The organism is Arthrobacter sp. SLBN-100 (genome assembly GCF_006715305.1).
Taxonomy (GTDB): Bacteria; Actinomycetota; Actinomycetes; order Actinomycetales; family Micrococcaceae; genus Arthrobacter.
Genome location: NZ_VFMY01000001.1, coordinates 2,344,606 through 2,402,276, shown reverse-complemented (window position 1 = coordinate 2,402,276; position 57,671 = coordinate 2,344,606). Strand labels below are relative to the sequence as shown.

Here is a 57,671-nt window from a genome sequence, read left to right as displayed (position 1 = left end):
GAGGCCAGGTGCTTGCCGATCAGCGCCAGGTTCTGGATCACGGCGAGGCCGAACTGGGACGCGTCGTTGGTGGACACGGTGGGTGCCTCGTCCACGGGCAGCAGCACATGCGGCGGTTCAAGGGTCCGCAGCGTGAAGGCGGACCCGTGGTTCAGGTGCTCCCCGCCCTCGGCAAAGCTTTCCCACGCCCGGGCGGCCAGGTCCGGATCATCCAGCCGCGCGGCCGCGTACGCCGTCAGGCGGCTGTGCGCCTGGGTGAGGTAGATGCCCGGCAACGGCTGGCCCACGGCCTCCACTTGCTCCTCCTTCGTAGCCAGGAAGAGCCGGCAGTACTGCAGCCACGCGCGTTCAAAGTCCGGGTCCGGAACCAGATCCACCAGTTCGCTGCAGATTTCCACCAAACCGAACACCGCACTCAGGTGGGAAACCTGGATAAGTTCGCGGCCGGCGTCGAACCGCCCCTTGTCAAGGTCGTACAGGGCCTCGCCTGTGAGGAAGCCGTACTTGAGGGCCCCGATGTCCGCCATGGTGCCCAGGAGCCGGTCTCGGGACCGCGGGTTGCCCGTGCGTTCCCAATCCGTGAGCCAGGTGGCGGCGAGCGAACCCCAGTCCGTGCCCAGTCCCACACCCAAGGCGTTCCGGTTCGGCCGGTAGCTCTCAGCGTCCGGCCGGACTTTGCGTACCGGATCCAGCCCCAGGAAGTTCTGGTCGCTGTCCACGAGTTCGGTGAGCAGGTCTCCGGTGCGCTCGTCCGCCGTCAGGTAGTAGTAGAAGCGGCGGTAGGCGGGCGTGCTGATCCGGAGCTGCTTGGCGCTGCAGCCCCAGTGCTGGACGTTGTGCCGGGAGCCCAGGCCGCGCCAGGGTCCCAGATGGTAGACGTCCACTTCGCCGGTGTGCCGAGTCATGGCCTCGGCAAAGCGGAAGATGTCCGCCCGGCCGGAGCGCAGGTAGGAGTACCAGAGCCAGAGGTCGGGGGAGAGCTCGGAGTTGTCCCACGCGTAGCCGCCCACGTCATATCGCCACACGTGCCGGTCGTGATCGTATGTATGCATCACATCGCCGTAGTTCCAGAAGCCGTACCAGCGGCGCTGCTCCACCTGGCCGGCGTAGAAGTCGAAGAGGAAGTCCAAGTGGTCTTCCAGCTCGGCGCGGGCAGGTGTGCTGCGGTCCACGGGGTCCCAGTCGCCGAAGACGCCCACGGAATGCAGGTATTCGGGGGTGGCCTGCAGCAGGGCGGGAGCGGAAGCTGCTGCCGCGTCTGCGGCGAGGCTTTCCGTGCCCGGGGTGCTTTCGTAGGCGAAGAGAGTTAACTCATGCGTGCGGGCAATCCCGGTGGCGTTGCCGAAGCCCGGCTCGTAGTCCTCATAGGTGATTTCGAGCCCCTCGAGCTGTTCCTCGAAGGTGTCCTGGCCCAACCCGTCATGGTAGAAGCGCAGGTCCATGGGCTGCGCTTCGGGGGAGTACAGCCAGGCGGTCAGGGATGCTTCGGCCGTGGCCGCATTGCGGATGTCCAGCTGGCCGGGATGGGACTGCCAGAAGTCCTTGACGCCCACCCCGAATCCGCCGCGCGTATCCGTCAGGGAACAGAATCCGGCCGACCTGGTCCCGCCGGAGATGCCCACCCAGCCGTGGCCCGTTGCGGTGCGCTTGCGCAGTTCGAAGCCGTCCGCGCTGAGCTGGCTGAGCGTGTAGTCGTTCCAGGCGGGGATCAGGTGCAGGCGTTCTGACACCTCGGGGTTCCATTCGGCCAGGGGCGGGGTGGCGCGGCCGTCCACCTGCGCCGAGCGGACGTCCTCGCCGGGGTCCCGGCGGAGGCCGGTCAGCCCGCGGACGCCTTCGAGAAGGAACCCGCCGTCCGCGCCGGCGATCCGGACGTGCCGGTCGTGGAGCTCAGCCTCAAGCGGGACGCTAAACCGGACGCCGAGCCCGGCCAGGAAGTCCTCCTCCGCGTCCCCGTCCCAGATGAACGAATGCACCATCCTGACGCTGCGGGCGCTGGCATGGAAAGAGAACCGGACTACGAACGGCAGCCAGCCCTGTTTGCCGCTGCCCGCCGCGTCCGGGCGGTGGTGTCCTTCCAGCCGTACCACCGCGCGTACCGGACCGTTCTGTTCAAGCACGACGGCGGTGACCTCGCCGGTGAAGGCTTCGCGGCTGAAAGCGCCGGCACTGCCAGGACCCTCGGGGATGTTGTCCTGCAGGAGGCTGACCAGGCGGGCGTTCCGCGCTACCTCGATGCCGCCACGCGTGAGGCTGGTAAAGAGGTGCGAGCCACTGCGGCCGATCACCATCTGCAGTGTCCCAGTGTCCACCGTGAGTGCCTCGGCGGTCTCGGTGACGGTGACGCTGGTGGCGCCCGACGCCGGGAGGCTGCCTTCTCGAGGTGACGCACCGCCGTCGGCCGTCACCTCGTAGGCCCGCGAGGGCGCATCCGTGGCGGGCAACGCGAGGCCGGCCCACTTGAGGGAGCCGTCAGGCCAGGTGGCCAGCGGCCAGGCCTGGCTGGCCACCACATCGCCGTCGGCGTCACGGACCGAAATTCCGCCCGAATCCGCTACTCTTCCGCGGGCAAAAGGCATGCCCCACGTCGTTCCGCCGCTGATCTCCGCAGGTGCCTCGCCGTCGATCCACCTGATGAGGGTCTTGTCCGTCATGTGATCCAATTCCGCTGGGGATTGATGCGCCAGTCATCCGCTCGTTGCGGGAAAGCGCTTTCTCAGTGCGGGTTAAAACCTAGTGTGCGTGACGGTGCGCGTGCAAGGGGTGGCCGGAATACGGCAGGCTACGGGCGGTGGGGCTTGGCCGTGCGGCTATTCGGTCTTGTCAGCAGCCGGAAAGTCCGGCATGTCTGCCCCTTCGGCCGGATCCTGCGTGTGGACCCTGATTTCCGTGACGTCCGCATCCGGGTCGCCCTCGGCGGGCGCCTCCGTGTGGACCCGCTCATCCTGCATTGGATTCTCGCTCATCACTGCTCCTGACCAGGCCGGGGGACTTCGCTACAGATCATTCAGCGCTCCCCGGCCCGGCCTGTCAAGGATCTTCCCCTGCTCTGGCCGGGGCGGACCTTCTGTGCTGGACTGGTGGGGCAGTGGCACCAAGCGCCGTCCAGCCACGGGCGGCATCTTTCCCAAAACAGCACATGGACGGCCGCGCGCTGCCCGGCCATTGGAAGGAACACTCATGGCACCGTTCAAGATCGGATACTTCGTAGGGAGCCTCGCTACCGGCTCCATCAACCGGGTTCTCTCCCAAGCATTGATCAAACTGGCTCCGGAGGACCTGGAGTTCACGGAGATCCCCATCAAAGACCTACCCCTGTACAGCTACGACTACGACGCCGATTTTCCGCCCGAAGGCCGCGCCCTCAAGGAGGCCATCGAAGCTTCCGACGGAATCCTGTTCGTGTCCCCGGAGTACAACCGTTCCATTCCCGGGGCCCTCAAGAACGCCATCGACTGGGGCTCGCGGCCGTGGGGGAGCAATTCGTTTGCCCGCAAGCCCACCGGCATTATTGGCGCCTCCGTGGGCAGCATCGGCACCGCAGTGATGCAGTCCTCGTTCCGCAGCGTTCTCAGCTTCCTGGATGCCCCGCAGCTGAACGCCCCGGAGGCCTACATCCACTACGATGCCGCAGTGTTCGGTGAGGATGGCGAGGTCAAGAATGAGGGCACCGCCAAATTCCTGAGGCATTACATGGACGAGTACGGCGCCTTCGTTGCCCGTGTCCTCGCCGCGAATGCACCCGGCCACATCGGCGACCTGGAACCTGACGAGGAGAAGCTTTCCAGGTAGGCCGGGGCCCCTGATTCAGGCAGCCCAGGCGTACGGATGCCCGCCGTCCCAGCAACGGCGGGCATCCGAGCTTTAGTCCAGCGGCATGGTTACCGTCACGCTGGTGCCCCGCCCCGGGGTGGAGCGGATGTCAATGGTTCCGCCTGCCTCGTGGACGGCCACGGACATAAGCCGCAGGCCGTAACCGTGGTGCCGCCCGCTTCTGGCGAGGTCACTGTCAAAGCCTTTGCCGTCGTCGGCCACTACCAGCCGGATCCCGTGGTCCACGGCGGCGAGCTGCAGGGTAAGTTGTGACGCTTGGGCATATTTGAAGGCGTTGCTGAGCGCTTCGCGCGCTGACTGGTAGAGAAGGGTGGCGCAATCCGCCGGAATCTCGATGCCCCAGTGCGGGGTATCCCAGCGGACCGCGGTGCCGAGTTGGCGGAGGGGCCCGGTGAGCCGGTCGATGCAACCGGCCAGCCCTAAGGCGTAGAAGTCGAGCGGATGCTGATCCGTGAGCAAGCCTCCCACCGCGGTGACTTGATCAGAATCTACTTCGTTTCCCATGACTTCCTGCTCCCCACAAGCTGATTTGGTCCGATGCCTCCAGCGTGGACCTGCAACTTCAACAGGCAGCAAGGTTTCCCTCAAGATCCCGTCAATTCTGCGCGGCGGACGGGCCGCCCTACCCGCGTGCACCCACTTAAACAACGCATACCCGCTTCCGATGGTGAGCTGTGGCGTCGGTTGCCGCTTTCAACAACGTCCTGCGTCAACCCGGCCGGCTGCGCTTCCTGGCTGGCTGCCTGTACTACGCTGGCTGTTTTGGGGCCCGTGCCGGTGTACTGCCGGCGCCGCCAATGACTGGCTACGGGGGTTTCCGGTGGGAACCCGGGAAGTGGGAGCACATGCCCGTTTGGGTGCAGGCCCTGTTGTGGGGCACGGCCGCCGGGGCAGCGCTGGTCCTGGGTGCGGCGTTGTCCTGGCGTTGGAAGTTGCCGCCCAAACTGGTCTCCTCGATCATGTCCTTCGGGGCGGGCGTGCTGATTTCCGCCCTTGCCTTCGAATTGGTGGACGAGGCCGTGCAGGGCGGCGGACTCTGGCCGACGGCGATGGGATTCCTGGCCGGATCCGTGGTGTATGTCGGGGCCAACATGCTGCTGGCACGGGCAGGCGCCAAACACCGCAAACGGTCGGGGAGCCAGCAGCCCTCCGAATCCGAGGACCCGGGCAGCGGCACCGCCATTGCAGTGGGCGCACTGCTGGACGGGGTGCCGGAATCAGTGGTACTTGGCGTGGGGATGCTGGCAGGCGGCGCGGTGAGCCCGGCGATGATGGCGGCCGTCTTTATCTCCAACGTTCCCGAGGGGTTGTCCGGAACCGCGGGAATGAAGAGGGCCGGCAGGAGCGCCGGTTACGTCTTTGGCCTGTGGGGCGGCATCGCCCTGCTCAGCGGGGTGGCCTCGCTCATCGGCTACACAGCCCTCGAAAACGCGCCGGGAGAGCTGGTGGCGTTCATTACCGCTGTGGCGGCCGGGGGCATCCTCGCCATGCTGGCAGACACCATGATCCCCGAGGCTTTCGAGGAGCACCACAACCTCACAGGGCTCACGGCTTCCGTTGGCTTCCTCACGGCGTTCACCGTGCACCACCTCGGCGGATAGGACGACGGCGGGATGCGGCTGGTTGCCGCGGGCCCCGCCGCCGTCATTGCTTTGGTCAGAGGCCCTGCCGGGCCAGGTCCTCCGCCAACAGCCCTCAACAAGGAGGGTCAAGAGATTTTGTGAGGTTTCCGTGAGCTTTTGCTTCTGGATGCTGATGGTCAGTCCGGATGTCTGTGGTTGAACTGGGCCAAGGCCTCTGAAAGACCGCGGCCGAACGCCTCCACATCCGGGTTGGCGTCCGCATCCGCTACGACGGCGATATTGAGCTGGCCCGCGTAGGTGAGGACGCTGAGGCCTAGCGTGATGTTGCCCTGCACCACACCGATCTGGAAAAGCTCGAGAACTTCCGCTCCGGAGAAGTGGACGGGAGCCGGCGGCCCGGGAAGGTTGCTCATCAGCAGGTTCACCAGCCGCTGATGGAACATGGCCCGCGCCATCCAGCGTTGCAGGACCCGTCCACCAGGCTGGTAGGGCGGCCGGCGGCGCTGCGCCGACGTTGTGTGTGCAATGCGATCCAGGCGCTGCCGGATGTCGGGTTCCGTGACCGGAATGGGGACCACCCGTACGCCTACGCGGTTGCCTTCGCCGGAGTCGGCTGAGCCGCGCAGCGATACTGCAACGGACACCTTTAATTCCAGGCCTGGTGACAGCTCGCCCCGGGCTGCCAGTAATTGCCGGCAGCCTTCCGAATAGGCGGTCAGCAGAAGGTCTGTGATTCCCGCATCGTGCAGGTGCGCGTAGGCCCTGATGCGCGCGAAGTCGGCCCGCACCAGAAGCAGCCGGCGGCGGGCGCCCACTGGCCGGTTCAGTGACACCGCAGGGGCGCGGCCGGTGCGGATAACGGACGCCAGTGCCTCCAGCCCCGCCGCGGCGGACATGGCAGTGTGGCGCGGGCGGGCCAGGGCAGAGGCGAACCTCGCCACGCTCCGCCAATGATCCCGGACATTGGCCGCCAGGAGTTGCCTGTCACGTGGACTGGGCCGGATTTGTCCCGGATCTTCTTCTGTTACAGGAGGCTTACCCTCGGGGGCCATGGTATTCGTATCGAAGAGCGCGGCCAGCAGCGTCTGCGCGGCAAGGCCGTCGGCCAGGGCGTGGTGCAGGCGGACCAGGAGGGCGGCACGGTTCCCGGCCATCCCCGTGAGGAGCCAGATTTCCCAGAGCGGCCGTGAGCGGTCAAGCGCTGGTTGGTTCAACTCCGCGCAGAGGGCGAGGACCGATTCCTCATCGCTTGGGGCGGGCACTTGACGGGTCTTCACATGGCGCGAGACATCGAAAGCGGGGTCGTCAGCCCAGAACGGGGGGCCCAATCCCGGCCGCGGCCAGACAAGATGCTGGCGGAGCCGGGGGCTCCGGTGGGTCCGGCGGTCGATGTGGTCCCGGATGTCCTGCAAACGCAGCTTCCCGGCTGGATCGAGGAGCGGCCCCGCATCCAGGAACGCAAGGGCAGCCACATGCATCGGTTGGCCCTGGTCCTCCACCCGCAGGTTGCTAAGGTCTAAAGCCGAGAGCCGCTCCGGGCCCTCCCGTCCCAAAAATGTCTTCAAACCCATAGCGTTCAGCCCCTGATCCCTGTCCGGAAATCTTCGCAAATAGAACTGGGATTTGGCAGGGCCTTTAGGCCGATGGTCTTGGCCGCTAAGGCGGTAAGGCGTCCGCGCCCTCGGGCCACGCCCGCCGTCGGAAGCAAAATCTTTGGCCCTGACAGGCGCCTTTGGGGGTGCGGGCTGTTAGCGTGGAGGCCCGGCCACTGAAGGAGGAGCAATGACGATCAACTCGCCTGATTCACTGCCAGACGACGGGCAGCAAGGCGCCGAAGGTTCCAAGGGCAAGGACGACGGCGGTGTCCCCGGCGGCGCGGACGGCGTGGGAATCGGCGCTGATGGAGAGCCGAACACCTTCGAGCCCGAAGAGGATCCGGACGCAACCGGCGGGCCCGAGACCGACTGAACTCCCGGCGACGTCGTGCTGTCGGTAGCACGTCGGCTCAAGGTTTAATCAAGATTCGCGCAGCGAGCCCCAAACCGGCTTTCTCGAGGGTTGCGAGCCGGTAAATTTCTCTCTGTTTCCACGTTAGTTCCCCCAACACGGAAGCGCAGAAAGCCCCCGTGCTGGAGTTCAACTCGCGCGGGGGCTTTCGTCACTCTTGCAGAGATGGCTGCGAAGTACCTCCGCTATCCCAGACGTAAGGAAGCGCAGAAGCATGAACCTTGTCACCCAGATAGCGGCAGGGCTCTACGCTGTTGGCCTCGTAACCGTCGGGACGTTGGAAATCTTCTTCCACGGCGACCAGCGATTCCGTTCCATCTTCTACGTGGAACCGGGGACCGAAGGCGCCGTCCGCATGTGGGCGATGAATGTTGGCATGTACAACATCGTGACGGCGCTCGGGATCGGCGTCGGGATCTGGCTTGCCACTTCGGGGGGCGATGCCCGGGCTGCGGGCATTGGCATCGTCCTCGCCGCCCTTGCGGCGCACCTCATCCTCGGCCCGTGGCTGTGGGTCACCGAGCACCGGCTGTGGCGGAGCGCACTCGGTCAGGCGTCGCTGCCTCTCGTCGGGATCATCGCGTTCCTCGTGGCCGGTTGATTCAGGATCGCCGGGTCAGATTTTTCTTCGACGCTGACCTGAACCCTCCGCTCTGCGTCTTTTCGTCGGCCACCCTCACTCCGTAGTGGTAGGCGAGTTTCCCGCCGAGGTAGCCGGAGGCGCCCACGATCAGGTAGCCCACGAGGCTGAGAATGAAGGGAAACAGGCTGAAGTCCTGCTTATCGGTCCCAAGCCTGAGGAAGAAGCTGAGGGCAAAGAGGGCCACGGCGGTCAGGTTCAGCGACATGTGGACGAGTGCTGTCCGGTGGGCAGGTGTTCCGCGGCTCAGGGTCATAAAATCCATTAAGCCGAAGACTGCGGCGGCGAGGGCCCCGAGGATGCCGATTCCCACGAGCCACTGTGCACCGATCAGGAAGGGCGCGTCGTCGCTTCCGAGCAGTGCCACGACGTCGAAGACAAGGCTCGCCGTCCACGCCCCGATGGGGATGGCCACCAGGGTGGGGTGGAGCGGGTGCCCGTAGGGTCCCGCCAGTGGGGTCTTGGGGTGCTTGGACCGTTGGTGGGCGGTGAGGTTTTCCATCATCTGCTCCTTATTCGGTTGGTGCGCTGTTTGTTCGGTTGAGGGCGGGCTGGTTGTCGCGGAGGGCAAGTGCGGCCTGCACCAGCGCGGAATGCGTGAGGGCTTGCGGAAAGTTGCCCAGAAACATGCCGGAGGACGGTTCCATCTCCTCGCTGAAGAGCCCCAGCGGTGAGCCCTTCTCCAGCAGCGCCTCAAACAGGGCGGAGGCTTCCTCGTGCCGGCCGGTATTCGCCAGGGCTTGAACCAGCCAGAAGGAGCAGGGCAGGAACGCCCCCTCCGTCCCGGGGAGGCCGTCCTGTCCCGGCGGATAGCGGTAGAGCAGCGGGAACCCGGCCGACAATTCCCTGCGGACCGCATCTACCGTTCCCCTAAGGCGCGGTGAACCTGGCTTTTCCAGGCCGGTGAGCGGCAGGACCAGCAGGGCTGCGTCAAGGTCTTTCGAACCGTAAGAGCGTGTGTACGAATTCAGAGCTTCGTTGTAGCCGTTCGTGCGGAGTTCCGCCACGATCTGGCCGCGTGCCGATTCCCAGCGAAGTTGGCGCCGCCTGCTGAGCCGGTGGGTGGCGGCGATGCGCAGGGCCCGGTCCAGCGCGAGCCAGGCCATGACTTTGGAGTGCACGTGCTGGGCGGGGTCACCGCGTATTTCCCAGATGCCGGCGTCGGGCTTCTCCCACGTGGCGGCGACCAGATCCGCGAAGCCCCGCATGGCCCGCCACGTTTCCGAGGTCAGCCTGCGGCCGCTGTCCACAAACGCCCAGGCGGCGTCAATGACCCAGCCGTAGCCGTCAAGCTGGTGCTGTGAGGCGGCGAGGTTGCCCGTCCGCACCGGGCTGCTGCCGGCGTAACCGGGCCAGCGGGACAGCTGCCGCTCCGCCGGAACCTGTCCTCCAGTCAGGGTGAGGAGGGCGGGGAGGTGGGGCCGCTGGAGGCGGCTGGCATGGAGGAGCCAGCCAAGGAAGTTCTCTGCTTCCTGTGTTTTCCCTGCCCGGAGGAAAGCGCCGACGCCGATGCTGGCGTCCCGGGGCCAGGCGTACCTGTAGTCCCAGTTGCGAATGCCGCCAGGGTCCTCGGGCAGCGAGGTGGTGGGAGCTGCCACCGGAGCTCCCGAGGGTGAGTAGGTGAGCAGCCGGAGTGTGAGCAGGCTGCGCACCACCTCCTGGCGGTAGGGGAGGGCGCCGTCAATCTCCTCCGTCCAAGCCCGCCAGCTGGCTTCGTCCCTCCCAACGAGGTCCCACGCCGCCGCCGGATCCACGTGGATCAGGGGTTCGCCGAAGGCCAGCGCCAGGACAAGTGTCAGGGGTTTTCCCGGAGCGATGTCGAAGGTAAGGGGACGCCCCGGCTCAAGATCGAGGTGGGGGATCGTTCCCAAGGAGGCTGCCAGTGGACCCCAGTCGCAGACGACGCCGGGCCCGCGCCGCACCCGCGGAAGGCGATGGTTTTCGCCAACCCGCGGGTCGAAAAGTATCGTGACGGGCACTGATGACCCTTCCGCGGCCAGCCGCCTGACCAGGATGGTGGTGGGCAGCAGCTCGCCGGCCACTTCCGCGATCATGGCCTCGGTGAGAACGAGCCGGCCGTTCCCGGCAGCCCACACCGTCTCCAGCGTCGCCGTGTTCTCGCGGTACCTGCGGAAGACCACCGGGGCGTCCTCTGCCGGCCCTGCAAGGAACCTGCCTGCCTCCGGTCCTCCCAGCAAGGCACCGAAGAGAGGCTCGCCGTCGAACGCGGGAGCGCAGAGCCAGTCAACGGACCCGGCGGCCGAGACAAGCGCGGCGGTCCGCGTGTCGCCAAGGAGCCCATAATCCGCGATGGGGGTGGGACGCGCCGGCGGCGCCTGAACGAGGATGTCACTCTGCTGCGGGGCCGCGGCGGCTTGGTGATTAGCGCTCATCGTGCCCCCAAAAGGAGCCCAAGCACTGCACCGTAGATCACGTGGGCCACCACGGCGACGGCCGGAGTCTGGATGCCGTAGTTCAGGCCGAGCAGGCCGGGTGGTTCCAGCGCCGCCGTCGTGCTGAGTCCCGCCCTGGTGGTCGCCATTCTCCGGTGGACGCCGGGCATCAGGGGCAGGATGACCGTTAAGGCAACCGCCACGTGAAGCAGTCCCAGCAGTGCACCGAGCCACCAGGTTGCCTGCCCCAGGAGTGCGAACACGGCGGCGTAGCCCAGGGCGAATGCCTGCCCCGCAGCGAGATGGATAAAGAAGCCTGCCACCCGGGCTTTATCCGGGTCAGGCGTGACCAGGGTTCCCAGCACCAGCGGAAGGTCCAGCCTGGTCAACCCCGCCATCTGGGCGGCGATCATCACCGCGGTCAGCACGGAGGTTGCCAACAGCCCGAACACGGCCCAACCTTGCCAGTCCATTCCAGATCACCTTGCCCTGGCGCCTAAGCGCTGAAAACGCCGGAACATTCGAGCCGGACTCCGCCACTGCATCGTGGACTCCTTCTAAAAGTAGGTTCTCTAATTTTAGAAGGCTCGGGGCTTTTAAACAAGCACAGTGGTTTTAGAAAGGTGCGTCCAGCGTCAGCGGGTCAGTCCTTGTGTTCCTTGGTGTCCCTCACGAGGCAATCACCCCATGCCGGGAGCACTCCGCTCTCCAGCCCAGCGGCGTCACCTGGACCTTCATCCGGCGCCGGCATGCGGCGCAGTACCGCGGCGGTTCCATTGCCAGGCGCTCGCCGCAGCGTTGGTGAACGTCCGACGGCGGGCCGTCGCCGCCGTCGGACGGCTCTCCGCAGTTCCCGCAAAAGTTCCCGCTGGTTGACGCTGGGCCCACGACCGCCGGGTTCCCTGGCCGAGCTTGCGAGGGTAGGGAGCGGTTGGGGAGCGAAACCCTGCTCATAGCGTCTTCTGGAGTTCCTTGATGGGCATGTTGAGGTCCACGAGCAGGTTCAGGTCTGCGGTGGCGGGGCGGCCGAGGGTGGTGAGGTAGTTGCCGACGATGACGGCGTTGATTCCGCCGAGCAGGCCGTCGCGGGTGCCGAGGTCGCCGAGCGTGAGTTCGCGTCCGCCGGCGTAGCGGAGCACGGTGCGGGGCATGGCCAGCCGGAAGGCGGCGATGGCGCGGAGGGCGTCCTTGCCGTCCATGATGCCCTGGTTTTCCAGCGGGGTTCCGGGCCGGGGGTTGAGGAAGTTCAGCGGGACTTCGTGGGGTTCCAGGGCTGCGAGCTGGGCGGCGAGTTCTGCCCGCTGCTCCAGGCTTTCGCCCATGCCGATCAGGGCGCCGCAGCACAGTTCCATGCCGGCGTCCTTGACCATGTTGCAGGTCTCGAGCCGTTCCTCGTAGCCGTGGGTGGTGACGACTTCGGGGAAGTAGCTGCGCGCTGTTTCGAGGTTGTGGTTGTAGCGGTGGACGCCCCAGTCCTTGAGCTGGTCGACCTGGCGCTGGGTGAGCATGCCCAGCGAGCAGGCGATGTTGATATCCACTTCCTCATTGATGCGGTCAATGGCGAACTTGATCTGGTTCATCAGTTTGATGTCGGGCCCGCGGACAGCAGCCACGATGCAGAACTCGGTGGCTCCGGTGGCGGCCGTTTCCTTGGCGGCCTTGACCAGCTCGGGGATGTCCAGCCAGACGCCGCGGACGGGGGAGTCGAAGAGGCCCGACTGGCTGCAGAAGTGGCAGTCTTCCGGGCAGCCGCCGGTCTTGATGGAGATGATGCCCTCCACCTCCACCTCCTCGCCGCAGTGCCGGAGCCGGACCTGGTGTGCCAACTCCAAGGCGGCGGGAACCGCATCATCCGGGAGGCGAAGCACCTCTTCGAGCTGAGCCTGGGTCAGGCCCATGCCGTCCTCGAGAACCTGCTGGCGGGCGATGTCCAGGATGCGCTTACCCTTGCCGTCGCAACCCTTGCCGGCGCTCGCGGAGTTCGGGCTGGTGGGTACATTCGCCTGAATCGTCATTGATGGTCCTTTGCGCTTGCCGTGGAAGTTCCTCACAGCCGACGCTAGTTCTCCCTTCCTGCCGCCATTTTGTGGGAATTCGACAAGATTTTGGCTGTTTCACCAGAAAGGACCGGGCCCGCTGCGCCCGCTTGGATTTCCGGTTAGGCCGGGATCAGTCCGCGCTCCTGCAGGTCCTGCCACAATTCCTCGGGAACCTCCATGGACATGCGCTCCGCGCTTTGGCTGATCTGTTCCGGATTGCTGGCCCCCACGGTGACATTGACGACGGCGGGGTGCCGGAAGGGGAACTGGATGGCCGCGGTGGGAAGCTCGACGCCGTGTTCCTTGCAGACCTGGGCCAGCAGCCTGGCCCGTTCCAGGATGTCTTCGCTGGCTTGGGAGTAGTTGTAGTGCGCATCGGAGGGCAGCTCGGGCTTGGCGAGGATGCCGGAGTTGTAGACGCCGACGCTCACCACCCCGGTGCCCAGCTCCAGGCAGCGGTCCAGCAAGCCCTCGCCGGGGCGGGCGTCCGAGCCGGGCTGTTCCAGCAGGGTGAACCTGCCGGCCAGCATGAGGAAGTCCAGGGTGGCCGCTTCCACGCATTGCAGCGCAGCCCCGGCGGTGTTCGTGCCGACGCCGATGGCACGCACCAGGCCTTCAGACCGTACTTTCTCCAATGCCGGCAGTGCAGACTTCACTGCATCTTCCATGCTGTAGACATCGGGATCGTGCAGGTAGGCGATATCGATGTAGTCGAGGCCCAGCCGTTCCAGCGAGTCTTCGATGCTGCGCCTCACGCCGGCCTCGGAGGGATCCCACTCGCGCCGCAGCGCAGCGGGCACGTCAAAGCCCTCCGGGTCCCGCGCATCTTCGGTTGCCGGTGAGGGTACGAGGACCCTTCCTACCTTGGTGGACAGGACAAATTCTTGCCGGGGTTTCCTGGCCAAGGCCTCGCCCATCCGCCGCTCCGAGAGGCCCAGCCCGTAGTGGGGTGCGGTATCGAAGTAGCGGATACCCGCATTCCAGGCCGCCGCCAGGGTGCCGGCCGCCTGCTCGTCGGAGATGGCGCGGTACAGGTTGCCCACTCCGGTACCGCCAAAGCCGAGCCGGCCAAGCTGGTCCTGTAACTGCCTGTTGTCCTGGTCCACGCACTGCCCCTTTGCTTCCGTATCCTTCGGCGCACATTGGCAGGAGCCTAAATTCGGAAGGTTGGCAGTGTCAACGAAAGCAGGGACTTCACGAAAGCCGTGATTGCTGCAGCGTAGGACGGCAGGGCGGGAACCACCCCAAGAAGTGGCACGAGCCGGCCTGCCCTGAGCAGTTTTTCCCTGTGCTCCGTGCGGGCTGGTTCTTATCCCGCCTATCCCGCCAGGGCTTTCCGGAAAGCGGCCGCCAACGCGCTGCGGTGCTCGTCCAGCCAAGCAATCCGCTGGTCTTCCAACCGGATCTTGGTGTAGTCATTGTCGGAGAGCCTTTCGCCGTGCCGTGACCGGCTGAGCCGCCCCAGGCCGCGCTTCAACCGTTTGGCCTCCAGCAGCAGCGGCAGCGCCTCGATCTCTGCCTCCGTAGGCCGCAAATCCCGGCTGTAAGCGGCCAGCAGTTCAGTGACCCGGCCGAGGTCGAGGGCGACCTTATTATCGGCTTCGCCTGGGCGGGTGTAGACCTTGCCGACGTCGTGGACGGCGACGGCAAGATCCAGGACGCGCACGTCCGCGTGGGCACTGTCGAAGTCCAGGACGCCCGCTACCTTGCTGCCGTTGAATACCAGGCTGCCTCGTCGGGCGCCGCCGTGCACTACCACCCGGGGCAGGTGTGGCAGGACTGCGGTTAATTGTGCGACCAGGAGCGCGGTCCGGGTTCTCAGGGCGGACTCTACCCCTTCCTCATTTGCCCGCGTGCGCAATTCCACCAGCACGGCGGGTTCGGTCACTGCCGCTGGAAGGTCGGCCACGGTCTGGTGGTACCGTGCAAGTGTTCGTCCCATAGCCTGCACGTGCGCCGGTGATGCATCGCTGAACGGTGTCCCTTCGACTCCCCGCGTGGCGATCCATAACCGGCCGTCCAGCTCTGCGTGGTCCTTGCCGGAGCTGGCGGAGGCCACCTCCGGTGCGGGGAATCCCCGATCCCGAAGCAGCCGCATCAGGTGGAGTTGGCGCGCAAGTTCCTCGTGCGGTTTGGATCGGTACGAGCGGCGCAGGTAGTGGACACCATCCGCGGCTGCAACGCGCAGGTGCTCGTTTTTGCCGGCTGGCACGGGGGCAACCGAGTTCCAACCACCCAGTGGCCACAGACTCGCGAGCTCGGACAGCGGGAGCTCCACCCCTGCACGGTCCAGCAGGACGCCCAGAGTTGACGTCATGCGCCTGCCCGCCCTTCTGCCACCCTATAGAACTCCTCCCGGTAGCGCCGGAAGACATCGTTTCCAGCGTTGTGCCAGTCAGCGTCCGCGTTTTTCACCTCGCCGTTGAGGCTGTGGAATATATACCGGGCCCAGTGAAACTGCAGGTTTCGCAGCCGCTCGACGCCGGCTGCCTCCCGATACGCGCCGAGGAAAGCATTGCACGGCTGGTCGGCCCGGGAAATGTCGCCGGTGGCTGAGTGAACGCCTTGGCGCAGCCGGTGGAGGAACTCGGCCACATCGCGGGCGGGGTCCGCCGGGGCACTACGGTCGAGGTCGATCACCGTAACGGTTTCCTCGGTCAGGAAGACGTGGATCGGCCGGTACTGCCCGTGGCTTTGGGCATGGACGCTGTCCACGGTGCCATGGGTGAGGTCGTCCAACCGTTCGAGCATGCCCAATGCCACCTCAGCGTAACCAGGACGGTCAGCCGCCGCTTTGACAAGGCGTCTTGCCAAGCTCGTCAGTTCCCCTGTCACGAGTAGGGAGTGTGGAGCCCCGATCCGGAGATCCACCTTATGCAGGTGGGCCAGCCATGATCCGGCCCGGGCACAGCCCTCGGTGAGTTCAGCGCCGTCGTCGAGCACTTCCGACAGTGCCTTGCCCGGAGCTCCCTGGCACAGCAGGACCTTTTCGTCCGCGCACCACGCCAGCGGCTCAACAGCCTGGAACGGGGAGCCGGCCCCCAGCCCGGCATTGCGCAAGGCCTGCAATTTTGCGTGCACGGCAGGCCCATCCTCGAAGGGGAACAGCTTGGCGAAAACAGGGGGGCCGCCGTCGAGATTGATCTTTACAGTGGCGGCCCCGGATCCGTCCAGCTGAATCACGTCTGTTGTCCACGTGCCTCCGTCCGAGGCGCCCGCAACCGCCCGATTCAAATGTGGGCGGACATACCGGTTGAGGAACTCCGGTGCACAGACCCGTTCGACACGATTGACCTGCTGCTCCTTGATACGGCGGTACTGGGATCGGATTTCGGTGCGGTTCATGCGTCATCCTTTACTGGGAAGGGGTTATCGGTAATCCAGCGCACTCGTGCGCACTCGCGCTTCAGCAGCAGCGGAAAGCTGAGGGCGTCCTTGGATTGCCGGGGTACCGCGCTACCGGTGACGCCAACTATCAAGTTGGTGGGGTCCGGCTGGAAACTGGGCTCCGTCACGGTCGGCTTCCTCTCTCGGGTAGGTAGCGGGCTGGTCAGCTTCGACTTCGGACTGTGGTGAGGGGTGGCGCCCATTGCCGTGGCTGGTGCCGTTCCACGTGGGGCCTAAGCCGGTGATGCCCTGTAGACGGCACATCGCGGTGTAGAGGCCGCCGCCGGCGATGAGCCGGTGGTGGGTGCCGCGTTCCACTACCCGGCCCGCATCAAGGACGACGATCTCATCGGCTGCCATGGCCGCAGCCATGCGATGCGTGATGATCACTGTGGTCCGCCCGGATGCCACCTGCAGGAGGGCCTCCAGCAGCGCGTGCTCGGATTGGGCATCCAGACCCGTCGTCGGTTCGTCGAGCACGAGGACCGGGCAGCCCTGCAGCAATCCGCGCGCCAGCGCCAACCGCTGTTTCTGGCCTCCGGACAGCGTTGCCCCGCGCTCCGCCAGCACGGTGTCGTAGCCGCGGGGCAGCGCCTCCACGAAGCTGTGGGCCTGGGCAGCGCGGGCTGCGTCCTGGACCTCTTCCAGCGAGGCATCTGGCCGGCCGTACGCAATGTTCTCCCTTACGGATGCCCGGAACAGCACGGCGTCCTGGGTAACCAGCCCCACCTGGGCGTGCAGGCTCGCGCCAGTCAGGTCACGCAGGTCCGTGCCGTCCAGAAGGACCCGGCCGATGGTGGGGTCCTGCAGCCGGCACAAAAGGGCAGCGATTGTGGACTTCCCTGCCCCGGTGGGTCCGACAACTGCCAGGGTGCTGCCCACCGGGACCGTCAGGTCCACATCCCGCAGGACGGGGCGGTCCTGGGTGTAGGCAAATCCAACCCCATCCAGGCTCAGCTGCTTCCGCGGTGGGCCGGCGGGACGGGCACCAGGTTTGTCCTGGATGTCAGGGCTGCGCCGGAGGGTGTCCGCGATGCGTGCCGCGCGCACCCCCGCACGGGCCAGCTGGGCCGGCAGCTTGGACAGGGCGCGTGTTGGGCCGAAGAAGTCACGCAGGTACGAGGTGAAGATGACCAGGTCTCCTGGTGTTAGCGCACCTTCGAGCACACGCTGGGCGCCGAGCCAGATCAGACCTGTGGTGGCTACAGCCACGACAGCGTCCACGGCGGCGCCAAACGTGGCGCTGGTGCGCGACGAGCGCAGCACTGCAGAGACTGAGGCATCGGAGTGGCGACGGAAGCGCTTGGATTCATGCTCTTCCCGTCCTGCGGCCTTGACCAGCTTGATCGCTACCAGTGACTCCTGCGCTACCGCCGCCAGGTCGCCCTCACTGTCGCGCGCGCTTTCCTCCACTGTGCGGATGCGGGCTCGAAAGCTGGACACCGTGAGGAGCAACAGTGGCAGCACCAACAGCAGTGCCAGGCTGAGTTGCCAGTCCATGACCAGCAGCACCCCGGTCATGCCGGCCAGTGTGAGCACGTGCGTTGAGGCGTCAACGAACGTCACGGTAAGCAGTGCCCGCACCTTGTCGACGTCTCCGGTCAGGCGGGTGGTCAGTTCACCTGTTGGTGTCCCTTCGTGGTATGCAAGGGGCAGCCGCTGCAGGTGATCATAGAGCTGGGTGCGGATTGATGCGGCGACCCGTTCCCCGACCACGGTCAGGACATAGCTTCGGGCTGCGCCCACCAGGGAGTCCAGGACGGCGATGCCGGCCAGCGCCACGACGACCAGGACCAGGATGTACTGGATGTCCTGGCTGGTGGGGTTCCCGCTGGGCAACAGCACTTCGTCGAAGAGATACTTCAGTGGCCATGGCTTGAGCAGCGCGATGCCCGTCCCGGCGACCGCGAGCAGCGCGGCCAGCACGCAGCCGGGCCATTGCGGGCGCAGGAACGGTCCGAAGGTACGCAGGATCATGTGGGCATGCATGACCGGAATAGCAGTGCCCGACGGGTGCGCCGCTGCGGCGGCGATGGGAGTCTGGCGTCCGCTGGTTCGTCTCACCTGGACCTCCCTCCCGCGGCGGCGCTGACGGCCCCTTCCCAAGCGTCCAACCAGTCAGGGACGAACGAGGAGTCCCGGACCGGGCGAACTACGAGGCGGTAGAAAAGGACCTCGGCGAAGGTGCGGGCAACGTAGGCGGGGACGGACCGGACTGCACCTTCATCGCCGCCGGCAGCCGAGTAGTCTTCCAGGAACCTGTCCACCCAGGGCACGGCGGCCGTGAGGTTTCCGTGCCGGTAGGCGCCCATGGTCAGTGTCTGCCCAATGAAATGGCCGAGGTCCCGCCCGGCAGGGGCCCATGCGGCGCGGTCGAAGTCGATGACCACGAGACGGTACCGGTCCAAGTGGATGTTCTTGGGTTGGAAGTCGCCGTGTGTGAGCACGCGGGGCCCATCGGCCCTGGCCAGCTCCTCAACGGTGGCTGCGGTGAGCTCTGCCACTCTCGCGGCGGACCGGGGCAAGAGCTCGGCCAACGCCTCGGCATACTCGGCCAGCTTTAGCCGCTCGAAGTCTGCCGCCAGGTCGGGCGCATAAACACCCCTGACATGGTGCAGGCGGGCCAGCCAGCGCCCTGCTCGGCCGGCTTCGGGCGCGGCGGATTGTGGGTCGCCGTCCAAGAGTGAATGCAGCGTGGTGTTCGGGGCCTCCTCCTGTGCGAGAAGCTGACGGGACGGGTCAAACCCGTAGGGTGCAGGGACCCTAAGCTCTGCGTCATCCAAGCCAGCCTGACGCAGGCTCCTGAGCAGCCGCCATGCCTGCTCGCCGCCGCCGGCACGGTAGCCCTTGCCGATCACTGCCAGCAGAGTCGAGGCGCCGGACCCGGAGTCAAGGGCTACGGTCCACCGGACAACCGGCCGGCTGCGGGAGGCGTGCACAACCGAGCGTGTGAGCACCTGCACCCGTCCCGGAGGCAGGGCATCAAGCGGTGGCGGCGACGCGAGCAGGGCCTCGGCAATCGCTTGCTTCTGCGCACGTGTATCAGTGTCAGGGTTTGGTGCACTCACGCCCGGTCTCCCGTCAGCTCGCGTGCAGCCAGGACGGCGAGCCGTTCCCGGGCCGACTTCACCGTTTCCTGGGCGACCTTCTCGTCGATCTCACCCAGACCGATGAGCAGGTGGAAGGATCTTGCTTGTGCACGCAGGCTGATGAGGACGCCGTGCCCCGGTTCCTGTGCTTCCGGGTCGCACCACGCGCTGTCTTCGTCGTCGGCCAGCGCTACCCATACGTGGGTTGCCCTGCTGGAGGCGCCCTGCCAGCTGGTTCCTCCAGTGCGCTGCAGCGCTGCCACGCCGTGGCGGAGTAACCGGTAGTAGTCCGGCGACAGGCACGTATGGACGGTGACCCCGTCTGCGCCCGGGGGCAGGTCGTAGGCCACCAGCAGGGAAGGGACAGCGCCAGCAAGGGCCACCCTTTTGCACAACCCGAACAGAGGGCTGTCCTCCTGCACATTCCTCAGCTCCGATACGACTATTCCGTCCCCCCAATCGATGCTGACTTCGTATCGGTCGTGGACGCCTCCGCCGTCGGCAAGGCCCCCGGGGTGGTTGGCTGGGACGTCCATGTAAGTGTTCAGCTCCTCCTGGCGGTTCCAGTCGTCAGTGGGATTGCCGATCACCAAAACGCCCCCGTTAGAGCCCCGGTACGCCAGGTAGACCAGCCGACCGCCACGCTCCGGGGCGAGCACGGCGAACAGGTGCTCGCTTCGCAGCACCAGCTCCTCGGCGCCGTCGTCGTCAATGTCAATCATTTCGGCCTCCAGCGGGCGGGCCTGCCGGCCGAACCATCCCGCGGCGGCGGCCAACACGCAGGCGGCTCGCACATGGCTGGCCACAGCCTTGGCCCAGGCGGCCGGCAGCCGGTCGGGGTGGGCAGTGTCGTGCCATGCCGTCTCATACCCGGAAGCAAGCACATGCTTCCAGGCCAGCGCCGTCAGCCGGTGTTCTGCGCCCGCCCGCTCTGCGTCGGCCACTACACGGCGGGCCCGGGCGAGGTGCTCCTGGTAAGGGGCCCACGCTTCGTCCTTGCACCAGCCGCTGTAGTCTTCTCCCGCGTGCCAATCCTTAGCCAGCTCCACGAAGGTTCCGCGTTCCACAACCCGGACACCGGGGCTCCTCCGGCGCTGGCGAAGCCACGATGATAGGTCCACAGGTAAAAGCTTGGGCTGGGTGGCAAGCCAGCGCAGGAATTCCTCATACCGACCAAGGGCACTGGGATGCCACGCCCCCACTCCCGCGCTCTTTTCCATGTCGTCCGCATAGACCAGGATGCTGTCATCACCGGGAGCCGTTGGAAGCTCGGCGGCCCGGGACAGGCTACGCCAGTGGCTCCTGTCATCAGGAGGAATCCAGTAGCGCAGCCGGGTCGACATCGGCACGACCTGCAGGCCCTTGCCGCCCTTGATGCGGTATGGGCGGAGGGCATCCGAAGGAGGAGGGCTGGCCGGGTCGGCCCCGTCAAATTCAAGCCTGTCGCTGACTCCGTGGGCACCATCGGAGGGATACAGCAGCCGGTCATCGAGCAGGACGTAACGATATCCGCCATTTGGCAGCCGGGGGTCGGTCAGGACCTTGGCAAGGCGGTCCGTATCCCACACCCGCTCAGGGACCCAGCAGATCTCCAGATCGCTCGACGCGCACCCGAGGTGGTGCCGGTAGAGCCAAAACAGCTCCTGCAGTTGCCGCCGGTTGTATTCCCTGTCGAAGGCGGTAAGGACGTTTTCGGAGTACGTCCCGCCCGTGAGTGAGACCAGGCCGACGTCGCGGAGCCGACGGACCTCCGCCAGGAACCAAGGGTGCTGCCAGGCTGCGGCTTCAATCAGTGTCCCTGACAAGTGGAGGTTCAGCGGGACGCGGTACTTCTCGTGCATCCGCAGCAGCGCACTGTACCCCCTAATGAGCGAGGTCAGGCCCTCCCGGTCCTGATAGCCGTCGGTAATCAGGAACTGATTGGCATGGTGGACGAGCGCCAGGGGAAGCGGAGCGGAAGCCGGCCTCGACCGCAGTCCCGGCTGGCTGGTCTGTTCGGTGCTCCGGCTGACCTCGATGTTACTGCGTGAGTGCAGAGCCTCCTCGTACACGGCCACATACTCACGCGCAGGCACCCGCCAGGAGAAATCTGCCCTCATTGCCCTCCGCTGGAGATGGTTCATTTCAGGCATCCGTGAGTAGACTGCCAGTGCGTTGTCCACAGCCGACAGCATGGACGCTACGCGGCGTTGCACGAAGACGAACCCCAGACCTTCGGCGGGATCCTCGACGTAATCCGTCACGGTGTCCGCGAGGCCGCCGGTGCGACGCACGATGGGGATGGTGCCGTATTTCAGGGCGATCAGCGGCGTCAGCCCGCACGGCTCGAAAACGGACGGGGCAAGGAAGAAGTCACTGCCGGCGTAGACCTGCCGGGCCAGGGACTCGCTCGAAGTGGGATGGTAGCTCACGCTTCCGGGGTAACACCGGGTGGCCAACTGCAGTTGGCGCCTGTACCGGGGCGCGCCCTCACCCATCACCACCACCTGGGCTCCCCGGGCGACAAACTGCTCCAAGGCGGAAGTCAGCAGGCTAATCCCTTTCTGCGATACCAGCCGGGCGACCATGCCGAAGAGCGGCCGGTCTGGAGCGGGCTCCAGGTTGCTCAGCTTCTGCAGGACTTTCTTGTTCGCGCCCTTGCCTGCGACAAAGTCGCCGTTGTAGCGGGTGTCGATCCACGGGTCCAGCCCGGGGCTGAACTCGGCGTAGTCGACGCCATTAAGAATGCCGCGGGCGGCGCCCCTGCGGGCGCGCAGCAGCCCGTCCAAACCCGCTCCCTGGGCCGGGGTGAGGATCTCCTCCATGTAACGGGGACTAACGGTGTTAATCCGGTCTGCGAACGCGATACCCCGTTCGAGCAAACTTCCGCCCTGCGGCAGTCCTATCAGTCGGTCGGTCGCCGCCCCCACAGGCCCCTGATAGGCGATGTTGTGGATGGTGAAGACGATCCCAGTACTTGCTAACGCCTGCCTGTGCACTCCCTGCCGGGCTTCCTGCGCCACGAGCCCGCAATGCCAGTCGTTGCAGTGAATGATGTTCGGACGCCACTCTCCCTGAGCAGCCAGCGCTGTGACTGCTTTGGAGAACAGCACAAACGGCATGACATCGTTGTCCTGGTAGCTGTACGGTAACTCCCGGTCGAACCACCCCGGAGCGTCAAGTGCGAGTACGTCCACTGCGCCCAAGGACGGGAGCCGGCGAACAGTGACGCGCTCGGCGATCGGACCGAACGGCACATCGATCGTCAGCACCGGGCTGCCTCCGAGGCCTTTGTAAGCCGGGATCACCAGACGGACGTCAAAGCCCAGCTCGGATAATCTCTTCGGCAGAGCACTGCTGACATCAGCCAGTCCGCCCACCTTCATGAACGGGTACGCCTCGGCACTGGCGAAGAGCACCCGTTGCCGCGTAAGGGCCGGGGCAGTGAAAGCGACCTCCGGCGGTTCCACCTTTAGGAGGACGCCGTCCTTGGTCCCGTTGGTGGGGACAGACAGATCAGTAAGCATCACGCTGGCATCCTGGGCGGGTGGAGAACCACTTCGGTTATTCCGGTGTGGTTCGTCTTCGAGCCAACGTCAATGCCTAGGCGGAGGAACCGGGTCATGATCGCCGTTCCCATCATCGATCGGAACGGGTCCACCGCCAGTTCCGATTACTGGGGACGCCTTATTCAGGCTCACGGGGGGCCATGACTGTAGGAGAATGCTGAGTTGCCACCCGCAACCCGGCACGTCCCCGGTATCGCGGGGACCGAACCGGCCGCGTAAGAGCTGAGTCAGGCGGCCAGATACTTTGCTTTCTACGAATTTCCTATCGTGAACAAGCGAAACCATGCCCATTCTGGCATAGGGAACTGTTTGTCCTCAACGGGAAAACACCCCTTTTAACGGGCAATAACCCCCCTTAATTCGGGCAATCTCCCCTTTCTTTGCGGGCAATCACCCTACTTGAAACGGCATGATGAGCAGTCCGGGCCGGCCGCAGGAAGCAGCCGGCCCAGGCGCCCTAATCAGTAAACCGGGCTTAGCGCAGATCGAAGCGGTCCAGCTCCATAACCTTGACCCAGGCCGCCACGAAGTCGTTGACGAACTTCTCCCTGGCGTCGTCGCTCGCGTAGACCTCGGCCATCGCCCGGAGCTGGGAGTTGGAGCCGAACACCAGGTCCACGGGGGTTGCGGTCCACTTCAGCTCGCCGGTGGCCACGTCGCTGATCTCGTAGACGTTCTCCTCGTTCTCCGATGCTTTCCACTTGGTGCCGGGGGAGAGCAGGTTGACGAAGAAGTCGTTCGTCAACACCTGGGGCCTGTCCGTGAGGACGCCGTGGGCGGAACCGCCCATGTTGGTCCCCATGGCGCGCATGCCGCCGATGAGCGCCGTCATTTCCGGTGCGGAGAGGTCCAGCAGGTACGCCTTGTCCAGCAGGAGGGTCTCCGGCGGGAGCTTCCCGCCTGGGCGCACATAGTTGCGGAACCCGTCCGCCCGCGGCTGCAGGTACTGGAAGGACTCGACGTCGGTCTGGTCCTGGGCGGCGTCGGTACGGCCGGGCCGGAACGGCACAGTGACGGGGAAGCCGGCGCCGCTTGCTGCCTTCTCCACGGCGGCGCAGCCGCCGAGGACGATCAGGTCCGCCAGTGAGACCTTCTTGGTGCCGTTCTGGGCGGAGTTGAAGTCCTGCTGCACCCTCTCAAGTGCCTGGAGCGCGTGGGACAGCTGCTCGGGTTCGTTGACCTCCCAGCCGCGCTGGGGCTCCAACCGGATCCGTGCACCGTTGGCGCCGCCGCGTTTATCGGTCTTGCGGAAGGTGGACGCCGCGGCCCACGCCGTGCTGGCCAGCTGCGAAACGGACAGGCCGGAGTCCAACAACTTGGCCTTAAGCGAGGCAATGTCCTGCTCACCGATCAGCTCGTGGTCCACTGCCGGGATGGGATCCTGCCACAGCTGGGCTTCCGGGACCCACGGCCCGAGCATGTGGGGGCCGACGGGTCCCATGTCGCGGTGCAGCAGCTTGTACCAGGCCTTGGCAAAGGCGAGCTGGAACTCATCCGGGTTCTTCAGGAAGCGCCGCCCGATCTCCTCATAGACCGGGTCAAAGCGCAGCGACAGGTCCGTGGTCAGCATGGTGGGCCGGTGCTTCTTGCTTGGATCATGCGCGTCCGGGATGATCTCCGGGGCATCCTTGGCCACCCACTGGTGGGCGCCGGCGGGGCTCTTGACCAGCTCCCACTCGTACTCGAACAGGATCTCCAGGAAGCGGTTGCTCCACTGCGTGGGCCGGTCCGTCCAGGTGACTTCGAGGCCGGAGGTGATCGTGTCACCGCCCTTGCCGCTGCCGTAGGTGCTGAGCCAGCCCAGGCCCTGGGCTTCGAGGTCGGCGCCTTCCGGCTCGGGGCCAACGTGTGCGTCAGCGTCGCCGGCGCCATGGGTCTTGCCGAAGGTGTGGCCGCCGGCAATCAGGGCGAAGGTCTCCTCATCGTTCATCGCCATCCGCTTGAAGGTTTCGCGGATGAACGCTGCCGCCAGCTTGGGATCCGGGTTGCCCATGGGCCCCTCGGGGTTGACGTAGATCAGGCCCATCTCCGTGGAGCCCACGTCCTCCGACATCTGGCCTTCGCCGATGTAGCGTTCGTCGCCGAGCCACGTGTCCTCAGGTCCCCAGAAAATCTCCTCGGGCTCCCACACATCCTCACGGCCGAAGGCGAAGCCAAAGGTTTTAAAGCCCATGGACTCGAGGGCCACGTTGCCCGCGAGGACCAGCAGGTCCGCCCAGGAGAGCTTCTGGCCGTACTTCTGCTTGACCGGCCACAGCAGCCGCCGGGCCTTATCGAGGTTGGCGTTGTCCGGCCAGCTGTTCAGCGGCGCGAACCGCTGGCTGCCGTCCCCTGCACCGCCGCGGCCGTCGTGGACGCGGTAGGTGCCGGCGGCGTGCCAGCTCAGGCGGATCATCAGGCCGCCGTAGTGGCCGAAGTCCGCGGGCCACCAGTCCTGGGAGGTGGTGAGGACCTCGGTGATGTCCTGCTTGAGCGCCTCGACGTCGAGCTTCTGGAATTCCTCGCTGTAGCTGAACGTGGGGCCCAGCGGGTTGCCCGCCGGGTGGTTGGCGTGGAGCACTGAGAGGTCGAGCTGGTTGGGCCACCAGTCGGCGACGGTCCGCGGGCGGTGCCCCTTGGGCTGCGGCGAATCGATCGCCGGATTCTCGCTCTCACTGCCGTGCGAGGTGACGCTGTCATGGGCCACCGGGCACCCGCCCTCAACCTTGCTATCGAGGCCTTGGGCGCTTCCCGGAGTGGGGACCGGGGGATGGTCCTGTCGATCGGTCATGTGCTTCCTTCCCTATGGCCGAGGCCGTGGTTGGACTCGGGCAGCCGGTGCAACCCTCCTATTTGACCATGAGCGGACGTGCGGGGGAGAGCCCTTAAGCCATCTGGGAATCGGCGGATTTTCTCCCCGCGATAGCCATCAAAAGTGTCTTTCAGGTTGCCGTGCTGCGCTTCGCCGGGGTGGCTTTGACGTGTTGCCCATCACTCTGTAAAATTTATGAAACGATTCAAGAACACAGGCGGACCCGAGAGTTGCCTGTCCCTTCAAACCCACCAGCAGTCGCGACGAAAAAGCCACGCCGGAACGGAAGAGTTCCGGCTCCTTGCCAAAGACGCCGAAGGAAACCATCGCATGACCACCATTCCCGCAACGGACATCCGTCCCAAGCTCGACGCCGGCCATCAGGGCAGGGACCCGAAGAAAGCCGCGATGAGCGGCTGGATCGGAGGCGCCCTGGAGTATTACGACTTCGCGCTGTACTCGCTGGCCGCGACGCTCATCTTCCCGGCCATCTTCTTCCCCAGCGGGAATTCAACCGTTGCAATCATCGCCTCGCTGGCGACGTATGCCGTGGGGTATGTCTCCCGCCCGGTGGGAGCTGTCGTCCTGGGGGCCATCGGTGACAAGCATGGCCGGAAGAATGTCCTCGTCTTCGCGATGCTGCTCATGGGTTTCGCTACCTTCGCAGTGGGGCTGCTGCCAACGTATGGCCAGGTGGGCATCCTCGCCCCCGCCCTGCTGGTGGTCCTCCGCCTGGTCCAGGGCTTCGCGGTTGCCGGCGAGTTGGGCGGTGCCAGCGCGATGATCGTTGAGCATTCGCCTGACGCCAGGCGCGGCTTCTTCGCGAGCTTCAGCCTCCAGGGAACGCAGGTGGGCTCCATCCTCGCCACCGCAGTGCTGCTTCCGCTGTCCGCACTTCTCCCCAAAGACCAGTTCGAGACGTGGGGCTGGCGCATCCCGTTCCTGCTCAGCGCCTTCGTGATCCTGGCGGGATACATCATCCGCCGCCGGGTCCAGGAGCCCCCGGCGTACCTGGCCCAGTCCGAAGCGGGCAAAGAGAAGCGCCGGTTCCCGCTCGTCGAGCTCATGCGCACCCACCCACGCGTCCTGATCCGCTGCATCATCATGACCTTCACCAACGTGATCGGCATGGCCACCCTGATTTTCGGCGTCTCCTACGCCACCCAGAAGGGCTACGGCATCGGATTCTCCAGCAGCGAATTCCTCTGGGTGACGCTCGTGGCCAACATCGCCGCAGTGATAACCATCCCGGTCTTCGGCGCCTTGTCCGACAGGATTGGACGCAAAACCCTCATGCTGGCCGGCGGCCTGGGCGGCGGTCTCCTGACCTGGGGCTACCTGTGGGCGATCGACCAGCGAAGCCTGTTCCTCGTCTTTGTGTGCGTGCTGATCGTGCAGGGAATCTTCTTCCAGATGTGGAACGCCACGTTCGCCACCTTCTTCCAGGAACAGTTCCCCATGCGGATCCGGGTGACCGGCTTTGCAGTGTCACAGAACATCGGCCTGATGATCGCCTCGTTCTTCCCGAGCATCTTCACGGCAGTGGCGCCTCCTGGCTCCACCAATGTCCCGCTGGTCATCGGGCTGATCACCTTCGGCATCAGTATCGCTGCGGCGCTGGCCACCTTCCTGTCCTCCGACACCAAGGGCAAGTCGCTTGAGGACCTCGAGACCCGGAAGGCCTGACTGCCGGCGTTGTGCCCCTGCCTGCCCGTGGAGGCAGCGGCACAGCTCCCGACGTCGACGCTCCGCTCGCGAAGTGCCTGCTGCGGCTAAGCCGCTACGTCTGAAATCGGGGCGCCTAGTGCGCTGCGCCCAGTTCGATGAGCAGGACTCCGCCGATGATGAGTCCCAGCCCGAGCATCATGACGGGGGTGATGGTCTCCTTGAAGAAGACTCGGCTGGCAACGGCGGTCAGTGCTACTCCGGCCGCGGCCCAGATGCCGTAGGCAACCCCGAGATTCATCCCCTGCTCCAGGGTCAGGGTGAGGAGCGTGAACGCCAGGAAGTACCCGACGGCGACGGGTATGTACCAGTGTCGCTTGCCGGTGGAAGCGACACGCAGGAACAAGGTGGCGGTCACCTCGGTGAGGATTGCCGCCGACAACAAGAGCCACATCATGAGCCGGCCATTTCTTTGGTGGGCTCTTCAGCCGGCTCTTTATGTGATCCGAGTTCAACGCACAGCACGCCGCCGATGACCATGGTGACGCCGATCAGCATCATCGGGGTCAGCGCCTCGCCGAAGATGAGGGCGGCCAGCAGCACGGTGAGTGTCACTCCCAGCGCGGCCCAGATGCCATAGGCGACTCCAAGGCCAAGTCCTTTGCGGAGGACTCCTGCGAGGAAGGCGAAGGACGCGGAGTAGCCGACAACAACCACGATGAAGAAAGCAGAATCGTCAAGGGCGGCTTTCAAGGAGAGGGACGCCGTCACCTCACTCAGGATCGCGCCGGCGAGAAGAATCCACTTCATGTAAACAGTCCTTGAGATTTGGCGGGGCTTGGTCCCCGTGTTTGCAACGGCGGGACTGCCGGTGATGTTCCCTGCCTTCCCACCCAACGGAGACAGGCGGGAAGCCCAGGACAGTTGGTTACGCCCTGTTTACGCCTGGGGGACGAGTTCCAGGCCCGCGGTTGCGGAGGTGCCGAGGTCACTCCTTGACAGGGCCTGCCGGGTGTCCAACGCATTGATCCATGCATCCGTATCGGCCACTGCTGCCCAGTTCGAGTTCAGCAGTGCGAGGAGCGTTGCGTGCACGGTCTTGGCGTCGACGGAGCCTGCGTCATTGGCGAGATTGATGGCGCCGGTGGCGTCTGGGAGGACTTCGGTGGTGAAGCCAAGGAACTCTGCCTCCACGGCTGAGGCGAGCACGCAATTGTTGGTCATGTAGCCCGCCAAGGTGACCGTGTCGACGTCGTGCTTCCGCAGCCATTCGGCGAGATCCGTACCGGCGTAGACAGAGCCGTACTGCTTAACCAACGACTTCCATGCACCCGTCTTGCGGCGATCAATTTCCGGATGCAGCTCGAAGCCGGGTGTGCCGGGCGCAAACACGGGCGCGCCTTCGCCCGCGGAGTGCTGGACCACGGCGATCGGAATGCCGGCGGCGGTGGCTGCGTCAACTGCCTTGGCAATGGCGGGAAGGGATTCCTGGTGGGGCGGGTACTGGATTTCGAGGGGGCCGCCAAAGTACTGCTGCTGGACGTCGATGAGGATGAGTGCGCGGCGGGGGGTGCTCATATTTTTGTTCTCCCTGGTGGTTCTTTGGGCTGCCTTCTGGCAACTGTTCCACTCTTCCCGCTGGCGATGTTTACCAACAGTGGCACGAAGGCGCGTATACGATGGATTCGGGCCAAAGTAGAGGAAGGGCCAGAATGAGGATCGCGGTGTACGCCTTCGATGGCGCAACGATGTTTCACCTCGCGGTTCCGCAGATGGTTTTTGACGAGGTGGCCCGTCAAGGCCTTGCCGCGTGGAAGACGGTCCTTTTCTCTGACCAGGAAGGCGGGATCACAACTGCTGAGGGTTATCGGCTGGGCGAGGTGAAAGGGCCGGCGGCCGCGGAAGCAGCGGACGTCGTGGTGGTGCCTTCATGGTTCGACGACGGGCGCGTCCCCAGCGATTCGCTGCGGCAGGTGCTCCAAGGGGCACACGGGCGTGGGGTGCCCATCTTGGGTTTGTGCCTTGGTGCGATTCCCGTTGCCGATGCCGGCCTGCTCGCCGGGCGCCGGGCCGTCACCCACTGGCAGGCCTTCGATTCGCTTGCTGCGCGGCACCCCGATGTCCCGCTTGACCAGTCCGTGCTCTATATAGACCACGGTGACGTGCTGACCTCGGCCGGTACGGCCTCCGCGCTGGACGCGTGCCTGCACCTGGTGCGCGCCCGGCTTGGAGCGGAGGCGGCGAACCGGGTGGCACGCAGCCTGGTCATCGCTCCGCACCGGGAGGGCGGACAGGCGCAATACATTGAGCGCCCGGTGCCGGAGCGCTCCTCCGATGACCCGATCTCGCGCCTTCTGGAATGGGCCTTGGCCCGCCTGGGTGAACCGCTTACCATCGACCGGCTCGCGGCGCAGGCACACCTGAGCCGCCGCACATTCGTCCGGTCCTTCCGGGCGGCAACCGGGACGACGCCGGCCGCCTGGATCCGCGCCCGCCGCCTTGACGCAGCCCGGCGGCTGCTTGAGACCACGGACCTGTCGATAGACCAGGTTTCCACCGACTGCGGATTCGGGAACGCCGTCACCCTCCGGCAGAACTTTGCGGCTGCGTTCTCCACGACTCCGACGGAGTACAGGCGGCGGTTTGATGTGCGGCTTGCCTAACAGCTTCTGCTCGTTCACGAGCCCCAAAAGTGTCGAGCAGTCGTCAGGAATGCTGCCGCTATCTGCTTGAGTGCCGGCCCAATCCGCCGCGCCGAAGCTGTCAGATAAGTCGAAGTAATGCTTCATTGCTTTCCCCCGTTCCAAATCATTCCGGATATAACTATTGGTCTTTCTTTCTGGTTCCAATGGCGTCCATATACGGGAAAGGCGGGGCCGGAGATTTCCGGCCCCGCCTTGGGGATTTGGGTTTACGGCGTCATTCCCACCATGGGAATCACCACGGGCGAGCCCGCCTGCCAGTTGAGCACGTCGGCCTGGCTTTGGCCGTCACGGACAATCACGTCCAGTGCGTTCGGATCGCTGGTGTCCGTATCCCGGGAGGCGATGCCGCCGTCGAAGACACCGGCTCCGCCGCCGAAGCGCCACTCCTTGATCCAGGACGGGTCGCCGGCTGCCCAGTACGCGCCGTCATAGACGGGGCGGACGTTGCCGATGCCCTCGCCGGCTTCGGCGTTGCCGAACATGGCCACGGCGAACTTTGCCGACGCCGGCTCGAGGGTTCCGAGTGCCTCCTTGGGCACCATGGTCACAATCTGCTTGGCTTCGGGTACTGCCAGCAGACTGACCGCCGAGGTGCGGGTGCCGTGCGGGCTGTATACGCCGGCACCATCAAACCGGCCGTCGGTGACGATGACGGAATCCCAGGCGTGCTCAACGTTGACGTTCGTGCCGGGCAGGGCAGGGGTGGCGGTTGCGTCGCCGTTGCTGAGGTAGACGTTGATGCGCTGGTGCGAGATACCCTGACCGCCCCAGGGGTTGGTGACGTCACCGGCAATGGTGCTCACGAATGCATACTTGTCACCGGCGTCGTACACGTCGACAGCGGTGAGGTCGAAGGCGCCGGGCACGTAGACCGGGTTGGTCGGATAGGTGTAGCTGCCGGGGCCGTTGTCATCTCCCGAGGGGTCCGTCAGCCCGCCGATGCGGTTGCCGTAGTGCAGCACGGTCCGTTCCTCGACTGCGGTACCTCCGTCGGCGCCCACTGCGGCTACCGTTACCGTGTTCTTGGTTCCAGGCAACGCGACGTCCACCGAGAAGGCTGAGGTTCCGTTCGCGGCCGGGGTCAGCGGGGCCTCCACCACCTTGCCGTTGACGGAGATGAACACCTCGGCCGCGGCCGTGGTACCGGACACTGTGGTGCTGTCCGAATCTGAAGTGATCAGCTGCGCCGGGGACGTGATCTCAAGGGCGGGCTCTGCGACGGCGCCGCCAGCGTAGCGGCTGGCGACGTTCTGCGGGGTCTCCACGGGTGAGCCGTGCTTCATGCCCGCTGCAAGCCGGACGTATTGGGCCATGGCCCAGGACAGCGGGGAGGCGGAGCCGGTGCTGCGGCCCAGGGCGTGGCCGTAGGATGTCGGTTCGTCCTGGTCCCAGACCTGTTCGGGGATCATGAAGCCGTCATTGGCTGCGGAGTGCATGGTGGCCAGGTAGGGCAGTGCGTCCTGGCCGTTCGCCAGGGCGTACTCCCCGCGTTCACCGGTCAGCAGCGGCCAGAGCCGTCCGACGCCGGTGCCGTCCCAGGGCGAGCCGTCGGCCTTCTCGCCGTATCCGTCGTAGGTGTAGCGGTGCCACATGCGGCCGCCTGGAGTTTCCTGTGAGATGGAGGCGTCTGTTTCGGCAATGGAGTCTGCTACGTGGGCGTCTGCGGGGGGTTTCACACCCAGCCTCACAAATTCAAGGAAACCGCCGTCCAATACAGCGTTTTCCGGATGGGTGCCTGCTCCGTTGCCCCAGTCCCGGACGGCGCCGTCGTTGGGATTGCCGCTTCCGCTGATGCGCAGGTAGTAGTTGCCGTCGCCGACCGGTCCATTGGTCGTGAACATCCACTTTTCCGTGTTGCGCTGCCACTCGTCGGCGGTGGCCCGATAAATTGCGGCGGAACCGGCGTCACCGTTCTTTTCGGCGATATCACCGGCAGCAGCCAGTGCGGCAATCTGTGAAGCGAGGGTCGATGTCGAGTACCCCCCGGTCTCTTCCCAGCGTTCCTGCGGGGTCTTGGGCCCGGCGGCAACGAGGTAGTCCGCGGCGGGCTTGAGCTCGTTGGCGTAGAAGTCCGCGTCGGTGCGCCCAATCTGGTTGGCGAGCAGGATGGGGAATGCTGTTTCATCCAGCTGGATGCCGTTCTGGCCCACCGTCCCGTCGACCTTGGACGTCTGGGGGAAGTGGCCGTCCGGCTGCTGCTGGTACTTGAACAGCCATTCCACTCCGCGGCGGGCAGCGTCCTTGTCCCCGGCGGCGAGCAGCGCGGACACCGACTGGTACATGTCACGTGCCCAGACCGCGTGGTAACCCTCGCGGTGCTGCTCAGCGTTCGCCACCTGGCCCCAGGGCGTGGTCAGTGATGCGATGAAGGCACCTGGGAAGGTCTTATCTTCATGGGCTTTGACCGTCATCAGAGATACGTCATACTGCGTCCGGAGTTCACCATCCAAGGCCTTGGCTGGCTTGTCCAGGGACTGCAGGTACTTCTTCCATTCCTTGGTGTAGTCCTTGGAAACATTGGGGAACCCGCGGTTCACGCTTGCGTTTGCGGTATTGATAGCCTCCTCGGCGTTCGCACCAAAGCCGAGGGCAAGGGCGAATTCCGTCTTCGCCCCTGTCAGGGGGATCCTTCCCGTCTGGGCAATATTTCCGGGCCCCGCCTCGGGGTATGCGCCGTCGAGTTTCCCGTCGGCGGCAAGGTCCGTTCCGCCGTCGCTGGTACCGACGTATCCGGTGCTGGTAGCGCTGAACCCTGAGCTCGACACCAGTGCCGAGGCGACGGGCGTGTCCGGGATGGAGAGGTCCTCTGCCACCAGGTCATCGCCGACCGTCCTGCCGGAGTCTCCGCCAGAGGTTCCGGCCAGGGAAGGATCAAACAGGGCAAAGAGCTGGTAATCACCGCCGTCGAGTGCCTCGAAAGTGACGCCGAGCGTCACGGCAGACCGCTCCGGGTCCGTCACATAAGTCTTAGTGAGCCGCCAGCGGCCAGCGCTGTCTTCAGTAATTTGCCGGTAGCTCAGCGCTTGCGGGTCTGCGAGCTCCACCCGTCGGGTCGTATCCTCATTTTCACGTTGGGAGCGGGAACCGTCGCTGACGGCGAACTGGAGTTCGCGGGTATTGGGTGTATCGGCTCGCGGGTAATACACCTCGCTGAGCGTTCCCTCTGTCAGGGTGTACCAGACTTTCGACGCCGTACTGACGGACGTTCCAACGCCCTCCTTGTCGCCTTTCGTCCATGTTGCGGAAGCTCCCGGCGCGCCCGGTGCAGGTTCTGCCTGGGCACTGGCGGGGGAGAAGGCGGCAGCCGATGCTGCGACGGCGATGGCTGCCGCAGCACACGTTGTTCTGAGGTGATGCTTCATTGCTCTCCTGAAGATTTGGGCGTTTTGGTCGCGCCAGCACGACCGGCGGGAATATATAAACGCCGTTAATAAATGCCCCCTTAGTATGGGGAGAAGCAGTTGAATCGGTCAAGGGGTGGCGTTGAAAAGCAGCACAAGAAAAACAGAGGCCACGGTCCCCGTGCTCCGCAGGATTTCCGCTTCCGCGGTTATCGGGGCTCTCGTTCTCGGTGACAGGCTGGACGCTAGCGAACTGATGGCGGCGACTGGGCTTTCCCGGCCCACTGTTCTGACAGTCTGCGACGAACTACTCAAGCTTGGCTGGGTGACCGAAATCGAGACGTCTTCCGGATCGGCCCTACGAAGCGGGCGCCCCTCACGAAGATTCGCGCTGAATGCCGGTGCCGGGTACGTGCTGGGGATCGATCTTGGAGCCACAAAACTGCAGCTCTGCTTGTCGAACCTTGCTGGCACCATCGTCGGTGAATGGTCTGAAAGGTGGCGCGATGAGCATGTCGGGGCACCCGAACGTCTACTGGTTGCCCGGCAGGCCGCACGGGAGGTCCTGGCCAAGTCGGGCGTGGAAGCGTCCATGGTAATGGCGGCCGGAATGGCAGTACCTGCCCCCGTCAAACCAAACGGGCATGCGGTTGCGCTCGAGTCCTACCTGCCTGGGCTTGCCGCCTTGGATCTGCGTCTCGCACTTCGCCCGGATTTCGACTGGCCGCTGATCGTCGACAATGACGCCAACCTCGCTGTTATCGCCGAACGCTGGCTTGGCGTCGCCCAGGACGTTGACGACGTCGTGGTACTCCTCTCCGGAGAACGGCTGGGTGCCGGAATCTACCTCGGCGGTCAACTTATCCGCGGCGGTGGATCCGCCGGTGAAATGAGGTTTCTGGAATTAGTGGAAGGCGTCGGAAACACAGATGCGATAGGCGGCATGTGCCGGGAACTTGGCGCAATAGCCGCTGCGGAAATCCTGGACGGGGACCGGCCGGAACCGCCCGGCGGTAGCGAGTTGCTGCGCCTCTGCGGCCGGGTCCCGGCCGCCGTGGACGCTGAGATGGTGCTTGGAGCCGCACGGAAGGGGGACCGGGCGGCACTCGATGTGGTGGAGGTTGTCACGGAGCGCACCGCACGAGCTATCGCCATCGTCGCCACGCTGTTGGATCCGCAGCTGCTGGTGCTGTCCGGGGGGCCCGCGGGGGCTGGGGACGTCCTGATCCCGCGGCTGGAAGAAGAACTTGAACGGCTCAAGTCCGCCCGGCCCCGCATTGCCGCTTCAACGCTGGCCGGCCGTGCCCCGCTGCAGGGAGCCGTGCGCATCGCGCTTGACCGCGCTCTGGCTACCCTGCTCCACTAGCTGGGCAACGTCCTCTCACTCCACTGAGCTCTGCCCGTTAGGTCGAGGCTGACCAGTCAAAACCAACTTCGCGCCAAGCGCGGTCAATGCCTTCCAGCGCTGCAGCCGGAAGGGGTCCTCGGCTGACTACGGTGATGTTCCGGCGCAGATGGGCCAGTTTCGCCGTGCCGACAATCGCGGTATGAACACCAGGCGCGTACGCCGTGAAGCGCAGAGCGAACTCGGTCCAATCCATGTCGCCTGGATCAAGTTCGAGTGCCTGTAGCCGTTCCCAATAGAGTTCTGCGTAGTGCCCGGTCGGCCGGTCGACGAACCGCCACGGCGCGTTCGCGATCGGGCGCTTGGCGATTACTCCTACTTCTGGCCGCCGGCCAAGAACGGTTCTGAGGTTCCACTGGTCAGCGATGTTGACACTGGTTTCGACGGAACCGAACCGGCCGGACTCAACAGCGAACGCGAGTGGCTCATTGTCTCCGCTGTAGCCGGCGACACCGATTTTCCCGGCGGCGATGGCCTTGTCCAGGGTGTCCTGAAGGTCGCCACGCCTCAGAATCTCGACCGGGCATGAGTGCAAATAGAAGATGTCGATGTGTTCCGACTGGGTCAGGCGCAAGGACTTCTCGATGCTGGTCAACACGCTGCCTGGGGTCCAGTCCCGTTGGCCGTTGATGCCGGGACCGCCTTTGGTTGACAGCGCGAACTCGTCCCGGCGTCGGCCGAGGTGCCGGCCGATGCGCTCTTCGCTCAGCCCGTAGCTAGCCGCGGTATCTATAAGCGTTACTCCGAGATCCACTGCTCCGTTGAGCACCTCGGCGGCTTCCGCCTCGGTGACATTGCTTTCACCAATTTGACCGGCACCCAGCCCGACGACAGAGACCTTCAAACCAGTGTCACCAAACGGTCGTCTCTCCAACATGCATTTACTCCTAATCCAGTAACCGCCCGCACCCTTTGTATGTGCATCGCAACTTCATCCGCATGAAGACGGTATTGCATCCCTATGTTTCCCGAACCGCCCCGCACCAGTGCCTCAACTCGAGCGTCTCTCCGGTACTTGCTATTAAGGAACCGGGGCGGCCAGGGGCGGGGCTCGTTCAAAGGAAATTTCATTAAGAGTCCTTTGGCTCTGGAGGTGTGCGTGCGGCACGGAGGCGCCTCCCAGCGCCTCCGTGCACGGGGCTAATTTCGGTGCCTGGTGCAGCTACGCCTGGAGCCAGGCAGTGGTCGCTCCGGGCAGGGAATCTGCCGTGAGCGGCGAACTGGAGACCAGTACCTTGCCGGCGGGCAGTTTGACGGCTTCCGTGCCGAAGTTCGTTACGGAGGTCCAGCCGTTGGGGCGGCGGAAGGCCACGACGTCGGACCGGCCGGTTTCCAGCCATTCCAGCGTTTCGGCGGTTTGCAGCTGTGACCGTAGGGTCAGCGCCCGGCGGTAGAGGGACAGGGTTGAGTCTTCCTGGGCTTCCTGGGCTTCCACTGAGTAGCCGGCAAACCATTCGGGCTGAGGCAAGTGGGCGCCGCCGGTCCCGAAACCGAGTGAGTTGCCGGAGGTTGTCCAGGGCAAGGGGACGCGGCAGCCGTCGCGGCCGATGTCCACGCCTTTGTTGCGGAAGAAGGCCGGGTCTTGGCGCTCGGAGTCGGGGATTTCGCTGCCGACTTCCTGCAGGCCCAGTTCCTCGCCTTGGTACAGGTACGCGGAGCCCGGGAGGGCGAACATCAGCAAGGATGCGGCGCGGGCGCGGCGCAGGCCGAGTTCGACGTCGACGTCTTCCTGCTTGCCTCCGGCGAGCAGCCACTGCTTGCCGGCCTCGCCGGCCATGATCTCGCCCTCGGCCGAAGGTGCGGACACGGGGAGCCCGTAGCGGGTGGCGTGCCGGACGACGTCGTGGTTGGAGAACACCCAGGTGGAGGAAGCGCCGGACGCCTCAGCCTCGGCGAGGTTTTTGGTGATGATCTTCCGGAACTGGGCCCCGTCGAAGTCTGCCTGCAGCAGGTCGAAATTGAACGCCTGGCCCAGGCCTTCGGGGCTGGCGTAGCGGGCGCGGCGGTCCGAGTGGACCCAGGCTTCAGCGACGGCGGTGCGCGGCGGGTTGTATTCGTTGAAGACCTTGCGCCACTCGGCGTAGATCTCGTGGACTTCGTCGCGGTCCCAGTACGGATGCGCACCGGCAAGGTAGAGCGCCTCGCCCTGGGCTTCGAGGTCTGCCTTGGTGGGCAGGGACTCTTCGAGGTTCTTGGTCAGGGCATGGGCGACGTCAATGCGGAATCCGTCCACGCCCCGGTCGGACCAGAAGCGCAGGGTCTTCAGGAAGTCGTCGCGGACTTCGGGGTTGTCCCAGTTAAAGTCCGGCTGTTCCTTGGCGAAGATGTGCATGTACCACTGGCCCGGCATGCCGTCCGGTTCGGTGATGCGTTCCCATGCGGGGCCGCCGAACACGGAGTCCCAGTCCGACGGCGGCAGCTCACCGTTTTCGCCCAGTCCGTCGCGGAAGATGTAGCGGTCGCGGGCCGGGGAACCCTTGGGCGCGGCGAGGGCTTCCTGGAACCACTCGTGCCGGTCCGAGGAGTGGTTGGGGACGATGTCCACAATCAGCTTGATGCCCGCGGCGTGCAGGGCGGAAGCCATGTTGTTGAAGTCCTCCAGCGTGCCGAGCCGCGGGTCAACGTTGCGGTAGTCGTCCACGTCATAGCCGCCGTCGGCAAGGGCTGAAGGGTAGAAGGGGCTCAGCCAGACCGCGTCGATTCCAAGCTCCTTCAGGTACGGGACCTTGGCGGTGATGCCGTTGATGTCGCCGATGCCGTCACCGTTGGAGTCGGCGAAGCTGCGGGGGTAGATCTGGTAGACCGAGGCCTGGCGCCACCAGTTGGGGTCGGCCATGTTCTTGGAGTCGGTGCTGGTTGCCTTGGTGACGGTGGAGGGCAAGACTGGGTCCTTTACTTCGTTCTTAGTGGTCGGTTTCGCGGCTGGGGTCACTTCACGGCCCCTTGGGTCAGGCCGGACATGACCCAGCGCTGGGTAAACAGGTAGACGACGATCGCGGGCGCCATGGCCATCAGGTACGAGGCGAAGGCGACGTTGTAGCTGTTGCTGAACTGTGTCTGGAAGATCTTCTGCAGTACCGGGATCGTCTGCATTTCCGGGTCGGAGATGATGAGTGACGGCATCATGAAGTCGTTCCAGGATGCGATGAAAGCGAAGATGCCTACGGTAGCGCTCATGGGTGCGAGCAGGGGGAAGATGAGCCTCCAGAACACCTGCCACGTGCCGGCGCCGTCGATGCGCATACTTTCCTCCAGCTCGAGCGGGATGGAGCGCAGGAATGCGGTAAAGAGCATTGTGTTGAACGCCAGGGCAAACACGATGTGCAGGATCGCGACGCCGAGTGGGTTGTCCAGTCCGACGAGGCCGGTGAGCTGGATCTGCGGTAGCGCCACCACGGGGAACGGGATGAACATCGCCGCGAGCAGGTAGAAGAAGGACCAGCGGAAGAGACGGCGGTCCCAGTTGCGGACGATCGCGTAGGCTGCCAGCGCCGACACGATGATTTCCCCCGCCACCGCGGTCACGGACACGAACACGGAGATCGCGAAGCCGCGGGGGAAGTTCGTGAGCGTCCACGCCTGGACGAAACTATCGAAGGTCAGCGGGCTCGGCAGCGAGAAGGCGTTGCCGTCCACGGCCTGGCCGGTGGTTTTGAACGCCATGCTGATGGTGACGTAGAGCGGGACGAGCACGCTGAGCGTGCAGACGATCAGGACGATGGTGGCGGGCCAGTTGCTGCGCTCCTGGTGGCCACGGACCCGATGTTTCTTCCCCGCTGCCGGGGGTCCTGCGGGAATGGTGCTGGGTGCGCTGCTCATGCTGCGATCCCTCCTTTGCCACGTGTGAAGCGAAGCTGGATGAGTGCGATGACGATGCTGATGAGGAAGAAGATCACGGCATTGGCCATCTGGTATGCGTAGTCGCCGCCTTCGAAGCCGCGGAAGATCGACATCGCGACGCTGCGCGTGGCGACGCCCGGGCCGCCGTCGGTAAGGCCGACGATGATGTCGTAGGCGTTGAGGTAGTTTTTGAAGCCAAGGACCATATTGATGACTGCGTAACCGGCGACGAGCGGCAGGGTGATGTGCCGCAGGTTGTGCCAGGGCGTTGCCCCGTCGATGGAGCTTGCCTCGTAAACCTCGGCGGGAACCGTGAGGAGCCCTGCGATGTAAATCAGCATCGCACTCGGAATCGACTGCCATGCCGTGACGACGACGATCGCCAGCCACGCCAGGTCGGGGTTGGCGAGGATGCTCGTCGCCAGCGGTTCGATTCCCATGCCTTGGCCCACGAGTGGCAGCGAGTTCGAAAAGAGGTACTGGAAGACGAACGCGATGACGATGCCCGAGATCACCATGGGGATCACGAATACCGTGCGCAGTGCGGCACGGAAGCGGACACGGGACGTGAGTCCCAGAGCCAGAAGGAAGGCCACGGCGTTGACGACGATGACGGTCACGAGCGCAAAGGCGAGCGTGAAGCCGTAGGCGCTGAGGACCCCCTCATCCTGGAAGACAGCGATAAAGTTTCGAATACCTATGAAGTCGAACTCACCGAAGCCAACGGAGTTCGTGAAGCTGTAGACGAATCCGAGTACGGCCGGCAGCGTGACGGCGAGGGTGAAAATCGCCAGCGCAGGGAACAGGAAAAAGTAGTAGAGCGGATCGAGACGGCTCTTGCGCGCACTTGTCGTTTTGGTCGCTGCCGGGGCCGTCACCACCGCTCCAGTGGAAGGCTTAGTCGTCGATGACATGAAGGGTCCTCGTTTCGTGCATTAGAACGGAAGTGTGATCACGCGCGGAAGGCCAGGCGCGCCCAGTCGGCGTCCATTCGGCGCAACGTGCTCTCGGCGTCGGCGCCACCCATGATCGACTGGAGGTAGTTGGCGGCGGGAATAGAGTTCGGAATGAACTGTGAGGCACCCATGTAGAAGCGGCCCTCGTCGTAGTACTTCTGCATCTCAACGATTCGGGGGTCAGTCACCGCTGGTGCGTCCTTGCTCGTGCCGAAGCCCAGGAATTCGGCGTTGTAGGAGTTTTGGATCTCCGGCTGCATGAGGTACTGAAGGAAGTCGCGGGCACCCTCCTGGGCGTTGGCGGCTTCGGGAACCCAGAGCGAAAGGTCGATGTTGACGCGGACTTTCAGATCGGCGGGGTCGCTGGTCATTGGCAGCGGGAAGGTGCCAAGATCCACATCGGTGCCGGCCTTCTCAATCTCTCCGAAGGCCCACGGACCCTGGAAGTACATTGCCGCCTGGCCCTGGGCCATGGCAGTGTTGCCGTCCCCATAGCCGCGGCTGGATGCATCAGGGTTGATGTACTTCGTCAGCTGGACCATGCGCTGCACGGGCTCAAGCATCGTTTTCTGGAACGACACTTCGGAATCCGGTCCGACGTTCTCGCCAATCTCATGCATTGTCTTGTAGAAGTCGCGCACGTTTACCATGCCGCCCACCGTGTAATCGAACAGGCCCTGCGCGACCGTCCAAGGGTCACGGAAGGTGCCGTAGATCGGAGTGATGCCGGCTGCTTTGAGTACCTCACATACCTCGATCAGTCCGTCCCAAGTTGTCGGGACGGCCAGCCCGTTCTGCTCGAAGATGCGGCGGTTGTAGATGACCGAGGCGGCCATGACCGAGTAGGGGATGACGCTCGTACGGCCCGGGTAGGTGGGGTACCAGTTCGTGAGGTCCAGAACGTCGTCGCGGATGGAAGCCGCTGCCGGGAGATCGGAAAGGTCCGAGAGTGCCCCGCGCTCCATGAACCGCGCCATCTCAAGGTTGTAGTTGAGGCAACCGAGATCCGGCGGGCTGCTGCGCACAAAGCTGGCGGAGAGATTTGTCGCCATATCGTGCAGAACGCGCACGCGGTCCTGCGACGCGGTAAATTTCGCCGCCAGGTCGCGGAAGTACGGCACGGCCTCCGGTTTTGACTGGTGGAACGTGACGGTGGGACGTGTGCCTCCCGGGGCGCACCCTGCCAGGCCGAAGGCGGCCAGGGCGCCCCCGGCAGCGGCAAGGAAAGTGCGTCGGGAGACTCGCGTCCCTATGGACGTCAAAGGTGGCAACATCGGCTCCTAGGGGTCTCACATGGTATTTATATGGATCTTATATTTAGGTCCTATACGAGGATGAGGGATAGAGGCGATATCGTCAAGGGATGAATGAGACCACGGCGAGGTCAACGCAGCTGTTGCGGCAGATCAACTCCGATGCATTGTTGCGCTTCGGTCTTCAGGAGCAAGTGTTCACGGCTGGAGAGGCCATGGCCGTGACTGGGCTGACGCGCGCCACGGTGCTCGGCGTTTGCGATGGTCTGGTCGAAGCCGGATGGCTGGAGGAAGTGGATGACGGTCAGGCCGCAGGCCGCACGAACAAGGGGCGCCCAGCCCGCCGCTACCAATTGCGCGAAGCTGCCGGTGTTGTTGTTGGGCTGGATGCGGGGGAGACCTACTTCACAGTCATTGTCGCGGATTTGCGCGGCCGTGAGCTGGGCACACGCCGCCAGAGCATTGACTCACACGCATTGGGCCGCGCCGGCCGCGGTGTCAGCGCACGTGAGCTGATCGCCCTGACCCTCGACGACGTCGGGCGGGCTCTCGATGACGTCCTACTCACGGTCGTCGGCGTTCCCGCGCCGATCGACGCAAACGGCATGTCTCCTGAAGGAGAATTCTGGCACTTGATGAATTCCGGCTTTGCTTCACACCTTCACGGCAGGGTCGTCGTCGAGAATGACGCCAACCTTGCCGCTGTTGCCGAACGCGCACACGAGCCGTCCGCTAACCAGGCAACGTTGTTGACCGGGGAGCGATTCGGTGCGGGCCTGATTGTCGATGGGCGCCTGCTGCGGGGGCCTCGAGGCGGCGCAGGGGAGATGCGATTCCTCGATACGCTGAGCGGCGGCAAGTTCGTGCCTGACGAAGGGGGTGCGGATGGGTTTGGAGCACTTGCCCGGAAGTGGGCGCGCTCGCGCATTCATTCCTACGAGGGAAAAACCATGCTGCGGCACATGCCCGAGGGGGAGATCAACGCGGAGGACGTGTTCCAGGCAGCCCGGGAGGGGGATCCCTTTGCAGAGGACATAATCTCCCGGCTCGGCGCCCGGCTGGCGCGGATTGCGGTTGTGCTCTCCAGCCTCCTGGACATTGAGCGTGTAGTCATCGCAGGCGGCATCTCACGGGCCATCGAGCCTGTCCTTGAACACGCACGCAGCCTGCTGCCCACCGATACCGGCTTGCCGCTCCCGGAACTTGTTGCCAGCACGCTCGGGGCCGAGGTCGTAGTCAAAGGCGCCATCGAGTCCGCATTGACACAAATCAAGGCCGAACCTCAAGCGTTCCTCCCGCGGACCGCCCAATCCTGACGCGTTCCTCCCGCGGGTGCGAGCACACGGTCTACGCCCGAGACCTCCCGGAGCCGGCAAGTACGCCCTCCGTGAACCCGCCCAACTTCTCCTCCACGGGCAAGGATCTACCCAGCCTCCGGACGTAAACTGACCTTCGCATCACCTCTTGTGGACAATGTGTCAGGAGCCCCATGCTCTGGAAGCTGCTTGTTGAATACCTGCGGCCGCACCGCAGGCTGCTCGCCGCCGTCGTCATTTTCCAGCTGGCGCAATCCATCGCGTCCCTGTACCTGCCCACCCTGAACGCGGACATCATCGATGAGGGCGTGGCCAAGGGGGACACCGGGGTCATCCTCCGCCTCGGCGGCCTGATGCTCGGGATTACGTTGCTGCAGATCGCGTGCGCCATCATCGCCGTCTACTTCGCGGCGAAGGCGGCGATGGGCGTGGGGCGTGACCTCCGCGGCGCCATCTTCACAAGGGTGGGGGAGTTCTCGGAGCAGGAGGTCACCAAATTCGGCGCGCCCAGCCTGATCACCCGCTCCACCAACGACGTCCAGCAGGTCCAGCAGTTGGTCCTGATGTCCGCCACCATGCTGGTCACCGCCCCCATGCTCAGCATCGGCGGGGTGATCATGGCCGTCAGGCAGGACGTGCAGTTGTCCTGGCTGATCGCCGTCGCCGTCCCGGTGCTGCTCATCGCGGTCGGCCTGATCACCGCCCGGATGGTGCCGCTGTTCCGCAAGATGCAGACGCGGATCGACACCGTGAACCGCGTCCTCCGCGAGCAGCTCACCGGCATCCGTGTGGTCCGCGCCTTCGTCCGCGAGGACATCGAGACGGGACGCTTCGGCCAGGCCAACGAGGACGTCACGGACACCGCCCTCCGCGCCGGCCGGCTGATGGCGCTCGCGTTTCCCACCGTGATGCTGGTGCTGAACGTCTCCAGCGTGGCCGTGATCTGGTTCGGCGCGTTCCGCATCCAGGACGGCTCCATGCAGGTGGGCACGCTCATCGCGTTCCTGAGCTACCTGCTGCAGATCCTGATGTCCGTCATGATGGCAACCTTCATGGCGGTGATGATCCCGCGCGCGGCCGTCTCGGGTGACCGGATTGGGCAGGTGCTGGGGACGGAGTCCAGCGTCCGGCCGCCGGAGCGTCCCGTCAGCACCAGCGTGCGCACCGGAGAGCTGGAAATGCGCGACGTCGGATTCGCCTACCCGGGTGCCGACCAGCCCGTCCTCACCGGGATCAGCTTCACCGCCAGGGCGGGGCAGACGACGGCGATCATCGGCAGCACCGGCTCCGGAAAGACCACCCTGGTGAACCTCATGCCCCGGCTGTTCGATGCCACCACCGGCTCGGTCCGGATCGACGGCGTGGACGTGCGCGAGCTGCACCCGGACCTGCTCTGGGGGCACATCGGCCTGGTCCCGCAGCGGCCCTACCTGTTCAGCGGCACCGTGCGCAGCAACCTGCAGTACGGCAAGCCGGACGCCACCGAGGACGAGCTGTGGACCGCGCTGGAGATTGCCCAGGCCCGTGGTTTTGTAGAGGAGATGGAGGGCGGGCTGGATGCCGCCATCTCGCAGGGCGGCACCAACGTTTCCGGCGGGCAGCGGCAGCGGTTGGCCATCGCCCGGGCGCTGGTGAAGCGGCCGGAACTGTACATTTTTGACGATTCCTTCTCCTCGCTGGACACCGGCACCGACGCCCGGCTCCGTCAGGCCCTCAAGAACAGCACCGCCGGCGCCACTCAGGTGATCATCGGGCAGCGCGTGTCCAGCATCATGGATGCGGACCAGATATTGGTGCTCGACGACGGCAGGATCGTAGGGCGCGGAACGCACAGTGAGCTGCTGGAGACGTCGGAGACGTACCGCGAGATCGTCTCGTCCCAGCTGGCGGCGGAGGAAACGGTATGAGCCCGGAACCAACTCCAGCATCCGGCACCAAAGCCGCGCCAGCCTCCACAACCGGAAGCGCCGACGTCGTACGCATTCCCCGTCCCGCAGGCGGACCGGGGCGCGGCGGCCCGTTCGCGGGGATGAACGTCCCCGCGGAGAAGGCGATGAACTTTTGGCCGTCGGCCAAGCGCCTGCTGGCGAAGCTGCGGCCGGAACGGGCCTGGCTGCTGCTGGTGTTTCTGACGGCGGTGGCAGGGGTGGCGCTGTCCGTGATCGGGCCGCGGCTGCTGGGGGAGGGCACGAACCTGATCTTCGCCGGCGTCGTCTCCCGCGAACTGCCGCCCGGGGCCAGCAAGGAGCAGGTGATCGCGCAGCTGCGGGCGTCCGGGGAGGGGCAGCGCGCGGACATGCTCAGCGCTATGGACCTGGTGCCGGGTCGGGGGATCGACTTCGCCGCGCTGTCCTCGGTGCTGATGTGGGCACTGGTGCTGTATGTGCTGTCGTCCGCGTTTATGTGGGTGCAGGCGTATGTGCTGAACGGGGTGGTGCAGCGGACGGTGTTCGGGCTGCGGGAGGAGATCGAGGCGAAGATCCACCGGCTGCCGCTGCGGTATTTCGACTCGATCCAGCGCGGTGAGCTGCTCAGCCGGGTGACCAACGACGTGGACAACATCTCCCAGAGCCTGCAGCAGACCATCAGCCAGGCGGTCACGTCGGTGCTGACGGTGGTGGGCGTGCTGGTGATGATGGTGATCCTATCGCCCACGCTGGCGCTGATCGCGCTGGTGACCATTCCGCTGACGCTGGGGATCACGGCGCTGATTGCCAAGCGCTCGCAGAAGCTGTTCGTGGCGCAGTGGAAGCATACGGGGGAGCTGAACGGGCAGATCGAGGAGACGTACACCGGGCATGCGCTGGTGAAGGTGTTCGGCCGGCAGCAGGAGGTGGGGGAGCGGTTCCGGCAGAAGAACGCGGAGCTGTATTCCGCCAGTTTTGGAGCGCAGTTCATTTCAGGGCTGATCATGCCGGCCATGACGTTCATCGGGAACCTGGTGTACGTGGGGATCGCGGTGGTGGGCGGGCTGCAGGTGGCGTCCGGGGCGATGCAGCTGGGCGACGTGCAGGCGTTCATCCAGTACGCGCGGCAGTTCACCATGCCGCTGGCGCAGCTGGGGTCCATGGCCAACGTGCTGCAGTCCGGGGTGGCGTCAGCAGAGCGGGTGTTCTCGCTGTTGGATGAGGACGAAGAGTCTGCGGAGCCTGCTCCTTCTGCTTCTCCTGTTTTTGGCGGGGGGCGACTGGTGTTCGAGGATGTGTCCTTCTCGTATTCGTCGGACAAGCCGCTGATTAGCGGGCTTTCCCTGGTGGCGGAGCCGGGGCAGACGGTGGCGATTGTGGGGCCCACCGGGGCGGGGAAGACCACGCTGGTGAACCTGATGATGCGGTTCTACGAGCTGGACGCGGGGCGGATAACGCTCGACGGCGTGGACGTCACCTCAGTGCCGCGGCGCGAGCTGCGCTCGCGTCTGGGGATGGTGCTGCAGGATACGTGGCTGTTCGGCGGGACCATCCGGGACAACATTGCGTACGGGCGGCCGTCGGCTACTGAATCCGAGATTCTGGAGGCGGCGCGGGCGACGTACGTGGACCGGTTCGTGCGGTCACTGCCGGACGGGTACGACACTGTGCTGGATGACGAGGGCGCCAACGTGTCCGCGGGGGAGAAGCAGCTGCTGACGATTGCGCGGGCGTTCCTGGCCCGGCCTTCCGTGCTGATCCTGGATGAGGCGACGTCTTCCGTGGATACCCGGACGGAGGTGCTGGTGCAGAAGGCGATGAGTGCTTTGCGGTCGGACCGTACTTCTTTTGTGATCGCCCACCGCCTGTCCACGATCCGGGACGCCGACCTCATCCTGGTGATGGAGGCCGGCCAGATCGTGGAGCAGGGCACGCACGCGTCGCTGCTGGCCGCCGGCGGGGCCTACGCGCGGCTGTATGAGGCGCAGTTCGCGGCTCCTGTGGCGGAGATGTAAGCAGGAATCGGCACACTGGCACCACCGGCGCTCTGTTCCGGTCGTGAAGCATCACGGAAGAGGCGCTGCCGGAGGACTTTGTTGTTCATGGCAGCGACGAGCGATCTGCGGCATTTGATCGCGAGTGGGACGTAGCATCACTGTGTATGGACTGGCACCGATGGGCAGCGCAACAGGAGTTATCGCCGGCGCTGACGAGAAACTACGCGACGATTTCAGTTCCGATACCCTGGAGCTGAACGAGGTCGAGAGGGAGTGAAAGCTTGGTGCCAGCAAGCTGCATCCGTTCGGGCAGTTGAGGGTTCCTTAGACGGGTTCAGTCCCTGAATTCTCGAGTTCCTCGAGCAGCTGAAGACCACGCTTTGCCCAAGCGATTTCCTGTTCGGCCTCGGCAAGCTGCCCTTCGTAGGCAAATATTTTGAAACGGACGATCTGCTCCCGTTCCTCTTCGGGGTGCCGGGTAAGACGACGGGCAAGTGTGGCATGAGTGCGCCCTTCGAGAGTCTCGATCATTTGAAGGGTTTGGAGGCGTTGTTCCTCGTAGTGTGCGATGTGGGCCTGCAGCTGCGCGGCCGCCGCACCCGAGGGTGCCCACTCGAAGTATGCAGCCTTGAGGCGGGCGGGGTTTCGGTCCTGCACGTAGGTTAACGGCTGACTTTGCCACTGCCGCAGGGCTGCCTCTCCTGCGGGTGTGAGGGCATACTGCGTCTTGGTGGCTCCGCGGGTTCCCCACGGAACGGGCTGACTGGAGAGCAGGCCCTCTGAGTGCATCTTCCGTAACTCTGGGTAAATCTGCGAGTCGGGGGCGTGCCAGACGTGGCCCACGGAGGACCTGAACTGCTTGACGAGGTCGTAGCCCGTCAGCGGACCCGAGGACAGCAGTGCCAGCAGGGCAGAGCGTAGGGTCACGGTCAGGTCCTTCAGGCGGGGGAACTTTGTTTCTTAGCCTAGCTTCAGTGGCGAAAGAAGTTGCAACTCACTATGTAGATAGATAGCCTGTGGTGCACGCCACTAAATAACTATCTTTATAGTTATGTAGCCCTCCGGCCCGCTCAACGACGAAGGACCGCTTCATGACCGTCTCCGCTACGAAGACCAGTACCACTGCAAAACTCCTGTCCCACCCGCTCAACGTCTGGTATGCGGTGGGATGGGACCACGAAATCACCTCCAAGGGGATTCTCTCCCGCACCGTCGCGGGCCGGCCCCTGGCCCTCTACCGCACCAAGGATGGTGGCGCTGTCGCGCTGGCCGATGCCTGCTGGCACCGTCTCGCCCCGCTGTCCCAGGGCAAGCTCGTGGGTCGCGACGAGATTCAGTGCCCGTACCACGGTCTGCGTTACAACGCCGCCGGCCGCTGCACTTCGATGCCGGCCCAGGAGAGGCTCAACCCCTCCGCCACCGTGCCCTCCTTCCCAGTGGTCGAACGCTACCGCTACGTATGGGTGTGGCTCGGCGACCCCACGATGGCCGACCCGGGCCTCGTGCCGGACATGCACGAGATGGACAGTCCAGAGTGGGCGGGAGACGGGGAGACCATCCATGCCCCGTGCAACTACCAGCTGGTCCTGGACAACCTCATGGACCTCACCCACGAGGAGTTCGTGCACAGCTCCTCGATCGGGCAAGAGGAGCTGTCCGAGTCCGAGTTCGAGGTAACCCACGACGAGACCTCAGTGACCGTGACCCGCTGGATGCGCAACATCGACGCCCCGCCGTTTTGGTTGAAGAACATGCGGGACAAGTTCCCGGGTTTCGAGGGCAAAGTGGACCGCTGGCAGATCATCCACTACTCCTTCCCGTCCACGATCTGCATCGACGTTGGCGTCGCCGAGGCCGGGACCGGGGCGCCCGAGGGAGATCGCTCGCGCGGGGTGAACGGCTACGTGATGAACACGATCACCCCCGAGACGGAGCGCTCCTGCCACTACTTCTGGGCGTTTATGCGCAACTACCGGCTTGAGAGCCAGCTCATCACCACGGAACTGCGCAACGGCGTGCACGGGGTCTTCGGCGAGGACGAGGCTATGCTCCTGGCACAGCAGGAAGCCATCGACGCCAACCCGGACTACGAGTTCTACAACCTCAACATCGACATGGGCGGGATGTGGGTGCGCCGGCTCCTTGAGCGCGCGCTCGAAGCAGAGGGCCGCCTCGCCGCCCTGCCGGCCGTCTGAGCAGGAGGAGACCCACCGTGGCCGATTCCCACCACATTGTCTGGCAGCAGGCGGTCGTCGACTCCGTGTCCGACGTCGCCGAGAACATCCGCCGCATCATCCTGCGCCCGGAACGCCCCTGCGCGGTGCGGCCGGGCGAGCACGTGGACGTCTGCACCACCATCGAAGGCGAAGAGCACGTCCGCTCCTACTCCGTGGTCGACGCTGCTGAGGACGGCACGCACCTCGCCCTCAGCGTCTTTCGGACGCCAACCTCCCGGGGAGGCTCCGTGTTCATGCACTCGCTCAAGCCCGGGCAGGTCCTGGCGATCACCCAGCCGCTGCAGAACTTTCCGCTGCGTATCGGGGCACCCTCATACGTCCTGCTGGCCGGCGGCATCGGCATCACCGCTATCGCCGGGATGGCCGCGCTGCTGCGGCGCCTCGGAGCCGACTATCGCCTAATTTACGTAGCTCGTTCCCGGGAGGCGATGGCCTACCTCGACGACCTCGCCGCCGTGCACGGGGACCGTTTCGAGGCGCACGTCGATGCGGAAGGCACCTCCCTGGACGTCCAAGCCCTCGTGGGTTCAGTCCCCGAGAACGCCGAGCTTTACATGTGCGGGCCCATCCGGCTCATGGACGCCGTACGCCGCGCCTGGATAGAGCGGGAGCTCGACCCCACGAGCCTGCGCTACGAGACCTTCGGCAACAGCGGCTGGTACCAGCCTGAACCCTTCACCGTCCGAATACCGCGGCTCGGGGTGGAGGCCTCTGTCGGCTCGGACGAGTCCGTGCTCGAGGCACTCCAACGCGAAGGCGTAGACATGATGTTCGATTGCCGCAAGGGTGAGTGCGGACTGTGCCAGGTCAAGGTCCTTGAGCTCGCCGGGCGAATCGACCACCGCGACGTCTTCTACTCCGACCGGCAAAAGGAACCCAACACGAAGATGTGCTGCTGCGTCTCCCGCGTGGTCGCCACCGAGCCGGGCACAGTCCCGGCACCCCGCCCCGCCGTCCTCACCATCGACGTCCCCTGAGAGGCATCAGTACCATGGACATCCGACACCAGATCGACGCATCTAAAATGTCGTCATACCAGTGGCTCATCATCGCAGTGACCACCTTCCTCAACGCCCTCGACGGCTACGACGTGCTGGCCATGGCCTTCACAGCTACGTCCGTGACTAAAGAATTCGGGCTCTCCGGCACCCAACTCGGCTGGCTCCTCAGCGCGGGCCTCATCGGCATGGCCGTGGGCTCACTCGTCCTGGGGCCATTCGCCGACCGCTACGGCCGGCGCAAGATCCTCATCGTCGCGCTGGCTATCAACGCCCTTGGCCTGTTTTTGTCGACGACGGCGAATTCCGCCTTCGAGCTCGGCCTGTGGCGGATCGTCACGGGCCTGGGCGTGGGCGGCATTCTTGCCTCCGCGACCGTGATCACGAGCGAGTACGCCAGCGCCCGCCGCCGCGGTATGGCCGTGAGCATCTTCACCGCCGGCTACGGCGTGGGCGCCACGCTTGGCGGCATGGGCGCGACCCAACTCATCCCCGCCTTCGGGTGGCGATCCGTGTTCCTCACCGGTGGCCTGCTGACCCTCGTGGCGATAGCCCTCGTCGTCGCCCTGATACCCGAATCCGTAGACTACCTGCGCACCCGGCGCCCGCAGAACGCCGTCGAAAAGCTCCAGCGCATCGCCCGGCGCATGCGCCTTGAAGGTAACGTTGAACTCGACCCAGCCCCCATCAGCACAGGCAGGCAGCAGGGCAGTGTGGCCACGCTCCTGAGCCCCCGCTACCGTACGGCCAGCATCCTGCTATGGATCTCCTTCTTCGTCATCATGTTCGGCTTCTACTTCGCCAACTCGTGGACTCCCCGCCTGCTCGTGGAATCAGGGATGACCGAACAACAGGGCATCATCGGCGGGCTCATGCTCACCATGGGCGGCACCTTCGGCTCGCTGCTCTACGGTGCCCTCACCACCCGGTGGGACGAGCGGTTGACCCTGATGGCCTTCACGGTGCTCTCCGCGGCGACCCTCGTCCTCTTCATCACCACCACCTCAGTGCCCCTGCTGGCGTTCGGCTCCGGCGTCGTCGTTGGGATGCTCGTCAATGGCTGTATTGCCGGCCTATACACTGTGGCTCCCATGACCTACGAGCCCGGCGTCCGCACCACAGGCGTGGGGTGGGGTATCGGCGTCGGCCGGGCCGGCGCGATCCTCGCTCCCATCACCGTCGGCGCACTGCTCGACAGTGGGTGGAAGCCCCCGCAGCTCTACATCGGCGTGGCTGTGGTGGTCCTCCTCGCGGCCGTCGCCCTGCGTCGGCTGCGCCCCTACAGGGAAACTGGTTCCCCTGCTAGCGAAAGCTCTGAGTCTACGACGACCACGCGATAAAACTACGCTGGGTGCTGGCCCTGGGCCTCGGGACAGCACCCAGCTTCGTGTCGGCTACGCCCGCTGCTAAGTAGCCGCTTGCGCTGAACGTACCGTGCGTCCCGTCTCAAAGAGGCGTGCCGGTGAAGCCGGACGAGGAGAGGCGCCGGGGGCGACAAGCCGCTGATTAGTGGGCTTTCACTGGTTGCGGAGCCGGGGCAGACAGTGGCGATTGTGGGGCCTATCGGGGCGGGCAAGACCACGCTGGTGAACCTGATGATGCGGTTCTATGAGCTGGACGCGGGGCGGATAACGCTCGACGGCGTGGACGTCACCTCGGTGCCGCGGCGCGAGCTGCGCTCGCGGCTGGGGATGGTGCTGCAGGATATGTGGCTGTTCGGCGGGACCATCCGGGACAACATTGCATATGGCCGGCCTTCGGCTACTGAATCTGAAATTTCGGAAGCTGCGCGGGCGACGTACGTGGACCGGTTCGTGCGGTCGCTGCCGGATGGGCACGACGCTGTGCTGGATGACGAGGGCGCCAACGTGTCCGCGGGGGAGAAGCAGCTGCTGACGATTGCCCGGGCGTTCCTGGCCCGGCCGTCGGTTTTGATTCTGGACGAGGCGAAGTCTTCAGTGGATACCCGGACTGAGGTGCTGGTGCAGAAGGCGATGAGTGCCTTGCGGTCCGACCGGACTTCTTTTGTGATTGCTCATCGCCTGTCCACCATCCGCGACGCCGACCTCATCCTGGTGATTGAGGCCGGGCAGATCGTGGAGCAGGGGACGCATGCTTCGCTGCTCTCTGCGGGCGGGGCGCACGCGCGGTTGTATGACGCCCAGTTCGCGGCGCCTGCGGCGGAGGTTTAAACTCTCCACCGTCCAGGCGGGGCGTTAGTCTAAAGCAGTGACACAAATTGATACGCCTGAAAAATCGGATACCCGGAAAACTGTGACCGGCGTTTCCAAGAAGAAATCCTCGCGAGGAAGCAACCTAAGCCCCAATTCGTGGGTCGGGATCCTTCTGGTTGTCCTTTCGGCCGTGGCCCTTTGGCAGACGATCCAGCAAGCTCTCACTAGGGACTTGACCGGATTGGAAACGACTCTTTTCAGTGCTATTACCTTTGTTTTGTCTAGCATCGGTTCATTCATCGTCAGCGCTCACTTCAACCAGATGCAGGCGCGGAAGGAATACGAGCAACTAGCCCGGCCTGCTCTACGCCGCGTTGACTCCCTCCAGCAAGCCCTTGAAGTGGTAGCGACGGGCGTGGATGCGAGGTTGAAGAGATGTCAGGAGGACGCTAGCGCTAACGTGGAGGAACTTATCTGGCTAAAGGGCTTGATGACCCAGCTTCAACTTCTTTCACACAACATCAAGGATGCGAACTCTGATTGGCGGGAGATGCTGCCCGAAGATTATGAGGACGCACTTCGACGCGCCTTTGACGAGCTGGGAACATCCAGGGCGTCCATTGACACGCTTACCAGTGAGATTGAGCTCCAAAAGGCTAAGCAGGCCGCGGGAGACCAGGATGCAAAAGCAAAAATCGCCGAGCTGGAGAAGCAACTATCCGATCAGCGCCGCTCCGCCAGTTCAAGGGGTATCAACTTTTTTTCGTCATCGGGTGACAGTTCCCTTGGCGTCACCGGAACCCCAATTTCTCCCTGGACGTCTTCCACGAATATCGTCATAGGCAAGCATGGTGATAATTGAACTAGCGCGATCGGCCGCTCCAGACTTTCAGCCTTGAACTAAGGACGAGGTTTCCTTCTCGATGCTGATTGCCTTATTCATCCCACGCAAGTGAAGACCGCAGCGCCGTCGTTCCGTGGTCGCAGTTGGCAGCGGCCACGGAGAGCGAGAGTCAGACCTTTCTCCAGGCGGCTGATCTTCCCGCCTTATCAGGGACACGTTCAATTTTATTGACGTCTCGCAGGGAATAGAACACGTCTTTCATCGAGTTTTCTGACTGAATACCCGTAAGGTCTCTTGCCACCTTGTTGGTAATCTCCGCGTGGGATTCAAGATACTCCATCACCAGTTCTTCGGGACGGGCTAACTTGTCGTGGGGCAGAACCGCCACGAAGTAGTTGCCTTCGACCGAGAATCTAGGCTCTTTTAGCCTGGCCTCGGTCATTTTTTCACGAGCGGTGCGCAGTCCCTCACCGAAGTCCTTGTTAGGGGGATCATCGTAACGGTTCAAGAGCCTTAGTATCTTTGGGTTCCGGGAAGCGCGTTCCTTAAACAACAGCTCTAACGTCATTTGTCCCGGCAGGCCTCCGGGACTCAATACCTCAACCCGGTTGTCAAAGATCGAAACCCGAACATCATCGGAAATGTTGTAGTCACGGTGAATGATCGCGTTCACGATGATTTCTTTCAGCGCTTCAGGTGGGTACTTCATCGGTTCCATCGAGCCATCGGGTTGGAGTACGGAGACCGACTCGATGATTCTCGTCGTCTCTACGAGCGTCTCCTCTATCAGCTTTCGAGCGGGCCCGTTGACAGTGATCGGCTCGAAGGCGAGGTGTTCTCGTCTAGGTTCTCCCGTGGTGTTGTACCGGGAGATCTTGACGGCACAGCGCTTGGGTACCAGCCCGGTAGGGTGCTCGGCAAATAATACTGCCGCGGCCACCTTGCATTGGCCAGTCGAACGGTCCGCCAATCTCTCCTTGCGAACAAGTTCTTGGGGGCCCGTACTGGGGCTGTAGGACTTGAGAAAAAATTCCAACTCCACTTCATCCGCAAACTCTGCAACATCGTAGTCAGCCAGCAACTGGTCTTCGTAGCTCTTTGTGCCTTTGGAAAGCTGAAGATCTGTCACTGCCTGACCGACAAGTTCTCTTGAACTGGCAGCCCGTCGAATTAAGCATTTGTTTCCAGACGTGTAGTGAACGTCCACGCTTTTCTCGACTCGGATTAGACAAGCGATGCCCTGTGCTTCACGCCCCTGGATTTGAAGGTTCTCGTAGGAGAAGGGAACAGGTGGTTGAACGCCGCCTGCAAGGGACTGGTGTACATGATTTGTGTCTTCGATGGACGCAAATCCCTGCCAGCGCTCTATCGTCCCGCCAGCTTTCGCATCCTCGACTCCGAGGATGAATTCGCCGCCATCAGCGTTTGCGAACGCCACAGCAATCTTCTCTACAACGGCTCCGTTGCTCCGTGCGCTTTTCTGATCCCATAAAAGGGATTCCTCGCGCGTTATAAGTGCAAGAGCTTCCGCTTCGCTAATTTTCCGTATCTCCACGAGCTTGAGCTTATATGCCTCGGAAGAACTTTTTGCTAGTAAAACGCGGAATGCTTCGGTCTCGGAAGAGGCCGCTGTCCTATACAGACGGATTTCACGGTTTCATCCCTATCGACGTGTTCGCGTGCGCCTGCTTCCAAGCTGAGCAGTTTGCCGCCAGGTGCCGGTGTGCGGACCCCCCACGCTCATAGACAAACTGATCCAGCTGGCCGAGCGCCACCATAGCGCCGCTGCATTGTTCAGAGTCGGGTCGGCATCGCAACCCCAGCTACCGGGTGCGGTTCTGGACTGCATCGAATGTCCTGTCCGCACACATGCGAGGCCGTCCGTAGTGGACTCTTTTACACCGTCGGCAATCACTCAACGTAGGGAAATTTCCTGCTGGCAGCAGTTTCCCGCCGAGTGTACGACCTAAGGTCCTTCAAATGCCCAGACATCTGAGCCGGGAGAAGCTCCCTTTCGGCCATTTTGCACCTGCTGAACGCAGACGACCTCCTGCCGTCGTCCGCGCTGCTAACGAACTTTAATACAACTCTCCGCTAAGCCGGGACTTGAACTGCGAAGCGGAACATCCCTCGCAACCCACCCCCTACATAGCAGACAGAAACACTAAGCAATGTAGTAGGTCGCGCGGCGTAACCTTGTTTGATGCCTCGTTTTGCGCTTGATATTGAGTCCGTTCCCCGCCCTGCCCGCGCGCAGGAGCTCCTGGATGCCGTGAACCACCGGGTTGTCATTGCCGACGGCGCGATGGGCACCATGCTGCAGGGCCGCGAGCCGAAGCGGCAGAAAAAATAGACGGACGTGTGCGCTGGGTCCTGGGCTCGACAGGGCCGGGCACCAAGTTCCCCAGCCTCGGCCACACCACCTACGACTACCTCAAGCAGACCTTCGCCCTGCAGGCCGAGGGCCTCATCGACGGGGGCGCGGACGCATTCCTCATCGAAACCAGCTAGGACCTCCTGCAGACCAAAGCCGCCGTCAACGGCTGCAAGCAGGCCAACGTGACCCGCGGCATCCGGCGCCCCATGGTCAACTGGGGATGCCACTTCGCGGCCGAACGCCTCGGCCCGCTGATGCAGGCCTCCGTCCCCACACCCGCCACTGCCATGCAGCTCGCCGCGTCCATTACCTTCATGCTCAGCACCATGGCACCAACGTCATCCGCGCTTTCCCAGCGTCAGACGGCGGCCGGTCGGCACCGTAGGGGAGCGGCAGCAAACTAAAACAGGCGACGGCGGGAGGTCCGGCAGTCGTTGCCGCGCGTTTGCGGCTCCTCGGTGCAGTTCCGGCTGGAGTCAGTGTTCCGTCACCTAGGCCTTTCTGTCGGTCCGGGCTGCTACGGTTCGAGAATAATTGCTCGACTATTGGGGGAACCATGTCCGACCTGTCGTCCGGCCCTGCGCCGGAACCGGAGAAATCGAAGAAGAAGCCTGCGGGCTTTGCTAGGCACATCGCCTTCGCGTGCGCCTGTTTGGTGCTCATTGCCTTCCTTCCGTCCGAAGCATTCCCCGCTAGCCTCCTCCTCGCAGGAGGCGTGCTGTGGGTCTTGCTGGACGTACTGAAGCAGTACAAGAAATCCTTCGGCGCCCCTGCTGAAGGGTTCGGGGTAAGTGCTGAGAACACTTATCGAACCAGTTTGGGCGCCCCGCCTGTGCCGGCCAAGGGCCTGAAGCAGTATGCGGAAGAGGTCTATATCGCGAACGCACAGATGCTCGCCGACCTGCAGAGACTCGGGGCCCTGGACACTTTGTCCAAGGAACGCCATGTTGCCGATCTGGCACGCCAAATTGCATCCGCTGAACGAGAGTTGGCGGCGGCCAACGCCGAACTGGCCGCGGTCCGAGGTGAGGTCCTTGACGTCCGACAGGTCGCCGACCGCCACAACATCGGGTTCTACGACTACGAGCATCCTGCCGAGACGTCGGTCAAACTCGCCGACGAGCTGACCGCAGTTCGCGCCAGAATCAAGGAGAAGCTGCGTGATAAAACCGCGGTCACCACTGTCTCCGGATTCACGTTCAATGGTTCCACGAGGGAAGGTTCCAAGTTCGTCCGCGACCTTTCCGCGCTCCTGCTGCGCGCCTACAATGCCGAAGCCGAGAACTGCGTGAAAACGGTGAAGGCTGGGAGCCTGCATACGGCCGCGGCCCGGCTCGAGAAGGCCCGAGAGCAGATCGCCAAACGCGGAACCATGATCGGTCTTCAAATCACCAGCGCCTTCCACGGATTACGCGAGAAGGAGCTCGAACTCGCTGCCCGGCACCTGGAAGCCGTTGCCATCCAGAAGCAGCTAGAGGCCGAAGCCCGCGCCGAAGCCCGCGAGGCAGTCAAGGCCCAGCGCGAATGGGAAGCGCTGAAGGCCAAGCAGAAGAAGGAAGTGGATCACTACGCCAACGTGCTTATCCAGCTCCAGTCCGCCGGAGACCTTGAAGGAGTACAACGAGTTCAGGAACAGCTGGACGAGGCTGAGGCAAAGCTAGCGGACGCCGAAGATAACGCGCTCAATACCCGCGCCGGCTATGTGTATGTCATCTCCAACCTCGGGGCATTTGGTGACGGGGTCGTCAAGATCGGCATGACGCGCCGGCTCAACCCCATGGACCGTGTGCGGGAACTGGGTGACGCATCCGTGCCATTCCTCTTCGATGTGCACGCGCTGTTCTTCTCCAAGGACGCGGTAGGCGTTGAAACCATGCTTCACCAGAAATTTGCCGCCCAGCGCGTGAACTTGGTGAACCTACGCCGTGAATACTTCTACGCCACCCCGGCAGCGGTAAAGCACGCCTTAGTGGAACATCACGTGGAGCTCGTCGAATACCAGGAGAACGCACCAGCCGAAGAGTTCGCCGCATCCAGGGACCTGCGCAAGACGGCACAGCTCGCCAGCTCTATCTAGGGGACGGCGCGGAGTTTTGCGTGAGCATGCTGAACTCGCTAAACCACCCGGTCCACACCGAGGGCGGGTCGGCGACTCGTCAAAAAAATTTCGAAATCAATTTAGGGGAAATCAGTGCATGAGATGAGCTTCACCGCCATCGACTTTGAGACAGCGAATAGTCAGCGCGGTTCGGTCTGTGCGGTAGGTCTGGCCAGGGTGGTAAATGGAGAGATAGTCGAACGGGCGTCATGGTTGATCAAGCCGCCCAGCGGTATCGATCACTTTGAGCCTCGGAATGTCGGCATTCACGGCATCCGCGCACAAGATGTTGTGACAGCCCGCGATTGGAAAACCTCACTGGCCAGCATCTTCCGATTCGCCAATGGCGGGCATTTCGTGGCATACAACGCGAAGTTCGATGCGAGCGTCATGAGAGCGGCAACGGCTGCGACTGGAATTGACTTGCCGCAGCACGAGTTCTATTGCGCACTGGAACTAGCCCAAGGGCATCTGGACCTCCCACGCCACAGGTTGAATGACGTCAGTGAGCATTTGAAACTTCCGCCCTTTGAACATCACGAGGCCGGCGCGGACGCGATCGCCTGCGCCAGCGTTGTGCTTGCCATTGCGCGCATGGGACAGTTGCAAACCATTGCTGACATGTGGACCAGACCCCTCGGCACCAAAAAGACCAAGCGGCAGGATTCGAGCAAGGCGCGAACGCCGGTCGGCGGGCAAATCAACTACACCACCGAACGGAGCCTTCGCCTGGCTGATCTGCCGCAGCCTAATTCCGCTGCCGACCCACAGCATCCCTTCTTTGGTCACACCTTCTGTTTCACCGGCGAGCTGCAGAGTTTCTCAAGGCTTGAGGCCATGGCTGCGGTCGCGGACTGTGGGGCTACCAACCGTCAGGGTGTCACCAAAAAGACAAGCTACGTCGTCATCGGGCGGTCAGACTCCAGGCATTCGGCAACTGTTGGAGACCTGGGCTCATCCAACAAGGAACGCAAGGCCCTCGACTACATTGCTGGTGGTCAACAGATCACGGTGCTGGGGGAACGAGAGTTCATGCAGCTTCTAAGAGGCGCGAGAGCTATCGAGCTGGTCTTGCGATCAACGTTTGTTGATTCGTCTGACGGTCCTAGCGCCAAACCGAAGACCACACCTGTGATGACCGGTCGGCAGGCCTCTACGACGACCGCGTTTAGGCCTGCCGCTGGTGATTCAGATGTGCATTCCATGCAGAGCGGTTTGGAGAAACGTCCTGAGGCACCTAGGTGGCT

At 64.2% G+C, this 57,671-nt stretch carries 44 protein-coding genes and 2 pseudogenes (2 of these 46 only partly in view); 19 read left to right on the top strand and 27 right to left on the bottom strand.

Going from position 1 to position 57,671, the window contains the following annotated elements:
* Together FBY31_RS11210 and FBY31_RS23025 are read right to left on the bottom strand one after the other, a co-directional pair.
* Positions 1-2,654: the 5' portion of an exo-rhamnogalacturonan lyase family protein gene (locus FBY31_RS11210; RefSeq protein ID WP_142040674.1), read on the bottom strand. The gene continues 4 nt to the left of window position 1, outside the view; the window shows 2,654 of its 2,658 coding nt (coding positions 1-2,654); it begins with the start codon at positions 2,652-2,654; its stop codon lies off the left edge, out of view.
* A gap of 156 nt (positions 2,655-2,810) precedes the next feature.
* Entirely contained in the window at positions 2,811-2,966 is a 156-nt protein-coding gene (locus tag FBY31_RS23025; protein ID WP_200833353.1) for a hypothetical protein, read from the bottom strand.
* A 214-nt stretch (positions 2,967-3,180) separates the two neighbouring features.
* Here FBY31_RS23025 and FBY31_RS11205 point away from each other — a divergent pair, with 214 nt between their 5' ends.
* Positions 3,181-3,792, top strand: a complete 612-nt coding sequence (locus FBY31_RS11205; RefSeq protein ID WP_142040672.1) for an NADPH-dependent FMN reductase — start codon at positions 3,181-3,183, stop codon at positions 3,790-3,792.
* Between the two features lie 72 nt (positions 3,793-3,864).
* Here FBY31_RS11205 and FBY31_RS11200 read toward each other — a convergent pair whose 3' ends face one another.
* Positions 3,865-4,338 carry a sensor histidine kinase gene (locus tag FBY31_RS11200; RefSeq protein WP_142040669.1) on the bottom strand — a complete coding sequence of 158 codons (474 nt, stop codon included), beginning with the start codon at positions 4,336-4,338 and terminating at the stop codon, positions 3,865-3,867.
* A 341-nt stretch (positions 4,339-4,679) separates the two neighbouring features.
* Between FBY31_RS11200 and FBY31_RS11195 the strand changes: the two genes are divergently transcribed.
* Positions 4,680-5,435 carry a ZIP family metal transporter gene (locus tag FBY31_RS11195; RefSeq protein ID WP_142040667.1) on the top strand — a complete coding sequence of 252 codons (756 nt, stop codon included), beginning with the start codon at positions 4,680-4,682 and terminating at the stop codon, positions 5,433-5,435.
* Between the two features lie 158 nt (positions 5,436-5,593).
* On the opposite strand, the gene FBY31_RS11190 is transcribed toward FBY31_RS11195, so the two are convergent.
* Entirely contained in the window at positions 5,594-6,982 is a 1,389-nt protein-coding gene (locus tag FBY31_RS11190; RefSeq protein ID WP_200833352.1) for a wax ester/triacylglycerol synthase domain-containing protein, read from the bottom strand.
* A gap of 217 nt (positions 6,983-7,199) precedes the next feature.
* On the opposite strand from FBY31_RS11190, the gene FBY31_RS11185 reads away from it, so the two are divergent.
* Entirely contained in the window at positions 7,200-7,385 is a 186-nt protein-coding gene (locus tag FBY31_RS11185) for a hypothetical protein (RefSeq protein ID WP_142040661.1), read from the top strand.
* 253 nt (positions 7,386-7,638) lie between these two features.
* The gene (locus tag FBY31_RS11180) at positions 7,639-8,025 is read left to right on the top strand and encodes a DUF1304 family protein (RefSeq protein ID WP_142040658.1); all 387 of its coding nucleotides are present in this window, start codon (positions 7,639-7,641) and stop codon (positions 8,023-8,025) included.
* A gap of 1 nt (position 8,026) precedes the next feature.
* Here FBY31_RS11180 and FBY31_RS11175 read toward each other — a convergent pair whose 3' ends face one another.
* The 12 genes from FBY31_RS11175 to katG form a co-directional block, all read right to left on the bottom strand.
* Positions 8,027-8,566, bottom strand: coding sequence for a DUF2231 domain-containing protein (locus FBY31_RS11175; RefSeq protein ID WP_142040655.1), 540 nt, complete (start codon positions 8,564-8,566; stop codon positions 8,027-8,029).
* Positions 8,567-8,576: 10 nt separating this feature from the next.
* The gene (locus tag FBY31_RS11170; RefSeq protein WP_142040652.1) at positions 8,577-10,457 is read right to left on the bottom strand and encodes a glycoside hydrolase family 15 protein; all 1,881 of its coding nucleotides are present in this window, start codon (positions 10,455-10,457) and stop codon (positions 8,577-8,579) included.
* Complete coding sequence (locus FBY31_RS11165; RefSeq protein ID WP_142040649.1) at positions 10,454-10,930, bottom strand: hypothetical protein; 477 nt, start codon at positions 10,928-10,930, stop codon at positions 10,454-10,456. Before FBY31_RS11165 ends, FBY31_RS11170 begins: the two co-directional genes overlap by 4 nt.
* Positions 10,931-11,126: 196 nt before the next feature.
* Complete coding sequence (gene bsaP / locus FBY31_RS23800; RefSeq protein WP_442858172.1) at positions 11,127-11,411, bottom strand: biotin synthase auxiliary protein BsaP; 285 nt, start codon at positions 11,409-11,411, stop codon at positions 11,127-11,129.
* Positions 11,408-12,472 (bottom strand): biotin synthase BioB, encoded by a 1,065-nt coding sequence (bioB, locus tag FBY31_RS11155; protein ID WP_142040644.1) that lies wholly within the window; start codon positions 12,470-12,472, stop codon positions 11,408-11,410. The genes bsaP and bioB overlap by 4 nt, the downstream gene beginning before the upstream one ends.
* A gap of 143 nt (positions 12,473-12,615) precedes the next feature.
* Entirely contained in the window at positions 12,616-13,602 is a 987-nt protein-coding gene (locus FBY31_RS11150) for an aldo/keto reductase (protein WP_142040641.1), read from the bottom strand.
* A gap of 212 nt (positions 13,603-13,814) precedes the next feature.
* Positions 13,815-14,813: a phosphotransferase enzyme family protein gene (locus FBY31_RS11145; RefSeq protein ID WP_142040638.1), complete on the bottom strand. Its 999-nt coding sequence runs from the start codon at positions 14,811-14,813 to the stop codon at positions 13,815-13,817.
* Complete coding sequence (locus FBY31_RS11140; RefSeq protein ID WP_142040635.1) at positions 14,810-15,841, bottom strand: phosphotransferase family protein; 1,032 nt, start codon at positions 15,839-15,841, stop codon at positions 14,810-14,812. Before FBY31_RS11140 ends, FBY31_RS11145 begins: the two co-directional genes overlap by 4 nt.
* A 111-nt stretch (positions 15,842-15,952) precedes the next feature.
* The gene (locus tag FBY31_RS11135) at positions 15,953-17,947 is read right to left on the bottom strand and encodes an ABC transporter ATP-binding protein (RefSeq protein WP_142040633.1); all 1,995 of its coding nucleotides are present in this window, start codon (positions 17,945-17,947) and stop codon (positions 15,953-15,955) included.
* Positions 17,944-18,951: a phosphotransferase gene (locus tag FBY31_RS11130; RefSeq protein WP_142040630.1), complete on the bottom strand. Its 1,008-nt coding sequence runs from the start codon at positions 18,949-18,951 to the stop codon at positions 17,944-17,946. The genes FBY31_RS11135 and FBY31_RS11130 overlap by 4 nt, the downstream gene beginning before the upstream one ends.
* Positions 18,948-22,478, bottom strand: coding sequence for a glycogen/starch synthase (locus tag FBY31_RS11125; protein WP_235013199.1), 3,531 nt, complete (start codon positions 22,476-22,478; stop codon positions 18,948-18,950). The genes FBY31_RS11130 and FBY31_RS11125 overlap by 4 nt, the downstream gene beginning before the upstream one ends.
* A 517-nt stretch (positions 22,479-22,995) precedes the next feature.
* Positions 22,996-25,290 (bottom strand): catalase/peroxidase HPI, encoded by a 2,295-nt coding sequence (gene katG, locus FBY31_RS11120; RefSeq protein WP_142040624.1) that lies wholly within the window; start codon positions 25,288-25,290, stop codon positions 22,996-22,998.
* A 351-nt stretch (positions 25,291-25,641) separates the two neighbouring features.
* Here katG and FBY31_RS11115 point away from each other — a divergent pair, with 351 nt between their 5' ends.
* Positions 25,642-26,997, top strand: coding sequence for an MFS transporter (locus FBY31_RS11115; RefSeq protein ID WP_142040621.1), 1,356 nt, complete (start codon positions 25,642-25,644; stop codon positions 26,995-26,997).
* Between the two features lie 115 nt (positions 26,998-27,112).
* Here the strand turns inward: FBY31_RS11115 and FBY31_RS11110 are convergent, their stop codons facing one another.
* From FBY31_RS11110 to FBY31_RS11100, 3 genes are all read right to left on the bottom strand, one after another.
* Positions 27,113-27,433, bottom strand: a complete 321-nt coding sequence (locus FBY31_RS11110; RefSeq protein ID WP_142040618.1) for a DMT family transporter — start codon at positions 27,431-27,433, stop codon at positions 27,113-27,115.
* A complete protein-coding gene (locus FBY31_RS11105; RefSeq protein ID WP_142040615.1) occupies positions 27,430-27,786 on the bottom strand; it encodes a DMT family transporter in 357 nt (118 codons plus the stop codon). Before FBY31_RS11105 ends, FBY31_RS11110 begins: the two co-directional genes overlap by 4 nt.
* Positions 27,787-27,915: 129 nt before the next feature.
* Entirely contained in the window at positions 27,916-28,554 is a 639-nt protein-coding gene (locus tag FBY31_RS11100; RefSeq protein ID WP_142040613.1) for an isochorismatase family protein, read from the bottom strand.
* A 134-nt stretch (positions 28,555-28,688) separates the two neighbouring features.
* Between FBY31_RS11100 and FBY31_RS11095 the strand changes: the two genes are divergently transcribed.
* Positions 28,689-29,639, top strand: coding sequence for a GlxA family transcriptional regulator (locus FBY31_RS11095; RefSeq protein WP_142040610.1), 951 nt, complete (start codon positions 28,689-28,691; stop codon positions 29,637-29,639).
* 248 nt (positions 29,640-29,887) lie between these two features.
* Here FBY31_RS11095 and FBY31_RS11090 read toward each other — a convergent pair whose 3' ends face one another.
* Positions 29,888-33,043 carry a glucan 1,4-alpha-glucosidase gene (locus tag FBY31_RS11090; RefSeq protein ID WP_142040607.1) on the bottom strand — a complete coding sequence of 1,052 codons (3,156 nt, stop codon included), beginning with the start codon at positions 33,041-33,043 and terminating at the stop codon, positions 29,888-29,890.
* Positions 33,044-33,278: 235 nt separating this feature from the next.
* Between FBY31_RS11090 and FBY31_RS11085 the strand changes: the two genes are divergently transcribed.
* Complete coding sequence (locus FBY31_RS11085) at positions 33,279-34,388, top strand: ROK family protein (RefSeq protein WP_268815656.1); 1,110 nt, start codon at positions 33,279-33,281, stop codon at positions 34,386-34,388.
* A 37-nt stretch (positions 34,389-34,425) separates the two neighbouring features.
* Here FBY31_RS11085 and FBY31_RS11080 read toward each other — a convergent pair whose 3' ends face one another.
* The 5 genes from FBY31_RS11080 to FBY31_RS11060 form a co-directional block, all read right to left on the bottom strand.
* Positions 34,426-35,304, bottom strand: a complete 879-nt coding sequence (locus tag FBY31_RS11080) for an aldo/keto reductase (RefSeq protein ID WP_142040599.1) — start codon at positions 35,302-35,304, stop codon at positions 34,426-34,428.
* Between the two features lie 285 nt (positions 35,305-35,589).
* Positions 35,590-37,263: a glycoside hydrolase family 13 protein gene (locus FBY31_RS11075; RefSeq protein ID WP_442858213.1), complete on the bottom strand. Its 1,674-nt coding sequence runs from the start codon at positions 37,261-37,263 to the stop codon at positions 35,590-35,592.
* A gap of 92 nt (positions 37,264-37,355) precedes the next feature.
* A complete protein-coding gene (locus FBY31_RS11070; RefSeq protein WP_142040594.1) occupies positions 37,356-38,246 on the bottom strand; it encodes a carbohydrate ABC transporter permease in 891 nt (296 codons plus the stop codon).
* Positions 38,243-39,181, bottom strand: coding sequence for a carbohydrate ABC transporter permease (locus tag FBY31_RS11065; RefSeq protein WP_142040591.1), 939 nt, complete (start codon positions 39,179-39,181; stop codon positions 38,243-38,245). Before FBY31_RS11065 ends, FBY31_RS11070 begins: the two co-directional genes overlap by 4 nt.
* A gap of 38 nt (positions 39,182-39,219) precedes the next feature.
* Positions 39,220-40,497 (bottom strand): ABC transporter substrate-binding protein, encoded by a 1,278-nt coding sequence (locus FBY31_RS11060; protein WP_200833351.1) that lies wholly within the window; start codon positions 40,495-40,497, stop codon positions 39,220-39,222.
* Between the two features lie 89 nt (positions 40,498-40,586).
* Between FBY31_RS11060 and FBY31_RS11055 the strand changes: the two genes are divergently transcribed.
* From FBY31_RS11055 to FBY31_RS11045, 3 genes are all read left to right on the top strand, one after another.
* Positions 40,587-41,792, top strand: coding sequence for an ROK family transcriptional regulator (locus FBY31_RS11055; RefSeq protein ID WP_142040589.1), 1,206 nt, complete (start codon positions 40,587-40,589; stop codon positions 41,790-41,792).
* Between the two features lie 173 nt (positions 41,793-41,965).
* Entirely contained in the window at positions 41,966-43,699 is a 1,734-nt protein-coding gene (locus tag FBY31_RS11050) for an ABC transporter ATP-binding protein (protein ID WP_142040586.1), read from the top strand.
* Positions 43,696-45,714: an ABC transporter ATP-binding protein gene (locus FBY31_RS11045; protein WP_142040583.1), complete on the top strand. Its 2,019-nt coding sequence runs from the start codon at positions 43,696-43,698 to the stop codon at positions 45,712-45,714. Before FBY31_RS11050 ends, FBY31_RS11045 begins: the two co-directional genes overlap by 4 nt.
* Before the next feature lie 306 nt (positions 45,715-46,020).
* On the opposite strand, the gene FBY31_RS11040 is transcribed toward FBY31_RS11045, so the two are convergent.
* Positions 46,021-46,623 carry a PadR family transcriptional regulator gene (locus tag FBY31_RS11040; RefSeq protein ID WP_142040580.1) on the bottom strand — a complete coding sequence of 201 codons (603 nt, stop codon included), beginning with the start codon at positions 46,621-46,623 and terminating at the stop codon, positions 46,021-46,023.
* A 164-nt stretch (positions 46,624-46,787) separates the two neighbouring features.
* Here FBY31_RS11040 and FBY31_RS11035 point away from each other — a divergent pair, with 164 nt between their 5' ends.
* From FBY31_RS11035 to FBY31_RS11015, 5 genes and pseudogenes are all read left to right on the top strand, one after another.
* Positions 46,788-47,891 (top strand): aromatic ring-hydroxylating dioxygenase subunit alpha, encoded by a 1,104-nt coding sequence (locus tag FBY31_RS11035; RefSeq protein ID WP_142040577.1) that lies wholly within the window; start codon positions 46,788-46,790, stop codon positions 47,889-47,891.
* 17 nt (positions 47,892-47,908) lie between these two features.
* Positions 47,909-48,910, top strand: a complete 1,002-nt coding sequence (locus FBY31_RS11030) for a PDR/VanB family oxidoreductase (protein WP_142040574.1) — start codon at positions 47,909-47,911, stop codon at positions 48,908-48,910.
* Between the two features lie 47 nt (positions 48,911-48,957).
* On the top strand, positions 48,958-50,271 hold the full coding sequence (locus FBY31_RS11025; RefSeq protein ID WP_235013021.1) for an MFS transporter: 1,314 nt from the start codon (positions 48,958-48,960) through the stop codon (positions 50,269-50,271).
* A 153-nt stretch (positions 50,272-50,424) separates the two neighbouring features.
* Positions 50,425-51,123 (top strand): annotated as a pseudogene (locus FBY31_RS11020) (ABC transporter ATP-binding protein); the annotation flags it as partial.
* A gap of 37 nt (positions 51,124-51,160) precedes the next feature.
* On the top strand, positions 51,161-51,967 hold the full coding sequence (locus tag FBY31_RS11015) for a hypothetical protein (RefSeq protein WP_142040568.1): 807 nt from the start codon (positions 51,161-51,163) through the stop codon (positions 51,965-51,967).
* A 151-nt stretch (positions 51,968-52,118) separates the two neighbouring features.
* On the opposite strand, the gene FBY31_RS11010 is transcribed toward FBY31_RS11015, so the two are convergent.
* A complete protein-coding gene (locus FBY31_RS11010) occupies positions 52,119-53,504 on the bottom strand; it encodes an ATP-binding protein (RefSeq protein ID WP_142040566.1) in 1,386 nt (461 codons plus the stop codon).
* Between the two features lie 648 nt (positions 53,505-54,152).
* On the opposite strand from FBY31_RS11010, the pseudogene FBY31_RS11005 reads away from it, so the two are divergent.
* The 4 genes and pseudogenes from FBY31_RS11005 to FBY31_RS10990 form a co-directional block, all read left to right on the top strand.
* A pseudogene (locus FBY31_RS11005) lies at positions 54,153-54,535 on the top strand (homocysteine S-methyltransferase family protein); the annotation flags it as partial.
* The gene (locus FBY31_RS11000; protein WP_235013234.1) at positions 54,509-54,730 is read left to right on the top strand and encodes a hypothetical protein; all 222 of its coding nucleotides are present in this window, start codon (positions 54,509-54,511) and stop codon (positions 54,728-54,730) included. The pseudogene FBY31_RS11005 and the gene FBY31_RS11000, both read left to right, overlap by 27 nt.
* Before the next feature lie 311 nt (positions 54,731-55,041).
* Positions 55,042-56,403 carry a DUF4041 domain-containing protein gene (locus tag FBY31_RS10995; RefSeq protein ID WP_160142457.1) on the top strand — a complete coding sequence of 454 codons (1,362 nt, stop codon included), beginning with the start codon at positions 55,042-55,044 and terminating at the stop codon, positions 56,401-56,403.
* 123 nt (positions 56,404-56,526) lie between these two features.
* Positions 56,527-57,671 carry the 5' portion of an exonuclease domain-containing protein gene (locus FBY31_RS10990; protein WP_235013198.1) on the top strand. The gene runs 34 nt beyond the window's last position, so the window shows 1,145 of its 1,179 coding nt (coding positions 1-1,145); its start codon is at positions 56,527-56,529; its stop codon lies off the right edge, out of view.

Bases quoted from the DNA above. Each gene is read 5' to 3' on its own strand.
- FBY31_RS23025 (WP_200833353.1), bottom strand. From the start codon at position 2,966: ATGAGCGAGAATCCAATGCAGGATGAGCGGGTCCACACGGAGGCGCCC.
- FBY31_RS11205 (WP_142040672.1), top strand. From the start codon at position 3,181: ATGGCACCGTTCAAGATCGGATACTTCGTAGGGAGCCTCGCTACCGGC.
- FBY31_RS11200 (WP_142040669.1), bottom strand. From the start codon at position 4,338: ATGGGAAACGAAGTAGATTCTGATCAAGTCACCGCGGTGGGAGGCTTG.
- FBY31_RS11195 (WP_142040667.1), top strand. From the start codon at position 4,680: ATGCCCGTTTGGGTGCAGGCCCTGTTGTGGGGCACGGCCGCCGGGGCA.
- FBY31_RS11185 (WP_142040661.1), top strand. From the start codon at position 7,200: ATGACGATCAACTCGCCTGATTCACTGCCAGACGACGGGCAGCAAGGC.
- FBY31_RS11180 (WP_142040658.1), top strand. From the start codon at position 7,639: ATGAACCTTGTCACCCAGATAGCGGCAGGGCTCTACGCTGTTGGCCTC.
- FBY31_RS11175 (WP_142040655.1), bottom strand. From the start codon at position 8,566: ATGGAAAACCTCACCGCCCACCAACGGTCCAAGCACCCCAAGACCCCA.
- FBY31_RS11170 (WP_142040652.1), bottom strand. From the start codon at position 10,457: ATGAGCGCTAATCACCAAGCCGCCGCGGCCCCGCAGCAGAGTGACATC.
- FBY31_RS11165 (WP_142040649.1), bottom strand. From the start codon at position 10,930: ATGGACTGGCAAGGTTGGGCCGTGTTCGGGCTGTTGGCAACCTCCGTG.
- bsaP (WP_442858172.1), bottom strand. From the start codon at position 11,411: ATGAGCAGGGTTTCGCTCCCCAACCGCTCCCTACCCTCGCAAGCTCGG.
- bioB (WP_142040644.1), bottom strand. From the start codon at position 12,472: ATGACGATTCAGGCGAATGTACCCACCAGCCCGAACTCCGCGAGCGCC.
- FBY31_RS11145 (WP_142040638.1), bottom strand. From the start codon at position 14,813: ATGACGTCAACTCTGGGCGTCCTGCTGGACCGTGCAGGGGTGGAGCTC.
- FBY31_RS11140 (WP_142040635.1), bottom strand. From the start codon at position 15,841: ATGAACCGCACCGAAATCCGATCCCAGTACCGCCGTATCAAGGAGCAG.
- FBY31_RS11125 (WP_235013199.1), bottom strand. From the start codon at position 22,478: ATGCTTACTGATCTGTCTGTCCCCACCAACGGGACCAAGGACGGCGTC.
- katG (WP_142040624.1), bottom strand. From the start codon at position 25,290: ATGACCGATCGACAGGACCATCCCCCGGTCCCCACTCCGGGAAGCGCC.
- FBY31_RS11115 (WP_142040621.1), top strand. From the start codon at position 25,642: ATGACCACCATTCCCGCAACGGACATCCGTCCCAAGCTCGACGCCGGC.
- FBY31_RS11110 (WP_142040618.1), bottom strand. From the start codon at position 27,433: ATGATGTGGCTCTTGTTGTCGGCGGCAATCCTCACCGAGGTGACCGCC.
- FBY31_RS11105 (WP_142040615.1), bottom strand. From the start codon at position 27,786: ATGAAGTGGATTCTTCTCGCCGGCGCGATCCTGAGTGAGGTGACGGCG.
- FBY31_RS11100 (WP_142040613.1), bottom strand. From the start codon at position 28,554: ATGAGCACCCCCCGCCGCGCACTCATCCTCATCGACGTCCAGCAGCAG.
- FBY31_RS11095 (WP_142040610.1), top strand. From the start codon at position 28,689: ATGAGGATCGCGGTGTACGCCTTCGATGGCGCAACGATGTTTCACCTC.
- FBY31_RS11090 (WP_142040607.1), bottom strand. From the start codon at position 33,043: ATGAAGCATCACCTCAGAACAACGTGTGCTGCGGCAGCCATCGCCGTC.
- FBY31_RS11085 (WP_268815656.1), top strand. From the start codon at position 33,279: ATGGCGGCGACTGGGCTTTCCCGGCCCACTGTTCTGACAGTCTGCGAC.
- FBY31_RS11080 (WP_142040599.1), bottom strand. From the start codon at position 35,304: ATGTTGGAGAGACGACCGTTTGGTGACACTGGTTTGAAGGTCTCTGTC.
- FBY31_RS11075 (WP_442858213.1), bottom strand. From the start codon at position 37,263: ATGGCCGACCCCAACTGGTGGCGCCAGGCCTCGGTCTACCAGATCTAC.
- FBY31_RS11070 (WP_142040594.1), bottom strand. From the start codon at position 38,246: ATGAGCAGCGCACCCAGCACCATTCCCGCAGGACCCCCGGCAGCGGGG.
- FBY31_RS11065 (WP_142040591.1), bottom strand. From the start codon at position 39,181: ATGTCATCGACGACTAAGCCTTCCACTGGAGCGGTGGTGACGGCCCCG.
- FBY31_RS11060 (WP_200833351.1), bottom strand. From the start codon at position 40,497: ATGTTGCCACCTTTGACGTCCATAGGGACGCGAGTCTCCCGACGCACT.
- FBY31_RS11055 (WP_142040589.1), top strand. From the start codon at position 40,587: ATGAATGAGACCACGGCGAGGTCAACGCAGCTGTTGCGGCAGATCAAC.
- FBY31_RS11050 (WP_142040586.1), top strand. From the start codon at position 41,966: ATGCTCTGGAAGCTGCTTGTTGAATACCTGCGGCCGCACCGCAGGCTG.
- FBY31_RS11045 (WP_142040583.1), top strand. From the start codon at position 43,696: ATGAGCCCGGAACCAACTCCAGCATCCGGCACCAAAGCCGCGCCAGCC.
- FBY31_RS11035 (WP_142040577.1), top strand. From the start codon at position 46,788: ATGACCGTCTCCGCTACGAAGACCAGTACCACTGCAAAACTCCTGTCC.
- FBY31_RS11025 (WP_235013021.1), top strand. From the start codon at position 48,958: ATGTCGTCATACCAGTGGCTCATCATCGCAGTGACCACCTTCCTCAAC.